Here is a 54,991-nt window from a genome sequence, read left to right as displayed (position 1 = left end):
GCAATGGCTGGCCCATGGGTTCCATGGAGAAATGCAATACATGGCAACGCACGGCACCCGCCGCGCGCGGCCCGCGGAGCTGGTGCCGGGCACGGTGAGCGTGATCACCGCGCGCATGGACTACCTGCCGCGCGACACACCGGGCGACTGGCAGGCCGTCGAGTTCGACCGCCTCACGCGGCCCGGCGAGGCCATCGTGTCGGTCTATGCGCGGGGCCGCGACTATCACAAGGTGCTGCGCAACCGCCTGGCCAAACTCGCCGAGAAGATCGCCGAAGAGGTCGGCCCCTTCGGCCACCGCGCCTTCACCGATTCGGCGCCGGTGCTCGAGGCCGAGCTCGCTTCGCGCAGCGGCCAGGGCTGGCGCGGCAAGCACACGCTGGTGCTCGACCGCGATGCGGGCTCGATGTTCTTCCTGGGCGAAATCTACGTCGACATGGCGCTGCCGCCGAGCGAGCCCGTTAGCGCGCACTGCGGCAGCTGCAGCGCCTGCATCGACGTGTGCCCGACGCGCGCCATCGTCGCGCCGCAGCGGCTCGATGCGCGCCGCTGCATCTCGTACCTGACGATCGAGCACGCCGGCGCCATTCCGGTGGAGCTGCGCCCGCTGATGGCCAACCGCATCTACGGCTGCGACGACTGCCAGCTGATCTGCCCCTGGAACAAGTTCGCGAAGAAGAGCACGCTGCCCGACTTCGATGCGCGCGAGGGGCTCACGGGCCGCACGCTGGCCGAGCTGTTCGCGTGGAGCGAAGAAGATTTCCTGCGCCGCACCGAAGGCAGCCCGATCCGCCGCATCGGCCACGAGCGCTGGCTGCGCAACATCGCGGTGGCGCTGGGCAATGCGGTGCGCTCAGGTGAGGGCGGCGCGAAGGAAGCGCTGGCCACGCGCGCCGAACATCCGAGCGAGCTGGTGCGCGAGCATGTCGCGTGGGGGCTGGCGCAGCAGCCCGAAGATCAACCGACTTAAGCGGGAAGAATCTCGCGCACGCGTTCCCAAGGGCGGCACATGAGCGTGCCGCGCGGCGACACGACGATGGGCCGCTGCAACAGGATCGGGTTCGCCACGATCGCGTCGAACAGCTGGTCGTCCGTCAGTTTCTCGTCCGCCAGCTTCAGTTCTTCGTAGGGCGCTTCCTTCGTGCGCAGCAGGTCGCGCGCCGTCAGGCCCATGGCCTTCGCCAGCTCGCGCAGCTTCTTCTTCGAGGGCGGCGTTTCCAGGTACAGGACGATCTCGGGCTCCACGCCGCTTTCGCGGATCAAGCCCAGCACGTTGCGCGACGTGCTGCAGTTGGGCTTGTGGTAGATCGTCATCGGGTAGGCGGTGGTCGGTGTGCGTGCGGTCATGGCGTCGATTATGAGAAGAGACGAACGGGCCTCAGCTTGTCTCTTCGTCCGCATCCATCGAGAACGGAAAGCGCGCCGCCCAGAATGCCGCCAGCCGCGGGTCGGCGTCCACGCGCCGCACCACGCGCGCCATGCGCGGCGCCACGCGGTAGAAGCGCCGGCGGGTCGGCGTCCAGCGCGACACCACGGTCACGTACAGGTCGAGCATGCTGATCTTGTCGCCGAGCAGGTAGGGCGCGGGTTCGTCGATCTGCGTGTCCATGAGGTGCCAGCAGTGCGCGATGCGCGCGGCCGTGCGCTCGAGCACCACGGCCTGCGCGGCGGCATCGGCCGCGAGGCGCGAAGGCTCGTCGCGCACCCAGAACATCGAATAGATCGAGGCCGGCAGGTAGACCATCCAGCGCAGGTACTGCGCGCGGCGCGGGTCGTCGGGCGCGGGGCAAAGCCCGGCCTCGGGATAGCGGTCGCCCAGCCAGATGAGGATGGCCGCGCTCTCGGTCATGACTTCGCCCGAAGGCAGCACGAGCGCGGGCACCTGCTGCATCGGGTTGACGCCGGTCAGCCGCTCGCGCTCGGACTCGCCCTCCCAGGGGGCGATGTCGACCGTGTCGACCTGCGCGCCGATCAGCGTCAGCGCGGCGTGGATGGGCGTGGCGCCCGAGCCGGGCGCCCCATAGAGGGTGTAGCGGTCGGCGGCTGCTGCTGCGACCGCCGGGGCGGATGGAGAGGCCATCCGCGCAGGTTACTGCAGGCGTGCGCCTCTTGCCAACCCGCTCAGGCGGCTCAGGCGGCCAGCAGCGCGTCGACCTTGTCCAGCGCCTCGAGCGTCTTGAAGCAGGCCTCGGCCACTTCCGTGCCCTTGATCGCAAAGTGGCGGTGGAAGTACTTGCGGTGCTCCACGTGCTCGTGGAAGTGGTGCGGCGTGAGCACGGCCGAGAAGATCGGCACGTCGGTCTCCAGCTGCAGCGACATCAGCGTGCTGACGACGGTGTTGGCGACGAACTCGTGGCGGTAGATGCCGCCGTCCACCACCAGCGCGCAGCCGATGATGGCCGCGTACTTGCCCGAGTTGGCCAGGCGCTTGGCGTGCAGCGGAATCTCGAAGGCGCCGGGCACATCGAAGATGTCGATGCGCTCGCGTGCCACGCCCAGGCGCTGCATCTCCTCGAGAAAGGCGTCGCGTGCCTGGTGGACGATGTCGGAATGCCATTGCGCCTCGACGAATGCGATGCGCTGGCCGCGCGGCGAACCCGACGCGGTGACGGCAGAAAGGGGAAGGTCGTTGATCTGACTCATGGTGTGCCTCTTGAAAGCAGGTTTCCTGAATCAGGGCGCACGAAACCACAGGCCCGCTCGCGCGCCGGTTTGCCCACAAAGAGCAAAGCAAGGCGCGCGGGCATGCCCGCATTTCGCGCTCTCTTTCATCCGGACTGTGACCGTCGGCTTCGGAATCGCACCGAAATCTGCTGACCCTCGAACCTGTGGCAGGTCCGAGGCGCTCGCGGGCTTGTGCAACTTTCGTTGCCATCACCGCCGGTGGGGAATTGCACCCCGCCCTGAGAACGCTTGCCGTCCGGCGAACCGGACGACGGCGCGATTCTAGAAGCACGCCGCCGGGCCGGTTGTCGCCCGCGCGCCAGACCTTCGAGCGCGCGGGGATTTGCTTCAGAAGCGGTACGTCGCGCTCGCGGTCAGGGTACGGCGCTGGCCGTAGAAGCAGTCGCCGCGCGCCAGGCAGGTGGTGATCTGCACCTTGTCGGTCAGGTTGGCGACGTTGAGTGCCAGGCGCAGCGGACCGTTGTCCCACGCGAACATCGCATCGAACAGCGTGACCGCGGGCGCGAGGTTGTTGTCCATGCCGTCGTACGACTTGCCCAGGTAGCGCACGCCGCCGCCGGCCGAGAAGCCGTGCAGGCCGCCGATCGAGAAGCGCTTGGTCACCCAGGCCGAGGCCGTGTGCTTGGGCACGCCCGAAATGCGCTTGCCCAGGTCGGAGCCGTTGCTCTTCGACACGCGTGCGTCGGTGTAGGCGTACGAGGCGATCCAGTCCCAGTCGCGTGCGATGCTGCCCTTGTACTCGAGCTCCAGGCCCTTCACGTGCACTTCGCCGAGCTGAACGCTGTTGAGCGGGTTGGTCGGGTCGGGGGTCTTGCGGTTGGTGTCGCGCAGGTCGTACACGGCCGCCATGAACGAGGTGCGCTGGCCCGCGGGCTCCCACTTCACGCCGGCTTCCCACTGCTTGCCGCGCTGCGGCTTGAAGGGGTTGTTCGACGTGTCGACGCCGCCCAGCGGCAGGAACGATTCGGCATAGCTCAGGTACGGCGCCCAGCCGCCGTCGGCCAGGTAGACCAGGCCGGCGCGCTTGGTGGTGGCCTTGTCGTCGGCCGCCGCGGCGGGGCGGCCTTCGGTGTCGGTGGTGGCCTTGTCGTGGCGCAGGCCCAGCAGGCCGATCCAGCGGCCGTACTTGACCTGGTCCTGCACGTACAGGCCGGCCTGCTTCTGCACCACCTCGGGTGCGCGCGTGTAGCTGGTCGGCGCCGTGTAGTTGCCGTACACCGGCGCGTACACGTCGAGCGCGCCCGCACGGCCGCGGCCCGAGAGTTTGGAGGTGGTGTTGCGCTGGAAGTCGGCGCCCAGCAGCAGCGTGTGCTCGACCTCGCCGGTCCTGAAGTGCGCTTCGGCCTGGTTGTCGAGCAGCAGCATCTTGCCGCCGTTGATGTCGCTGCTCAGGTCGCGCTCGATGGTGCGCTGGTCGGCGTTGAACACCGGGCGCGCCGGACGGCCCGTGAGGCGGTTGGCCGTGAAGCTGGTGTACGAGGTGTTGTACCAGACCTTGCTCTCGGTCGAGCGCAGGTTCTGGCGCACCGTCCAGGTGTCGTTGAGGCGGTGGCTGAACAGGTAGCCCAGCGAGGTGCTGCGCGTGTCGAAGCGGTCGAAGCCCGGTTCGCCGGTGAAGGTCGAGGTCGGGATGCGGCCGTACAGCGAGGGCAGCAGCGTGCCCTGCCACGGGAAGAAGCCGATCAGCGAACCGCTCTTGTCCTTCTGGTAGGACGCCTGCAGCGTGAGCGAGGTGTCGGCGTTCGGGCGCCAGGTGAGCGAGGGCGCGATCGCGATGCGGTCGTCCGACACGTGATCGACCTGCGTGCCGCTGTCGCGGTTCACGGCCACGAGGCGGTACATCCACTTGCTCTCGGGATCGAGCGAGCCGGTGAAGTCGGCGGCGATCTGCTTGCGCGCGTTGTTGCCCAGCTGCAGCTGCACCTCGCGCTGCGTCTCGGCCTGCGGGCGCTTCGACACGAGGTTGAGCACGCCGCCGATGCCGCCCTGGCCGTACAGCACCGACGAGGGGCCGCGCAGCAGCTCCACGCGCTCCAGCATGTACGGGTCGGGCCGGCTGGCGTTGTAGGTGCCGTAGGTGCGTTGCAGGCCGTCGAGGTACTGCACGGCGTCGCCGCCGCGGGCCTTGAACGAATCCACGCGGCTGTCGAAGTAGCTCGACACCACGCCGGCCGTGTAGTTGGTGGTCTCGCGCAGGGTGAGCGCGCCCTGGGCTTCGATCTGGTCGCGCGTGACGACCGAGATGGCCTGCGGCGTTTCGATCAGCGGCGTGTCGGTCTTGGTGGCGGTGCTGCCGCGTTTGGCGACGAAGCCTGTCACGGGGCCGGTGGCGGTCTCGCCCGCATCGCCCGAGACGGTGACGGTGGGCAGGGCCTGCCGCGTGTCGGCAGCGGCGGCTTCTTGCGCGTGGGCATGTGCGCTGGCGGCAAGCGCCACGGCGGTGACCGCGAGCGTGGCATAGCCCCGCCGCGCGAGCGGCGTTTTGGGGCGACGATTCTTGAGTGTCATGTGCAGCTTCTCCTGTGTCCTGCGTCAGGTGTGTCTAGGGCGGGGGAGTGGCTGCGGCGCGGTCAGGCGCGCCATGGCTTCTCGGGTGCGATCGGAAAAAACGGAAACGAACGAGCGCGTGCCGTGGCGCATTCCGAAAGGAAAGCGCATCCGGCTTGTGTTGTGTGTCTACGGCGTCGTGGGGGCAGTGGCCGGGGGCGACGACGGGGGTGTCGTCGCTCGGGCTGCTGCGTCTTCGTTCCTTCGAAGACGGCTGGCGGGCTCGCGGCGGGCGCGGGCGGCTGGCTGAGGCGGGCGATTATAAAAGGCAGCGTCAGCGGCCTGCGAGGAACTGCGTCATGCGGTGCAGTTCTTCGTCGAGGCCCGCGCGGAAGGCCGCGCCGTGCGGCTTCTTCGCGTCGGCGTAGCCGAAGGCCGGCTGCAACCGACCTTCCGACGCACTCACGTTGGCCCACCCGATCACGCGGTCGTGCCACAGCATCGGCAGCGCGTAGTAGCCGAACTGCCGTTTCGGCGCGGGCGTGTAGGCCTCGAACTTGTACGTCCAGCCCCACAGCAGCTCGAAGCGGCGGCGGTCCCACACCACCGGGTCGAAGGGCGCGAGCAGCCGCACCGCGTCATCGGGCGCATGACGGCGCGAGACGGGGTTCTCGTCGGCGGGCCAGTACCAGGTGGTGCCGTCGATGCGGCAACTGGCCAGCTCCTCGCGTGCCAGCCGCAGCGCCGCCTGGGTCTGCGCGGCCAGGTGCGGCGCGCCATAGCCGAGCAGGCGCACGAGGTAGGTCAGGCTCGTGGCCGGCAGCGGCGCGTACTTGCGCACCACCAGTTCGATGAGCGCCGCCGCACGCTGCGCGCGCCCTGCAGGGCTGTCGTCGGCGGGCGGATGGCTCACGGCCTCGTAGACCCGCGTGCCGCTGTCGCGCCGCACCACGCGCAGCAGGCCGCGGTAGTGCATGCCGTCGAGCAGGTGCGTGGTGGCATTGCTGGAGCCGCCCCAGTAGTTCTGGATGCGGCCATGCGCGAAGTGCTGCTCGACCTGGCGCGGATGCACCGGGCCGTGCTCGCGCACATAGGCCAGCACGTCGGCGGCCTTGCGGCGCGTGTCGGCGTCCCAGGCTTTGTTGGCCTCGCGCGGATGCATCAGCGCCAGGTGTTCGCGCGGCAGGAAGCCGTAGTTGACGAGGCAGTCCTCCTCGATCGCAAGCCGCGCGTAACGGCTTTCGAGATCGCCCGCGCGGTAGTCCTTCACGCGGTGGCGCAGCGTGAGGTCTTGCGCCCGCGCCGGCGCACGGATCGGGTCGGCCTGCACGAAGCCGAGCTTGCGGATGGCGGCCGGCAGCGTCGTCGGCGTGAAGAGGGTGCGCGCGACGGCGTAGCGGCGCAGGTCGTCGAGGGTGGGGTCAGCCATGGGGCGGATTGCAGCACAGGTGGCTTTCTTGAGCCGTGCTCAGGGTGGTCGTTGATCGGCCGCACACGAGCGGCGTGCCTCGTGCCCAGGCCACTGGGTGCTTCCCGCAGCGAAATCAAGGAGGAGGGCGAAGCCCGGGGGACATTCGCGGAGGGAAGTGCCCGGTGGCCTGGGCACGCGCCCTGAACAGCAGCGTTCAGACGGCAGTCTTGTGCCGCTCGATGCAAACGTCGAGCGTCTCGGCCCCAGGCCGTTGCCACCAGTCCAGGTTCGAAAAAATCTCGACCTCGCTGAACCCCGCAAACCCCGCGTCCTCGACCCACCCGCGAATCTTCTTCAATTCGACGACCCCATCACCCATCATCCCGCGATCGGAGAGCAGGTCGCGCGTCGGCGTGAGCCAGTCGCAGACGTGGTACGCCAGCAGCCGTTCGCGGCCGGCGCGGGCGATCTGCTGTTGCAGCTTCGGGTCCCACCACACGTGGTAGATGTCGAGCGCAACGCCGAGCATGCCGGTCTTGCCCGCATCGAGTTCGTCGCACAGGTCGAGCGCGTGCTCGAGCGTGTTGATGCAGGCGCGGTCGGCAGCCTGCATCGGGTGCAGGGGTTCGATGGCCAGTGGCATGCCGACTTCGCGCGCGTAGTCGAGCGATGCGGCGATGCCGTCGCGCACTTCATTGCGCGCGCGGCTGATGTCCTTGTACGCCGCCTTGCCGTCGAGCGCGCCGGGCAGGGCGCCGACGACCAGCACGAGGCAGGGTGCGTCGAGCGTCTTTGCCTCGTCGATGGCGCGGCGGTTGTCGTCGAGCGCGGCCTTCAGGCCGGCCGCATCGGGCGCCGGAAAGAAGCCGCCGCGGCAGTAGCCCGAGAGGCCGATGCCGTGCGCCTTCAATTGCTTCGCCACCTTGTCGAGCCCGACGGCCGCGACCTGGTCGCGCCATGGGCTGATGGCGCGGATGCCGCGTTCGGCGCACTGGTCGATGAGGCGGTCCAGCGGCACCTCGGCGCCCGACTGCTTGCGGATGGTCGCCGTGTTGATCGACAGCCAGTCGTGGTTCTGCGAGAAATCGCGCATGGGTTCGCTCAGCCTTCCACGCCGTGCAAGGCCAGCAACGTCTTCATACGCCGCACCGCAAGCTCGGGCTGCTCCAGCAGGTTGGCCGCATCGGCCAGCCGGAACAACTCGGCGAAGTGCTGCAGCGAGCGCGTGCTCTGCTGCCCGCCCACCATCGTGAAGTGCTTCTGGTGGCCGTTGAGCCAGGCCATGAACACCACGCCCGTCTTGTAGAAGCGCGTGGGCGCCGCGAAGATGTGGCGCGACAGCGGCACCGTGGGGCCGAGGATCGCGTGGAACTTCTCGCTGTTGCCTTGCGCCAGTGCGCCCAGCGCGGCACTCGCGGCGGGCGCGATGGCGTCGAAGATGCCCAGCAGCGCATCGCTCTTGCCGTGCGTCGGCTCGCTGCCGAAGCCGTCGCCGGCGATCAGTTCGGCGTAGTTGAAGTCGTCGCCCGTGTACATGCGCACACCCTTCGGCAGGCGGCGGCGCATGGCGATTTCCTTGTCCTTGTCGAGCAGCGAGATCTTGATGCCGTCGACCTTCTCTGGATGCGCCGCGATGATGCCCACGGCGGTGTCCATCGCCGCATCGACATCCTTGGTGCCCCAGTAGCCCGCGAGCGCCGGGTCGAACATGTCGCCCAGCCAATGCAGCACCACGGGTTGCTTCGCCTGGCTCAGGATGCGGTCGTACACGCGCTCGTAGTCGGCGGGGCTCTTCGCCACGCGGGCCAGCGCGCGGCTCGCCATCACGATCAGCTTGCCGCCGAGCGCCTCGATGGCGGCCATCTGCTCCTCGTAGCCGCGGATCACGTCGTCGACGCTCTTCACGTCGTCGATGTTGAGGTGGTCGGTGCCGCAGCCCGAGGCGACGAGCGCGCCGGGCACGTCCTTCGCGGCGTCGAGCGAGCGGCGGATCAGTTCGAGCGAGGTGGGCCAGTCGAGGCCCATGCCGCGCTGCGCGGTGTCCATCGCCTCGGCCACGCCCAGGCCCAGCGAGAACAGGTGGCGGCGGTAGGCGATGGTGGTGTCCCAGTCGACCGCGCATTGCAGCCACGGGTCGATGGCGGCGAGCGGGTCGGCGACGACGTGCGCGGCCGAGTAGGCGATGCGGTCGAACTTGACGCCCGCGTCGGGCTTCACCGGCGCGGTGCCGCGCAGGGCGTAGGGCGCGAGCGCGCCGCTCGCGGTGGGGAGGGTCAGCGACAGTGCCATGGCTTTTTTTCTTCAGACCTTCAGCGTGGGCACGTCGATCCAGCGGCGCTCCTGCCACGAGGCGAGCGCGGCCTCGACCAGCTGCACGCCCTTGGCGCCTTCGGGCAGCGTCCACTTGTAGGGCGCGTCTTCCACCACGTGGCGAATGAAGTGTTCCCACTGGATCTTGAAACCGTTGTCGTAGACCTGCGAGTCCGGAATCTCCTGCCACTGGTCGAAGAAGTTCATGGTCTGCTTCTCGTCGGGGTTCCACACCGGGCGCGGCGTGGCCACGCGCGACTGGGCGCGGCAGCTCGACAGGCCCGCCACGGCCGAGCCGTCGGTGCCGTCGACGTGGAAGGTCACGAGATCGTCGCGGCGCACGCGCGTGGCCCAGCTCATGTTGAGTTGCGCGATCACCGGCTCGCCGTTGTGGCCCGTGAGTTCGCAGGTGGCGTAGGCCGCGTCGTCGGCGGTGGCCTCGTAGGGCTTGCCGGCTTCGTCCCAGCGCGTGGGGATGTGGGTGGCGCCGATGCACGACACCGATTTCACCTCGCCGAACAGGTTGTCCAGCACGTAGCGCCAGTGACACATCATGTCCAGGATCATGCCGCCGCCGTCTTCCTTGCGGTAGTTCCAGCTCGGGCGCTGGATGGGCTGCAGGTCGCCCTCGAACACCCAGTAGCCGAATTCCAGGCGCACGCTGAGCATGCGGCCGAAGAAGCCCGCGCGGCGCAGCATGTCGAGCTTGCGCAGGCCGGGCAGGAAGAGCTTGTCCTGCACCGCGCCGTGCTTCAGGCCCGTGGCCTTGCCGGCTTCGTCGGCCAGGCGGGCGATCTCGACGGCTTCGTTGAGGTTGGTAGCGATCGGCTTCTCGCAGTACACGTGCTTGCCGGCGCGGATGGCCTTGGCCAGCAGCGTGGGACGCATCTGCGTGGTGCCGGCGTCGAAGAAGACGGTGTCGTCCTTGTTTGCGAGCGCCTGGTCGAGGTCGGTGCCCCAGCGCGGGATGTTGTGGGCTTTGGCGAGCGCTTCCATCTTCTCGGCGTTGCGGCCGATGAGGATCGGGTCGGGCATGACCTTGTCGCCGTTGGACAGCGTCACGCCGCCCTGGGCGCGGATGGCGCAGATGGAGCGGATCAGGTGCTGGTTCATGCCCATGCGTCCGGTGACGCCGTGCATGATGATTCCGAGACGTTGGATGGCCATCGTGGGTTCCTTGGGGAGATGCGGGGGAAAAAGAAAGGGGCTTCGATCGGCGTGGCGCGTGGCAACGCCGGGGCAGGCCGGGCTGCCCCGCGTGCACGACGCGGCGCGAGACCTCGGCGTGTCTGCTGTTACTGCTGGACCGCGAGGCCGGCGGCCTTCACGAGCTGTGCGTTGCTGGTGATCTCGTCCTTGATGTAGGCGTCGAACTGCTCGGGCTTGAGCGTCCAGGCGTCGGCGCCCAGCTTGAGGAAACGCTCCTTCACCTCGGGCGTGGCCAGGGCCTTGACCACTTCGTCGTGCAGGCGGTTGACGATGTCGCGCGGGGTCTTGGCGGGCGCCATCATGCCGATCCAGAAGTTGAACTCGGAGCCGGGCACGCCGGCCTCGGTGGTGGTGGGCACGTCGGGCAGGGCGGCGGCGCGCTTGGGCGAGCCCACGGCCAGCGCCAGCAGCTGGCCTTCCTTGATCTGGCCGATGACGGGCGCGATGGGCGAGAAGTAGTAGTCGACGCGGCCCGAGAGCACTTCGGTGACGGCCTCGCCCGATCCCTTGAACGGGATGTTGGTCGCGTCGATCTTCGCGGCCATCTTGAACTTCTCGGCGTTCAGGTGCGTGGCGCTGCCCTGGCCGGCCGAGGCGAAGTTCATGCTGCCGGGCTTGGCGCGCGCGGCGGCCAGCAGCTGCGGCAGGGTCTTGATGTTCTTGCTGGGCGAGATGACCAGCGCGTTGGGCAGCGACGAGATCGGCGTGACGCCCGCGAAGTCGTGCACCGTGTCGAAGGGCAGCTTGGCGAAGGTCGACGGGCTCACCGTGTGCGACGACGAATGGATCATCACCGTGTAGCCGTCGGGCGCGGCCGTGGCCACCGCCTGCTGGCCGATGGTGCCGCTGGCGCCGCCGCGGTTCTCGATGATCAGCGCCTGGCCCATGCTGGTGCCCATCTTGTCGGCGATGGCGCGGGCAATGATGTCCGTCGTGCTGCCGGCGGCGAACGGAACGATCACGCGGATCGGCTTGGTGGGGTAGCCGTTCTGCGCTGCGGCCAGGCCCGGCAGCAGGGCGGCCAGGCAGGTCAGCGAGGCCAGGAGGGTGGTGCGTGCAAGTTGCTTCAAGGTTGTCTCCGCGCGGTCGGGCCGCAGTTCTTGAGTCATCAATTCACCATTGAGTGAATTAGTGAATTGTAGGAACGGCTGCGCCGCAGCGTCAACCGACGCTGCTTGGTGAAAACCCGGGGGCGTGGAAAAGGGTGCCTGCAGCGCCCGAAGGCTCAGTGCAGGACGTAGCCCAGCACGAGGTCGGTCATGTGCGAGAGGCGTTGCGCCATCGCCTTGGGGGCACGCAGGTCACGCCCGAAGATGGCCGACAGCGTGTGGTTGTTCGAGAGGTAGAAGTAGCACAGCGAGGCGATCGAGATGTACAGCTGCACCGGGTCGACGCCGGCGCGAAAGAGGTTGTCCTTCTTGCCGCGCTCCAGCACGGTGTCGAGCAGCTGCACCAGCGGCGAGTTCATCTCCTGGATGCGGTCGGAACGCTTCAGGTGCGCCGCGCCGTGCAGGTTCTCGCTGTTGAGCAGCGTGATGAACTCGGGGTGCTCCAGGTAGTAGTGCCAGGTGAACGACACCAGCTGGCGGATCGCCTCGACGGGCTCGATCTCGTCCAGGTGCAGGCGCTGCTCGGCGGCGCGGATGTCGGCGTACACGCGCTCCAGCACGGCCAGGAACAGGTCGTCCTTGCTGCCGAAGTAGTAGTAGATGAGGCGCTTGTTCAGGCCCGCGCGCTCGGCGATGCTGTCCATGCGCGCACCGGCCAGGCCGCGCGCGGCGAACTCGTCGCGCGCCGACGCGAGGATGGCCAGCTGCGAGCGGTCGGCGTCGCGCGAGCGCGGCTCGAGCGTTTCGGGCAAAGAGTCCTTGGGGGCCTTCATGACGCGAATTTAACCAATTGGGGAATTAAGACAAGGCGTGGAAGGCAGGCACACATAATCGCCGGAGACATTTGCAACTGAGGTTCGAACTTTCCATGAGTACATCACAACCCGCGGGCCACCTGATCGTCGAGTGCCTGGTCGAACAAGGCATGCAACTCGCCTTCGGCGTGCCGGGCGAGAGCTTCCTGGCGGTGCTCGACGGCTTCCATGCCTACCGCGACCGCGCACGCTTCGTGGTGAACCGGCAGGAGGGCGGCGCGGCCTTCATGGCCGAGGCGCACGGCAAGCTCACGGGGCGCCCGGGCGTGTGCTTCGTGACGCGCGGGCCGGGCGCGACCAATGCCTCGATCGGCGTGCACAACGCGTTCCAGGACTCGACGCCGATGGTGCTGTTCGTGGGCGACGTCGGCAGCGACTTCCGCGACCGCGAGGCCTTCCAGGAAGTGGACTACGCCAGCTTCTTCGGGCCGAGCACCAAGGGCTTTGCGAAGCGCGTGGAGCGCATCGACGACGCCGACCGCATTCCCGAGTACATCGCGCGCGCCTTCGCCACCGCGATGAACGGCCGGCCGGGCCCGGTCGTGCTGGTGCTGCCCGAGGACATGCTGCGCACCGAGACGGCGGCACGGCCGCTGGCGCGCGTGGAGGCGGTCCAGCCGTGGAGCGACCCGGGCGCGCTGCGCACGCTGCGCGAGCTGCTGCTGAAGTCGCAGCGCCCGCTGCTGATCGCCGGCGGCGGCGGCTGGACGCCGCAGGCCGCGCAGGCGCTGCAGCGCTTCGCCGAGAACTGGCGCCTGCCGGTGGCGAACGCCTTCCGCTTCCAGGACACCTTCGACAACCACCACCCGCAGTACGCGGGCGACGTGGGCATCGCCATCAACCCGAAGCTCGCGCAGCACGTGAAGGACGCCGACCTGGTCCTGGCCATCGGCCCGCGCCTGGGCGAGATGACGACCGGCGGCTACACGCTGCTCGAAGCGCCGAAGGCCAAGCAGACGCTGGTGCACATCCATGCGAGCGCCGAGGAGCTGAACCGCGTCTACCAGGCCGACCTGGCGATCAACGCGGGCATGAGCGCCGCGGCGCGCAGCCTCGAGGTGCTGAGCGCGCCACCTTCGCTGCCGTGGGAAGCCTGGACGCAGCAGCTGCACACGGACTACGAAGCCTGGCTGCAGCCGCAGGCGCTCGCCGGCATGCCGGCCGAGACGCCGCGCGGTGCGGTCGACATGGCGGCCGTGGTGGCGCTGCTGCAGAAGCACCTGCCGGCGGATGCGGCCATCACCAACGGCGCGGGCAACTTCGCGAGCTGGGTGCATCGCTACTTCCGCTACCACGGCCTGGCCAAGGGCGCCAAGACGCAGCTGGCGCCCACCAGCGGGGCGATGGGCTACGGCGTGCCAGCGGGCATTGCCGCGAGCATCGCCACCGGGCGCGTGGCCTTCACCATCGCGGGCGACGGCGACTTCCTGATGAACGGGCAGGAGCTGGCCACGGCCTCGCAGCATGGCGGCAAGAGCATCGTCGTGCTGCTCAACAACGGCATGTTCGGCACGATCCGCATGCACCAGGAGCGCGAGTACCCGGAGCGCACCAGCGGCACCGCGCTGCGCAACCCCGACTTCTGCGCCCTGGCGCGCGCCTACGGCTACGCGGCCGAGCGCGTCACCGAGACGGCGCAGTTCGAAGCCGCGCTGCTGCGCGCTCTGGCGGCCGACACCGGCACGCTGATCGAGATCCCGCTCGACCCCGAAGTGATCACCACGCGCGGCACGCTGGCGTCGATCACGCGCGCGGCGAAGCAGCAGGCGCAGGGCTGAGCGTCACGCGATGGCGGGCCACCTCGTCGCGCAGCGCGGGCGAGCGCAGTTCGAAGACGTCGAACAGGCCGAGCGCGTCGAGCGTGGGAATCAGCGCCGCGAGGTCGTCGCGGGCGACGCGGCGTTCGTCGGCCGTGGCGTTCGGGTCTTCGAGCACGCGCGCATTGGCGAGGAAGGCGCCGACCGAGCCCTTGCGCACGGTGTGGCCGTCGATGACGGTGAAGTCCTGTCCGTCGGGAATGATGTCTTGCGCTTTCATGGTGGTTCCTTGGTGAGTCGGGTGGAGATGCATCCGATGCTAGGCAGCAGGGCGGTGCTCGGCTTGCGGCGCGGGGCCAATCGATACCGTCTGCGGGCCAACCATGGCGGCTGAGTCGATTGCAACGCTCTGGCGCTACGCGCACGAAGCGCCGCGCGTCACGGGCTACCACGCGCACGCGACCGGCCAGCTGTTCGCACTGCGCGAAGGCCTGCAGGTCATCGAGACGCCCGCGGGGCGCTGGGTGCAGCCGCCGGGATGGATCGGCTGGATCGCACCGCGTTGCGCCCATGCCGCGCAGAGCTTCGGTGCCACGTCGGGGTGGAGCCTGCACATCGATGCGTCGGCCGCGGAGGCGCTGCCGGATGGGCCGCATGTCTTTGCCGCCACGCCGCTGGTGCGGGAGCTGGTGACGCGGCTGATGTCGATGGACCCATCCGACGCACTGCAGGAGCCCCGCCGCGCGCGATTGGTGGGTGTGCTGGTCGACGAGTTGGCGGCCGGCGGGCGCGAGTCGCTGCACCTGCCCATGCCGCAGGACCCGCGGCTGGTGGCGATGGCGCGTGCGCTGGCAGACGATCCGGCGCTGGCCGACGGCATCGACGACTGGGCGGATCGCATCGGCATGGCCCGGCGCACGCTCACGCGCCGCTTCGCCGCAGAGACCGGACTGAGCTTCACGCAATGGCGCCAGCAGGCGCGTTTGCTGAAGGCCGTGGAGTTGCTGAGCCTGCGCGAGCCGGTGACGGCGGTGGCGCTGACGGTGGGCTACAGCTCGGTGAGCGCCTTCATCGAGGCCTTCCGCAAGCACTTCGGCTGCACGCCCGCGCGCTTCTTCGAGGCGGGTGAGGGCTTGCTGCAGGCGAAAAAAAAGCCCGCATGACGCGGGCTTTTTGACTCAGGAGCACGAGGCCCCCGAACGCTTACTTGACGTGCTTGCCAATCAGCGCAGCCAGTTCGAACATCGAAACCTGGGCCTTGCCGAAGATTTCCTTCAGCTTGGCGTCGGCGTTGATGTTGCGCTTGTTGGCCTTGTCTTGCAGGTTGTTCTTCTTGATGTAGTCCCACAGCTTGCTCACCACAGCGGTGCGCGGCAGAGGCGTCGAACCGACCACAGCGGCCAGTGCCGGGCTGGGGGTCAGGGCCTTCATGAACGCAGCGTTGGGGGTGCGCTTCTTGGCGGGAGCGGCCTTCTTTGCAGGAGCCTTCTTCGCCGGTGCAGCCTTCTTTGCAGGAGCAGCCTTCTTGGCGGGCGCCGCTGCCTTCTTGGCCGGTGCGGCCTTCTTTGCAGGAGCCGCAGCCTTCTTTGCGGGAGCGGCCTTCTTTGCCGGAGCTTTCTTGGCCGGAGCCTTCTTTGCAGTTGCCATGGTTGATTTCCTTTTTTGGTTGAACGTTCACCAATGAAAAACTTGCGTCTCCAGTGGCAATGCGGATGCTAAATGAGAAAAAACGCGTTTCCAAGGGAAAAAGCGCTTTTTTCATTGGGAGCTGTTGTTTTTTCAGAGGGGAGAAGGGGCGTTGTTCACGTTCGTCGCCCCGGCCACGTCGCCAGCACCACGCCCACGAGGGCGATCGCGAACGCAAGCAGCTGCGGCGAAGTGAGGTTTTCCCCCAGCACAAGCACGCCCACGAGGGCCGCGCTGACGGGCAGCAAGACAGTGAAGACACCCGCTTGTGCCGCTGGTACGTGGCGAAGTCCGGTCATCCACAGCCACACGGTCCAGATGCTGGCGGCCAGCGCGTAGGCCACGAGCAGCGCCCAGGTGCCGAAGCGCACGGCGGTGAAGTCGAACTGCAGCGCGAACCAGATGCCGAAGGGCATCGACAGCACGAAGCCCCACAGGTTGATGAGCGACGCGATGCGCTTGGGCCCCAGCTTGCCGGTGAGCGACTTGCCGATCACCGCATAGGCGGCTTCGCAGAGCACCGCGCAGAACACGAGCAGGTTGCCCAGCCATGGCATCGACGACGCGCCGGCCGCGCTGCCGGTGGCGGGCGGTGCATGCGTCGGCGTGAAAGCGAGCAGGCCGATGCCGAGCGCGGCGCAGCCGATGGCCAGCCCGATGCGCGCCGTGATGCGCTCGCGCAGGAAGAGCCAGCTCGCCACCGCGACCACGGCGGGGATCGACGCCATGATCACGCCCGCCGACACGGCGCTCGTGAGGCTCACGCCGAACAGCATGCAGATCGAGAACAGGAAGTTGCCGAGGAAGGACTCGAGGAACACGAGCCCGCGCGTGCGTGCGCTCATGGGCGGCTCGTCGGGCGTGGGTTGGAGCCAATGCGGCATGGCGAGTGCCGCGATGCCGAAGCGCAGCCACGCCAGCAGCAGCACGGGGAAGGCTGCCACCAGCGGCTTGGAGAGGGCGACGTAGATGCCGACGAGCGACATGCTCAAGGCCAGGCAGCCGTAGGCCACGAGGCGGCCGGAGGTGGAAGCGGCGGGGTTCAATAGACTGGGCGCTGGTTGTTGATCGGATGGATTCGATGATGCCCCACGTTCTTGTCTACGGCACGCTGCGGCGCGGCGGGCGCAACGACATCACGCGCTACCGGCCGGCGCCGGTGTTCGTCGGCGAGGCCGTCATCGCGGGCACGCTGTATGACCTGGGCGCGTACCCGGGCGTGGTGCTTGGCGGCGCGGGCCGCGTGAGGGGCGAGGTCTATCGCATCGCGCCGCAGGTCGAGCGCGAACTCGACCGGCTCGAGGAAGTGGCCGACGACGATTCGGGCGAGTACATCCGGCGCCGCGTGCGCGTGGCGGTGGGCGCGCAATCGATCGACTGCCTGGTCTACGAGATCCATCCGACGCGCATCGCGGGCCGCCATGTGATCGACAGCGGCGACTGGATCGCGCATGCGGCGGGCGCCGCGGGATAGGCGTGGTTTTCACAACCGAAAGAGTGATTCCGCATCGCGAAAATCTGAACTGCTGCGCCGCAATATTTTTTCTCGATATGAGAAAAATAATTTCTCATTGAGAAATATCTCCGTAAGTTGTTGATTTTGTTGGTTCAAAAATATGTCTTCTATAAGACATAAGAGTCCGCAATCGGATTACAGTAACCCCACGGCCGCAACGCCAACCTTCAATCAACCTCACGGAGTGACCATGCCCCAGACCCTGAACGAACAACTGAGCCGCGAACAGCAAATTGCCGCCCTCGAAAAGGACTGGGCCACCAACCCGCGCTGGAAGGGCGTGAAGCGCGGCTACAGCGCGGCCGACGTGGTTCGCCTGCGCGGTTCGCTCCCCATCGAGCACACGCTGGCCAAGCGCGGCGCTGAAAAGCTCTGGGCCAAGATCAACGGCGGTGCCAAGAAGGGCTACGTGAACGCCTTCGGCGCGATCTCCGCCGGCCAGGCCATGCAGCAAGCCAAGGCCGGCCTGGAAGCCGTGTACCTGTCGGGCTGGCAGGTCGCCGCCGACGGCAACACCTCGGAAACGATGTACCCCGACCAGTCGCTGTACGCCTACGACTCGGTGCCGACGATGGTCCGTCGCATCAACAACACCTTCAAGCGCGCCGACGAAATCCAGTGGGGCCGTGGCATCAACCCGGGCGACAAGGAGTTCATCGACTACTTCCTGCCGATCGTCGCGGACGCGGAAGCCGGCTTCGGCGGCGTGCTGAACGCCTTCGAACTGATGAAGAACATGATCGCGTCGGGCGCTGCCGGCGTGCACTTCGAAGACCAGCTGGCGGCTGTCAAGAAGTGCGGCCACATGGGCGGCAAGGTGCTCGTGCCGACGCAGGAAGCCTGCGAGAAGCTGATCTCGGCGCGTTTCGCCGCCGACGTCATGGGCGTGTCGACCATCGTCCTGGCCCGCACCGATGCGGAAGCCGCGAACCTGATCACGTCCGACCACGACGCCAACGACAAGCCTTTCCTGACCGGCGAGCGCACGCAAGAAGGCTTCTACCGCGTCAAGAACGGCCTGGAGCAAGCCATCAGCCGCGGCGTCGCCTACGCCCCGTACGCCGACCTGGTGTGGTGCGAAACCGGCGTGCCGGACATCGGCTTCGCCCGTGAATTCGCGCAAGCCGTGCACGCCGCCTGCCCCGGCAAGCTGCTGTCGTACAACTGCTCGCCGTCGTTCAACTGGAAGAAGAACCTGGACGACAAGCAGATCGCCTCGTTCCAGGAAGACCTGTCGGCACTGGGCTACAAGTACCAGTTCATCACGCTGGCCGGCATCCACATCAACTGGTTCAACACCTTCCAGTTCGCCCACGCGTATGCCAACGGCGAAGGCATGAAGCACTACGTCAACATGGTGCAGGAACCCGAGTTCGCCGCACGCGACAAGGGCTACACCTTCGTGTCGCACCAGCAGGAAGTCGGCGCCGGCTACTTCGACGACGTGACCACCGTGATCCAGGGCGGCTCGTCCAGCGTGAAGGCGCTGACCGGTTCGACCGAAGAAGAACAGTTCCACTGAGCTGCCTTCGCTGATCGCTGAGTGACGGCGCGTTGCGCTGTCGCCCCCCAAGCCCGGCCTCGTGCCGGGCTTTTTCGTGGGCGCTCGACGGGCCAGGCTCAGGTTTCGAGCCGCACCTCGCGCACGCCGCGCCCCAGCCGCTGGCGCAGCAGCGTGCGCAAGGTGACGCCGTCCGCGTAGCCGACCATGCCCGCGATCTGCTCGAGGCTCTTGTTGCTGGTCTTGAGCAGGTGCACGGCGCGTTCGACGCGCAGGTCCTGCACGTACGACAGCGGGCTCTTGCCCAGCACCTGCTGCATGCGCCGGGCCAGCGTGCGCTTGCTGGTGCCCGCGGCCTGCGCCGCTTCGTCGAGCGAGAAACCCTCGGCCAGCCGGCCGCGCGCCCAGCGCTCGAAGCGCTCCACCAGCGGGTCGGCGTGCGAGAGGTGGTCGGAGATCACGTAGGCCGACTGCGAGGGGCGCGAGTCCACGATGAGGTAGCGCGCGACCAGCGCCGCGAGTTCCGGGCTGGCCTGGCGCACCAGCCACAGCGCCATGTCGACGTGGCTCAGCGCCGCGCCCGCCGTGACGAGCGGCCCCGAGCTGACCAGCATGCGCGAATCGTCGAGCAGCACCGCCGGATAGCGCTGCCGGAAGAGGGTGGCCAGCCACCAGGTGGTGGTCGCTTTGTGGCCCGCGAGCACGCCGGCTTCCGCCAGCACGAAGGTGCCGATGCACGCGGCGGCGATGCAGCCGCCGTCTTCGGCGCGCGCGCGCAGTGCCGCGCAGGCATCGCGGACGTCGGCGCGTTGCAGGGCGGGCTCCAGCGTCTCGGGCATCTTGCAGCCGAGCGCTGGGACGACCAGCCAGTCGGTGGCGGCGCCGGTGTCGGCCAGCGTGTGCGTCACCGGCACGGTGAAACCCTGGGCGGTGCGCACGCGCTTGCGGGTGCCCACGATGGTGACGTCGAAAGGTGCCACGTCGAGCTGCAGCATGGCGGCGAGTTCGTTCGCGGTGGTGAAGACGTCGAGCACCGTGGCCAGGCCGGAGTCGAACACGCCGTCGAGGGCGAGGACATCGAGTTTCATGGCAATAACGATACCAAAGATGTCAAAAGAGCCAATGGTCCAGAAGGCGGGGCTTGCCTAGAGTCCATGCCAGCGCCGCGCAATCCCGTGCGCCGTTGTTGTCCACCCCAGGAGATGTCCCATGATCAAGTTCGCACTGTTCGCCCGCCTTGAAGCCAAGCCCGGCAAGGAAGCCGCCGTCCAGCAATTCCTCGAGGCCGGCCTGGCCATGGCGCGCGAGGAAAAGACCACGCCGATCTGGTTTGCGCTGCGGCTGTCGCCCAGCACCTTCGGCGTGTTCGATGCGTTCGAGGACGAGGCCGGCCGCCAGGCCCACCTGACCGGCCCGATCGCCCAGGCCCTGATGGCGCAGGCGCCCGAGCTGTTCGCCGGGCCGCCCTCGATCGAGCCGATCGAGGTGCTGGGCCTCAAGAACGTGGCGGCCGCGGCGTCGTGAGCGTGCAGGTGCAGCCCATGACGACGCCCGTCGGCGACCCGGTGTTCGTCAGCGATGGCGAACGCTTCGTGCCCACCGAGGCGGCCATCGGCCCGTGGTCCGCCGACGCCCTGCAGGGCAGCGCGACTGCTGCCTTGCTCGTGCGCGCGCTCCAGGCGCACGAGGTGAGCCGCAGCCGCGAGGTGGCGCGGTTGAGCTTCGATTTCTGGCGCCCGGCAAGCCGGGCACCGATCACGCTCGAATTCACGCTGCTGCGCGACGGCGCCAAGGCGCGCACGGTGGCGTTCGACATGCTCCAGGACGGCAAGTCGGTGTTGCGGTGTACCGCCTTGCTGCTGCGCAGCGGGCAGACGCCCGCGCTGCCGGCCGCCGACGCCTTCGCCGCCGCGACATTCGCACCGCCGGAAGAGGGCGTGCCCATTCCCGTGGCGGCGTCCCGCATGAGCCCGTTCTTTGCCGGCGTGGACGTGCGCATGGCGCGCGGGCAGATCCTCGAGCCCGGCCCGGCCGCCGCATGGTTGCGCCTGGGCCGACCGCTGGTCGACGCCGAGGCCGCATCGCCGCTGGCCCAGGTGGCCTCGGCGGCCGATCTCGTGGCGGGCATCTCGCAGTGGGCGCATCCGGCGCGGCTGGGCTTCGTCAATGCCGACCTGACGATCAACCTGCGGCGCGCGCCGCGCGGCGACTGGATGCTGGTCGATGCCCTCACGCTTGCGGGCCCGATGGGCACGGGCTATGCCGTCGGGCAGCTGCACGACCGCGACGGGCCGGTCGGGCAGTGCGTTTCCAGCCTCCTGTTCGAGGCGCGCGGCTGAAGCGGGCAGCGGCTAGAATCGCCCACTCTGCACTCAACAAGAGCGAGAAAGGCACCTTGGTTATGACACCGCGAACTACCCCGCAAGGATTCAGCGGCTTTTTCTTCTTCGAAGGAAAGGGCCGGTAGCCCCGCGCTCGCTGGTTTTTCCAGCGCACCAACCAAGCAAAGCGCGGCATCCACCGCGCTTTTTTGTTTTTCTCCCCGAGGTTTTCACATGATCCAGATCACGCTCCCCGACAACTCGCGCCGCGAGTTCCCCGGCCCGGTTTCGGTGGCCGAAGTGGCCCAGTCCATCGGTCCCGGCCTCGCCAAGATGACGGTGGCCGGCAAGATCGACGGCAAGCTCGTCGATGCCAGCGACGTCATCGACCGCGATGCCAGGCTGCAGATCATCACGCCCAAGGACGACGAGGGCCTGGAGATCATTCGCCACTCGACGGCCCACCTGGTCGGCCATGCGGTGAAGCAGCTGTACCCGACGGCCAAGATGGTCATCGGGCCGGTGATCGACGAAGGCTTCTACTACGACATCTCGTTCGAGCGGCCCTTCACGCCCGAGGACATGGCCGCCATCGAGGCGCGCATGCGCGAGCTGATCGCGCAGGACTACGACGTGATCAAGAAGATGACGCCGCGCGCGGAAGTCATCGAGGTCTTCAAGTCGCGCGGCGAGGACTACAAGCTGCGCCTGGTCGAAGACATGCCCGACGAGCAGGCCATGGGCCTGTACTACCACCAGGAATACGTCGACATGTGCCGCGGCCCGCACGTGCCGAACACGCGCTTCCTGAAGGTCTTCAAGCTCACGAAGCTGGCCGGTGCCTACTGGCGCGGCGACGCCAAGAACGAGCAGCTGCAGCGCATCTACGGCACGGCCTGGGCCGACAAGAAGCAGCTGGACCAGTACATCCAGCGCATCGAGGAAGCCGAGAAGCGCGACCACCGCAAGCTGGGCAAGGAACTCGACCTGTTCCACATCGACGAAGTGGCGCCGGGCGTGGTGTTCTGGCACCCCAAGGGCTGGGCGGTCTGGCAGCAGGTCGAGCAGTACATGCGCGGCATCTACCGCGACACGGGCTACTGGGAAGTGAAGGGCCCTCAGATTCTCGACAAGAGCCTGTGGGAGAAGACGGGCCACTGGCAGAACTACCGTGACAACATGTTCACGACGGAGTCGGAGAAGCGCGAGTACGCGCTCAAGCCGATGAACTGCCCGGGCCACGTGCTGATCTTCAAGAGCGACCTGCGCAGCTACCGCGACCTGCCGCTGCGCTACGGCGAGTTCGGCCAATGCCACCGCAACGAACCCAGCGGCGCGCTGCACGGCATCATGCGCGTGCGCGGCTTCACGCAGGACGACGGCCACATCTTCTGCACGGAAGACCAGATCCTCGACGAATGCATCGCCTATACGGCGCAGCTGCAGAAGGTCTATGCCGACTTCGGCTTCACGGACATCCTCTACAAGGTCGCGACGCGGCCCGAAAACCGCGTCGGCTCCGACGAGCTGTGGGACAAGGCCGAGCACGCGGTGATGGAATCGCTGCGCCGTTCGGGTGTGGACTTCGTCATTTCGCCCGGCGACGGCGCCTTCTACGGCCCGAAGATCGAGTACACGCTGCGCGACGCCATCGGCCGTCACTGGCAGTGCGGCACGATGCAGGTCGACTTCAACACGGCCGAGCGACTGGGCGGGGAGTACGTCACGGAATCGAGCGGTCGGGCCCACCCGGTGATGCTGCACCGCGCCATCGTCGGCAGCCTCGAGCGCTTCATCGGCATGCTCATCGAACACCACTCCGGCGCCATGCCCGCATGGCTCGCTCCGGTGCAGGTGGCGGTGCTCAATATCAGCGAAGGACAGGCCGACTACGCTGCGCAAGTTGCGAAAACGCTGCAAAATCAAGGGCTTAGGGTCCAGCTCGACCTGCACAACGAAAAGATTACGTATAAAATACGGAAGCATTCGTTGCAAAAGCTCCCTTACATCCTCGTCGTGGGTGACAAGGAAAAGGAAGCAGGTGCCGTCGCAGTGCGCGCCCGGGGCAATCAAGACCTCGGTGCAATGTCCCTCGAATCGTTCACGCAACGGCTCGTCCAGGACGTTGCTGACAAGCGTTGATTTGTCTCTGAAACACCCCATATGTTTCTCTGCCATCTCGTGCCGCCTGTCCGCGAAGACTGAGCGGCGATCGCTACAGATTTTGTAGCAAACTTTGAAGGATTCTGACCATCGCTACTGCATTTCGCGACCGCCGCCACCGCGAGGAACGCCAACACCGCCTGAACCGGGAAATCATGGCCCCGGAAGTCCGCCTGGTCGGCCCGGAAAACGAGCCATTGGGTGTCATGAGCCTTTCCGAAGCCTTGCGCCTTGCGGGTGAGGCTGACGTGGATCTGGTGGAGGTCGTTGCTGCGGCCAATCCGCCCGTGTGCCGCCTGATCGAGTACGGAAAGTTCAAGTACCACGAGCAGAAAAAGGCAGCCGAGGCGAAGTCGAAGCAGAAGGTCATCGAGGTCAAGGAAATCAAGTTCCGGCCCGGTACCGACGATGGCGACTACAACATCAAGATGCGCAACATCAGGCGCTTTCTTGAAGAGGGCGACAAATGCAAGATCACGCTGCGCTTCCGCGGCCGCGAGATCACGCACCAGGAGCTCGGTCTGGCACTCTTGCAGCGCATTCGCGACGAGCTGGGCGACACGATCATGGTCGAGCAGTTCCCGAAGCTGGAAGGCCGTCAGATGATCATGATGATCGCTCCGGGCCGCAAGAAGGTTGGCGGCGCGGCGCCGAAGCCGGCAGCAGATGCTGCGCCGGCAGCAGCGCCCACGGCAACCGCCTGAGGCATTTGCAGTAGACGGGTTTTGAAGGGATTTCGCCCTGGCCCGCATTTCGAAAGAAGTGCAGGCGGGGGCGAGATAAAGAAGTGTCTCGGGGCCAACAAGTCCGTGGAGTATCCGCGGCGCCTCACGAGCACAAACTAAAGGAGCATTCACATGCCCAAAATGAAGACCAAGAGCAGCGCGAAAAAACGTTTCCGCGTTCGTCCCGGTGGCACCGTCAAGCGCGGTCAAGCCTTCAAGCGTCACATCTTGACGAAGAAGACCACCAAGAACAAGCGTCACCTGCGTGGTGCAGTCGCAGTGCATGAGACCAACATGGTTTCTGTCGCCGCCATGCTGCCCGGTCGTGGCATTTAACTCAGACGAACAAGGAGTACACACATGCCTCGCGTCAAACGTGGTGTAACGGCTCGCGCCCGCCACAAGAAAGTTCTCGCACTCGCCAAGGGTTTCCGCGGTCGCCGCGGTAATGTCTTCCGCGTCGCCAAACAGGCGGTGATGAAGGCTGGGCAATATGCCTACCGTGACCGCCGTACCAAGAAGCGCGTGTTCCGTCAGCTGTGGATCGCGCGTATCAACGCCGCCTCGCGTGAACTGGGCCTGACCTACAGCCAGTTCGCCAACGGCATCCGCAAGGCCGGTATCGAGATCGACCGCAAGATGCTTGCGGACATCGCCGTGCACGACAAGGCCGCTTTTGCCGGCATCGTGGAGCAGGTCAAGGCCAAGCTGGCTGCTTGATTTTGCACAGCAGGTTGCCGTCTCCGGACGGCTTCTTGCGCCCACGGCTCAAGGGCTGGCGCTTGAAAAGGCTCCAGCTCTTTTTTATTTCCCCTCGAAGATTTTTGTTGCTATGAACGAGTTGGACTCCCTGGTCGACACCGCACGCGCCGCCTTCGCCGAAGCGAAAACGCCCGCAGAGCTCGAAAACGCCAAGGCCCAGTTCCTTGGCAAGTCGGGCCGCATCACCGAGCTGATGAAGGGCATGGCCGCGCTGAGTGTCGAAGAGAAGAAGTCCCGCGGCGCCGCGATCAACGTCGGCAAGCAGGCCATCGAGGCCGCACTGACCGACCGCCGCCAGCAACTCGCCGACGAAGAACTCTCGCTGCAGCTGCGCGCCGAAGCGCTCGACGTGAGCCTGCCCGGTCGCCACCGCGCCGGCGGCGGACTGCACCCCGTGAGCCGCACCCTGGAGCGCATCGAGGAAATCTTCTCGAGCATGGGCTTCGACGTCGCCGACGGCCCCGAGATCGAGAGCGACTGGCACAGCTTCACCTCGCTCAACAACCCGCCGAACCACCCGGCGCGTTCGATGCAGGACACCTTCTACGTCGACCTCAAGGGCGACGACGGCATTCCCTACAACCTGCGTCCGCACACCAGCCCGATGCAGGTGCGCTACGCCCACCAGCACACCAAGAAGTACGCGGCCGAGTTCGCCGCTGCTGCCGCCGACACCACCGGTACCGTGAAGGCGCCCGAGATCCGCGTGATCGCGCCGGGCCGCACCTACCGTGTCGACAGCGACGCCACCCACTCGCCCATGTTCCACCAGTGCGAAGGCCTGTGGCTCGGCGAGAACGTCAGCTTCAAGGACCTGAAGGTCGTCTTCACCGACTTCTGCCGCACCTTCTTCGAGCGCGACGACCTCGTGCTGCGCTTCCGCCCGAGCTTCTTCCCGTTCACCGAGCCGAGCGCCGAGATCGACATCCAGTTCGCGAGCGGCCCGCTGGCCGGCCGCTGGCTCGAAGTCGCCGGCTCGGGCCAGGTGCACCCGAACGTCGTGCGCAACATGGGCCTCGACCCGGAGCGCTACATCGGCTTTGCCTTCGGCATGGGCCCCGACCGGCTCACCATGCTGCGCTACGGCGTGAACGACCTGCGCCTGTTCTTCGACGGCGACCTGCGTTTTCTCTCGCAGTTCCAGTAAGCACGTCCTTTCCACAGATAAAAAAACCAGATCGAGATCGAAGAGATGCAATTCCCGGAATCCTGGCTGCGCGAGTTCTGCAACCCGCCCCTCGACAGCGCCGCACTGGCCGAAACGCTCACCATGGGCGGCTTCGAAGTCGAAGAGCGCCGTCCGGTGGCGCCGCCTTTCACGCGCATCGTGGTCGGCGAAATCAAGGAAGCCGAGCAGCACCCGAATGCCGATCGCCTGCGCGTGTGCCAGGTCGACGTGGGGCAGGGCGCCTTGCTGAACATCGTGTGCGGCGCGCCCAATGCGCGCGTCGGCATCAAGGTGCCGTGCGCCCTCGTCGGCGCCGAACTGCCCCCGGGTGAAGACGGCAAGCCCTTCCTCATCAAGCTGGGCAAGCTGCGCGGCGTCGAGAGCCAGGGCATGCTGTGCTCGGCGCGCGAACTGAAGCTGAGCGAAGACCACGGCGGCCTGCTCGAACTCGACGCCGACGCCCCCATCGGCGCCGACGTGCGCGACGTGCTCAAGCTCGACGACGCGCTGCTCACGCTCAAGCTCACGCCGAACCTGGCGCACGGCCTCAGCGTGTACGGCGTGGCGCGCGAACTCGCCGCACTCACCGGCGCACCGCTGAAGACGCCGGCCATTGCACCCGTGGCCACGTCGTTCTCCGATGTGCTGCCCGTCAAGGTCGAGGCGCCCGACCTGTGCGGCCGCTTCTCAGGCCGCATCGTGCGCGGCGTGAACACCAAGGTCGCCACGCCCGCGTGGATGGTCGAGCGCCTCGCGCGCTGCGGCCAGCGCAGCGTGACGCCGCTGGTCGACATCTCGAACTACGTGATGTTCGAGTACGGCCAGCCCAGCCACATCTTCGACCTCGACAAGATCCACGGCGGCCTCACGGTGCGCTGGGGCAAGGCGGGCGAACAGCTCAAGCTGCTCAACGGCACGACGATCACCGTCGACGAGAAGGTCGGCGTGATCGCCGACGACCGCGAAGTCGAATCGCTCGCCGGCATCATGGGCGGCGACGCCACCTCGGTGACCGACGACACGCGCAACATCTACGTCGAGGCCGCGTTCTGGTGGCCCGAGGCCGTGCAGGGCCGTTCGCGCCGCTTCAACTTCTCGACCGACGCCGGCCACCGCTACGAGCGCGGCGTCGACCCGAGCCGCACCGTGCAGATCATCGAGCGCATCACGCAACTGGTTGTCGATATCTGCGGCGGCGAAGCCGGCAAGATGGACGACCAGACGCTGCGCCTGCCCGAAGCCGCGCCCGTCACGCTGCGCGTGGCTCGCGCCGCGCGCGTCATCGGCATGCCGCTGACGCAGGCGCAATGCGCCGACGCACTCCACCGCCTCGGTTTCGAAATTACCGAAGGCGAAGGCACGCTGACCGTCACGCCGCCGCCGCACCGCTTCGACCTGCTGATCGAGGAAGACCTCATCGAAGAAGTGGCGCGCCTGATCGGCTTCAACAACCTGCCGACGACCGCGCCGCTCGCGCCCATCACCGCCCGCGTGCGGCCCGAGGCGCAGCGCAGCCGCTTCGCGGTGCGTCGCAGCGTGGCAGCGCTGGGTTACCAGGAAACCATCAACTTCAGCTTTGTCGAAGCGCACTGGGAGCAGGACCTGGCGGGCAACGCCAACCCGATCAAGCTGCTGAACCCCATCGCCAGCCAGATGAGCGTGATGCGCTCGTCGCTGCTCGGCTCGCTGCTGCAGGTGCTCAAGTTCAACCTCGACCGCAAGGCACCGCGCGTGCGCGTGTTCGAGCTGGGCCGCGTGTTCCTGCGCGACGACAGCGTCGTCACCACCGACAGCACAGTGCGCGGCGTGAACCAGCCCATGCGCGTGGCCGGCCTGGCTTGGGGCGATGCCGAGGCGTCGCGCTGGGACGGCAAGCCGCAGCGCGTCGACTTCTACGACGTCAAGGGTGATGTCGAAGCGCTGCTCGCGCCGCGTGTGCCAACCTTCGAAGCGGCCGAGCACCCCGCGCTGCACCCCGGCCGTTCGGCCCGTGTGCTGCTCGACGGCCAGGCCGTCGGCTTCATCGGCGAACTGCATCCGCGCTGGCGCCAGAAGTGGGACTTCACCCAGGCGCCCGTGCTGTTCGAACTCGACCTCGACGCCGTCACGGCGCGGCCCGTGCCCGTGGCGCAGCCGGTGCCCAAGCACCAGGCCGTCGAACGTGACATCGCGGTGGTCGTGGCCGAAGCGGTGTCGCATGACGCGCTGATGCAGGCCATCCGCGCGGGCGCGTCCGCCTCGGGCCTGCTGCGCGATGCGACGCTGTTCGACATCTACCGTCCGCAGCCCCTGCGCGAAGGCGCCGTGGCGGCGCCAGGTGCGCTGGCACCGGGCGAGAAGAGCATGGCCGTGCGCCTGACCTTCCAGAGCGATGCCGCCACGCTGACGGACGAGCAGGTCGAACCCGCTGTCCGTGCAATCGTCGAACAACTGGGCGCCACCCTGGGCGGCCGCTTGAGAGGATGAAGATGAACGCCGCCGAATTCACGCTCGAAGCCCTCGAAACGCCGGCGCTCACCAAGGCGCACTTGGCCGACCTGCTGTTCGAGCAGATCGGCCTGAACAAGCGTGAGTCGAAGGACATGGTGGAGGCGTTCTTCGAGCTCGTCGCCAGCAGCCTGATCGAAGGCACGGACGTGAAGATCTCGGGCTTCGGCAACTTCCAGATCCGCGTGAAGGCGCCGCGTCCCGGACGCAACCCGCGCACCGGCGAAGCCATTCCGATCGGCGAGCGCCGCGTGGCCACCTTCCATGCGAGCGCCAAGCTCAAGGAGCAGATCCAGGGCAGCGTCGAGCCGCAGGGCGGCACTTCCGAAGTCGAGTGGAGCCTGGGCGCGGAATAGTGCTTGGTGCTGTGCGGCCGCGTAGAGTAATCTATGAGGTTTCCCGCGCACAGTCTTGATTTCAATGGAGAAAACGCTCCCGCCGATTCCCGTCAAACGCTACTTCACCATCGGTGAGGTCGGCGAGCTCTGCGGCGTGAAGCCGCACGTGCTGCGCTATTGGGAGCAGGAGTTCACCCAGCTGCGCCCGATGAAGCGGCGCGGCAACCGCCGCTACTACCAGCACCACGAAGTGCTGATGATCCGCCGCATCCGCGACCTGCTCTACGACCAGGGCTTCACCATCAGCGGTGCGCGCAACAAGCTGCAGGAACTCACGCAAGGCGAGCGCGACCGCCGCAAGGCGGGCGAAGTGCCGCTCGAAGGCCTGGAGGCCATCGAGATCGGCCAGGAGGAATTCGACGCCGCCGTGCACGAAGAACCGAGGCCCTCGGCGGCCGCACAGAGCGTCGATCTGTCGCAGTTGTTGCACCTTCGCCGCGAACTCTTTGAAATTCGTGAGCTTCTGACTGTCGGACACTGAATTTAGCCCGCTATAATCGAGAGCTTCGGTGTGTGGCGCAGCCTGGTAGCGCACTTGCATGGGGTGCAAGGGGTCGAAGGTTCGAATCCTTTCACACCGACCAAAATTGACAGGGGTTAGCAGCGTAGTAGTTGCTAACCCCTTCGTCATTTCTGCTGCCCATGCACCTAGAGGTCTCCTCAATCGTGACGCTTCGACCTCGCCGAGAGGTCAGCACGGCCGCCAGAGCGCGAAGACGTTTCCCAAGGAAATGGACCGGCCACTGGGGCTAGGCTAATGGCCCGGCGCTCGCTCGGCGAATCGGAGTGGCGCCAACAGAAACACACATCAAGCCGCTGCTCACTTGAGCGGCGGCTTTTTCTTTATGCATCCAGTGGAGGCGCGTTTCTGGATGCGCAAATCCTTCAGCGAGTTGTGGGCGAAGTTCCAAGGGCATGTGCCGCGCGGCTTGCACCATCCGATTCATCAGGGCGTGCCTGTCCTTGCACGTGTCATTTGCGCCAGGGTCGCACTGGTCAAGGCTCTCACCCCGATGCGCATCGCGGACTCATCGACGGTGAACAGCGGCGAATGATTGGTCGGGCCGGCCCGATCGGGGTACGGCGAGGCGTTCAAAATCCAGAACACCACCGGAACGCCCGTGCCGCCGAAGGCGCCAAAGTCTTCCGATCCCATTGACGGCAAGATCTCCGCGACCTTGTCTTTTCCTGCTGCAGCCTTCAATGCATCGACGAGCGCCAGCGTGGTCGGCGCATCGTTGACAAGCACGCCGTAGCCCCCACCGGTATCGATGCGGACACTGGCCTTGACGCCGTAGCTGGCCGCGATGTGTTCGGCTTTCATGCGAATCTGCTCGTGGGCGACCTTCTGGTTCTGCGCGGACAGCGCGCGTACCGTGCCCGAGAGTTCTGCGGTCTCGGGCAGGATGTTGAAGCGGTTGCCACTTTGCAGCATGCCTACCGTCACCACGGTGGCGCCTCCATCGATCGTCGGGTTGGTGCGGTGGCTGACGATGTTCTGCAAGCCCAGGGCAATTTCCGCCGCCGCCAACATGGGAGAGTTGGCCGCCCATGGCGCGGCACCGTGCCCACCAGCCCCGTTGAGCTTGATGTTGAACACGTCGATGCTGGCCAGCATGGCACCAGGTCGATAGGAGATGGAGCCCTTGGGCGCCTGTGCGCCGATGTGCTGGCCCAACACGACATCGACCTTGGGATTGTCCAGAACGCCGGCCTTGACCATTGCCAGCGCGCCGCTGGGGTTTTCGGCGCCGGGGCCGATCTCTTCGGCTGGTTGGAACAGGAAGACCACCGTGCCGGGCAGATCCTCTCGCATGGCCGAAAGGGCTTGAGCCGCGCCCAGCAACATGGCTACGTGTGTGTCGTGGCCGCAGACATGCGACACCGAAACTTCCTGGCCACGCCACAGGGCCTTGGCCGTTGAACGGAACGGTAGGTCGTTGCGCTCCTCGACAGGCAGGGCGTCCATGTCGGCGCGCAACGCAACCACCGGGCCGGGCTTGCCGCCACGCAGTACGGCCTTGATGCCGGTCTTGGCGATGCCGGTCTGGACTTCGACACCTGGGATCTTGCCCAATGCGGCAGCAATGTACTTGGCCGTCTCGACTTCTGCGTACGCAAGTTCTGGATGCTGATGGAGATGGCGACGCCACGCGATGACGTCGGGCTCGGCTGCATCGGACAAGGCGAGCGCGCGCTCGAGCAGGGGCTGCGGCGTCGCCGCGCAAGCGGTGGCCATTTGCATGGCGATTGCCGCTGCACACAGGAATGGTTTCAGGACGTTCACGATGTCGCTTTTCCTTCTGATGGATGTGAGGTTGTGAAATCTTGCGAAGATGAAGCTGCGTTTCGTCTCCGTGCAGCGCCGGTAGCCTCCTCCGAGGGCGGTTCACTGTAGGTGGACACCTCTCGGACGTTCCTCCCGAAACTACAAAGCACCTTTTCATCCCTTGATGCATGCCGCCGAGCCCGCGCTCCTAAACTGAGGAAAGCCATCTCGGCACCCCATTCAGGAGACATCGCCATGCAAACCCGGAAGCGCCTCGGCGGCTTTCTGCTCGGCCTCGTTCTCGCCGTCGGCGCGGCGCAGGCCCAGCAACCCCTTCGCATCGTCGTGCCCTTTGCGGCCGGCGGCGGCACCGACCAGTACGCGCGGCTGCTGGCCGCCGAGCTGACCCGGCGCGGCACCCAGACCATCGTCGACAACAAGCCAGGCGCCAGTGGCATCTTGGCAGCCGACAACGTCGCGCGCTCCAAGCCCGATGGCACCACCGTGCTCATGAGCTCGCTGAGCATTCTGGCCAGCAACACCGTGATGTACGACAAGCTGCCCTACGACCCGGTAAAGAGCTTCGCGCCCGTCACGCAGATCGCCTACCAGCCGACCATCATCGTGGGGCGCTCGGACCTGCCCTACAAGAACATCAAGGAAATGGTGGCCTATGCCAAGGCCCATCCGGACAAGATCAACCGCGGGTCGCCGGGCGCCTCCATCCTGACCAACCTGGCGCCGCTGGCCTTCGAGGGCATGGCCGGCATTCGCACGACGCACATTCCGTTCAATGGCGATTCGCCCGGCTTGCAGGCGCTGCTGGGCAGCCAGATCGACATCCAGGGGACCTCCATCACCGGCCCGTTGCAGCACATCAAGGCGGGCAAGATGCGTGTGCTGGGCGTCATGGACGCCAAGCGCCTGCCTCAGGTGCCCGATGCGCCCACGTTCAAGGAGCAGGGCTACGACATCGAGGCACTGCTGTGGTACGCGCTGTCCGCGCCAGCCGCCACGCCCACGGACACCATCGACAAGCTCAATCGCGCCGTCAACCAGGTGCTGGTCGATCCGGACTTCATCGCGCGTTCCCAGGCGATCGGCATGGAGCCGCGAGGCGGCACGCCGCAGGCGCTGGCCGCCTATGTGAAGGCCGAGACCGAGCGCTGGGTTCCATTGCTTCAGCGCCTGGATCTGCCCAAGCAGGGGCATTGAATGCGTCCGTCGTTCGATGACACGGTGGCCCTGGTCAGCGGGGCGAGCCAGGGCATCGGCTTCGCCATTGCGACCCGCCTGCTGGAGGCCGGCTGTCGCGTCGCGTTGACCGACATCGACGCCGACAAAACGCGTGAGGCCGCCGCGCGCACGGGCCATGCGGCGGACCGCGTGCGCCCGTACGCGCTGGACGTGCGCGACGCCGCGCAATGCGAGGCCGTGGTCGTCGACCTGCAGCAAGCCTGGGGCCCTGTGGGCGTGCTCGTGAACAACGCGGGCGTCGGCGGCCGCAGCGCGGCGTTCGAGGCGCAGTCGCTCTCGGACGACATCGACCACGTGATGGCGGTGAACGTCAAGGGCGTGCTCAACCTCACCGTGGCCTGCACCGAAGGCCTGCGCAAGACGCGGGGCGCCATCGTCAATGTGGCGTCCATCACCTCGCTCGTCGCGACCTCGGCCCACATGGCCTATGGCGCCTCGAAAGGGGCGGTCGGCCAGCTCACGAAATTTCTCGCGCGCGACTTCGGACCGCATGGCGTGCGCGTGAATGCCGTCGCCCCCGGACTGGTCATGACGCCGATGACCGCCCACATCGCGGGTGACGCCGAGCGTCACGAGCGGATGGTGCGCCGCACGTTTCTGCGTCGCGTGGGCGATCCGCAGGACATCGCGGGCCCCGTGGTGTTCCTGGCCTCGGAGCAGGCGCGCTACGTCACCGGAACCATCCTGCCGGTCGACGGCGGCTACACCGCCAACTGATGAAGGCCGCGCGGCTGCGCCGTGCGCGGTCGTCCGGCGATCGCCTGGGTGAACAGGCGAACCGCATCGAAGACAAGACCAGAGAACCATCGAATGAACCCAACTTTCATGCAACCCCTTGCCGGCGTGCGCGTGCTGGACCTGTCCCGCGTCATGGCCGGCCCCCTGTGCGGCATGGCGCTGGCCGACCTGGGCGCCGACGTGATCAAGGTCGAACATCCTGAACGCGGCGACGACACGCGCGACTGGGGCGTGCGCATTGGCAGCCACAACACGTCCTACTTCAACAGCTGCAACCGCAACAAGCGCTCCATCTGCGTGGACCTGCAGGACGAGGAGGGCCAGGACATCGTGCGCAAACTTGCCGCGCAGAGCGACGTGGTCATCCAGAACTTCAAGTACGGCGGGGCGCAGAAGATGGGCCTGGGTTACGAAGACCTGCGCAAGTTCAACCCGAAGCTCATCTACTGCTCGATCTCGGGCTACTCGGTGCTCAGCCAGGAAAAAGCGCGGCCGGGCTACGACCTCGTGATCCAGGGCGAGACGGGCCTGATGGCCATGAACGGCGAAGAAGGCCAGGGCCCGCTGAAGTTCGGCATTGCCGCGGTCGACATGTTCACCGGCATGTACTCGGCCCAGGCCATCCTGGCCGTGCTCTACGAACGCACGCGCACCGGCGAGGGCCGCCACATCCAGATGTCGCTGTACGACAGCGGGATGATGATCACCTCGTACTACGGGCTCACCGCCTGGCTCAACAAGGGCGACCCCGCCAAGTTCGGCAACTCGCACCCGTCGATCGTGCCCTACGGCGTGTTCGAGGCAGCGGACGGCCCGGTGGTGATCGCGGTCGGCAACAACGGCCAGTTCAGGAAGTTCTGCGACGAAGTGATTTTTTGCCCCGAGCTGCCGGTCGATCCGAAGTTCGCCACCAACACCGAACGCTCGAAGCACCGGCACGAGTTGCTGCCGCTGCTGCTCGCGAAGATCGGGCAGTTCTCGCGCGCCGATCTCATCGCACGCATGAACACGGCGGGCATTCCCTGCGGCGAGGTGCTCGGCCTGTACGACGCGCTGCAGTCCGACCGCACGGCGCAGACACAGGTCTGGCACCGCTTCGAAGACACGCAGGCGGGGCCGCAGGCCGTGCACGCGCCGCCCTACATCATCGACGGCGCACGCGCGGGCGTGCGCCACCACCCGCCGCACCTGGGGGAGCACACGGCCGAAGTGCTGCGTGAGCTGCTCGACATGGGCGACGGCCAACTTGAATCCCTGAGCCAAAGAAGCGTCATCAAATGAACGAACACCTCACGCGAGAAACCGAACCCGCCGCCCCGCGCCGGCTCCTGCTGAAGTCGTGCCTCGCGGCCGGCGCAGCGCCCTGGCTGGCGTCGCTGTCCGCCGGCGCCAACGCGGCGAGTCGCTGGCCCGAAAAAACCGTTCGCATGGTCGTGGCCTTTCCGGCCGGCGGCCCGACCGATGCGACCGCGCGCCTGGTCGCGCAGAAGCTGACCGGCGCGCTCGGCCAGCCCGTCATCGTGGACAACCGTCCCGGCGCCTCGGGGTCCATCGGCACCACGTCGCTGATCAAGTCGGCGCCCGACGGCTACACGGTGTCGATGTTCGGCATGCCCGCGCTGGTGGCACCGATCGTCTACAGGAACAACCAGTACGACGTGCGCAAGGATTTCACCTGCGTGGCATCGGTCTACGACTTGCCGCTGGTCTTGATGATCAACCCGCTGGTGCTGCCGGGCGTGAACGATCTCAAGGGCTTCATCGCGGCCGCCAAGGCGCAGCCGGTCAACTATTCCACCGCGGGGTCGGGCAGCATCGGCCACCTGGCGATGGAGCAGCTCAAGGACATGGGCGGCTTTCCCATGCAGCACGTGGGCTACAAGGGCAGTGCGCCGGCCATCACTGACCTGCTGGGTGGGCAGATCGGCGCCATGTTCGTCGACCTGGTCGCGGCCATGCCGCACATCCGCAGCGGACGCCTTAAGGCGCTGGCGCTCGGCTCCGCCGATGCCCGGGCCTTCCTGCCCGAGGTGCTGTCCATCGCGCAGCAGGGTTTTGCCGGCTTCAACGTGAGCAGCTGGAGCGGCCTGATCGTGCCCAACGGCACGCCGGCCGGCGTGGTGACCCGGCTCGACTCGGAACTGCGCCGCATCCTGGCCGAAGCGGACACGAAGCGCGGGCTCGAGAACATCGGCGCGCTCAGCGCCTACCAGCCGCCGGAAGTCATGAAGCGGCGAATGGCCAGCGAGTTCGAGCGCTGGAACAAGGTGGCGTCGGAGAAGGACATCTCGATCTGATTTGGGGTTGGCACCCTCGGGTGCCGACGCCATCGCAGCAACGCCCCGGAACCCGAAGCCCTTCGAGGCTTGAGTTCCGGGGCGTTGTGCATGGGGCTCTGAGGATCAGTGCGATTGCTTCGGCAGATTCAAACTGCGCAGGATCGGAAGCCAGCGGTCCGCCTCGACCTTGATGAAGCGGGCCAGCTCTTCGGGCGTGCCGCCGCGGGGCTCCATGCCGATGGCGCGGGCGCGGGCCACGAAGTCGGGGTCGGCGATCACCTGGTTCACGGCCTTGTTCAGCCGGTCGATCACCGGCCTGGGCGTGCCGGTGGGAACCGAGAGCGAGTACCACAGCGTGGCTTCCATGTCGAAGCCCTGTTCCTTGAACGTGGGGGCGTCGGGCACCTGCGGCAGGCGCCGCGAATCCATCACGCCGAGCACGCGCAACTTGCCCGACTTCACATAGGGCAGCGATCCCGTGATGGACGTGCCGTGGATGTCGATCTGGTTGCCCAGCAGCGCCTGCAGTGCGGGGGCGTCTCCGTTGAAAGGAATGTGCAAGGTGCTGAAGCCTTGCTCCTTTTCGAAAGCGATGGGTGCCAGGTTGGTCAGGATGGCCGCGCCGGGCGAACCGCGGTTGATCTTGCCGGGGTTCTGCTTGGCGTAGGCCACCATTTCCTTGATGTTCTTGTAGGGCAGGTCGGTGCGGCCCACGACGATGGCGGGCTGGTAGGCGATCTGCGTGACCGGCGCGAAGTCCTTCACGGGGTCGTAGGGCAGCTTCTCGTAGAGCACGCTGTTGTTCGCGAGCGTGCCCAGCGACGACACGAGCACGGTCTGCCCATCCGGTTTGGCGCGGGCCACGTAGTCGGCGGCAAGGATGCCGCTGGCGCCGGGCTTGTTCTCGATGATGACGTTCAGCCCCTGCTTGCCGAGTTCCTGGGCCAGGATGCGGCAGTACTGGTCGGTGCCGCCGCCGGCCGCAAAGGGCACGACGAGGCGGGTCACCTGTTGGGCAAGGGCGAGGGCCGGGGCGAGCGCGCAGGCACCCAGCGCCAACCCCATGACGAGTTTTCGATAGCTCATTCTTGTCTCCTGTTCTGGTTCGAATCGAACGCTGGATTCAGTCTAGGGCGCAGCTCCCAGCAGTGATCTGCAAGGAGTGAAAAGCAGCTTTGCGGGATGCGCCGACAGGGGCGCCAGCGCGCCCGCACACTTGCCCGATGACCGTGAAGATCACCCGGGTCGGGACGACCAAAGATCAACTGGGCGAGAGCCCCTGCTGGGATGCCGATGCACAGGCCCTGAACTGGATCGACGCGCTGGCCGGCACGCTGTGGCGGTTGAACCCCGAGGCCGGGCTGCCCGAGCGGCACCCGTTGCCTGCGCCCGTGGGCTCGATCGCGCCATGCCGCAGTCAGGCTGTCGTGGTGGCGCTGCGCCACACCTTTGCGCGCTATGACTTCGCCACGCGGACACTGGCGCACCTGGCCCGCATTCCCGTGGACGATCCGAACGTCCGCTTCAACGATGGCAAGTGCGATCCGGCGGGCAACTTCCTGGCGGGCACCATGCATGTCGATCGCCAGGCCGGTGAGGCCGTGAAGGGCGGGCTCTACCGGCTGCGCCCCGACCTTCGCGTGGAGCACCTGGCCGACGACATCGGTTTTGCCAACGGGCCTTGCTTCAGCCCCGACGGCCGCGTGCTGTACCTGGCCGACAGCCTGGAGCGAACCATTTGGGTTTATGACTACGACCCGGATGGCCCCTTGCGCAACAAGCGCCTGTTTGCAAAGACGCACGCCTTCGACTCCGGGCCCGACGGGGCGACGGTCGATGCACAAGGGTTCCTCTGGACGGTGCTGACCCGCGCCGCCAAGCTGGCGCGCTATGCGCCGGACGGCACGCTGGAGCGCCTTGTCGAGTTGCCGGTGAGCTATCCCACAAGCATCTGCTTCGGCGGGCCCCGCCTGGAGCACATGTACCTGACCAGCATTTCACGCAGCGCGCGGCTGGAGGGCAACCAGGCGCAGGATGGCGGGCTGTTCGTGATCACCGGCCTGCCCGCCACGGGGCGTCTGCCCCATCATTTCGCCGACGTCTAGCGGGTCTCGCTTCTGAGTGCGTCCGCCACGTAGTCCACGAAGGCGCGCACCTTCAGCGGCAGCACGCGGCTTTGCCGGAAGACGGCGAAGACGCCGTTGGAGAACGCCCGCACGGCAAAGCGGTATTCGGGCAGCAGCCGCACCAGCGTGCCGTCGCGCAGGTCGTCGCGCACGGTGGCCTCGGATAGCAGCGCCACGCCCATGCCGCCGATGGCGGCCAGCCGCAGTAGCTCGCCGTTGTTGGCGCTGAGCACGCCCTGGATGGCCAGCTCCTGCTGTTCACCCGCCGGGTCGATGTACTTCCAGGTGATGACTTCGCGCTCGCGCCGGTAGGTGAGGCAGCGCACCTGCGGCAGGTCGCTGGGATGCCGGATGCGCGAGTAGGTCTTCACGAAGGCCGGGCTGGCCACCAGCACCTCGTCGCTGGACTGCAGCCGCTTGATGACGAAGCCTGAATCGTTGGACTCTCCCGTGCGGATGTCGACGTCGAAGTCGTGCTCCACCAGGTTGATCGGATGCTCGGAGAGTTCGAGCTCGACACGGATGTCCGGATAGAGCTCCGCGAAGCGCGGCAGCAGCGGTGCGAGCACGCGCAGGCCGATGTGCGTGCGCGAATGCACGCGCAGCCGGCCTTCGGGCCGCTGGCGCGCGTTGTGCACGGCCTGCTCGGCCTCGCTCATGAGCTCCAGCATCGCCTCGGCCCGCTCCAGGAAGGCCTGACCGGCTTCCGTCACCTTGAGGTTGCGGCTGGTGCGGTCCACCAGTTGCACGCCCAGTTCTTCTTCCAGTGCGCTGATGCGCCGCGAGATGGTCGCGGGCGAGAGGCTGAGGCTGCGGGCTGCGGCCGAGAGGCTGCCCTTTCTCTGGGTAGCCACAAAGATGCGCAGCGAGTCGAGGGCCTTCATTTCGAAAGACGCAAAGAAGCTGTGCGTTCGCTGGTGATCCACGCAGGCATTGAGTTCCTACGATGGACCTCGATCAACACCAGCCAACCAGGAGCAACAGCGATGGATTTCGGAATCTTCATTTTGATGCAGCAGCGGAACAAGCATAAGACCTCCCACCAGATCCTGCGCGATGCCATCGAGCAGACGCGTCTGGCGGACGAACTGGGTTTCGGGGCCGCGTGGTACGCCGAGCACCACTTCAGCAACTACGGCATGTGCTCGTCGCCGTTGACCATGATCGCGCACTGCGCTGCGGTCACCCGCAACATCCGGCTGGGAACCGGCATTGTCGTCGCTCCGCTGTACACGCCGGCCCGCCTGATCGCCGATGTGGCGATGGTCGACCAGTTGTCGAACGGCCGCCTGAACCTGGGCATCGGCTCGGGCTACCAGCAGTTTGAGTTCGAGCGCTTCGGCGTGTCGCTGGAATCCGCCAAGGGCCGCACCTTCGAGATGCTCGACATGCTCGAGGCGGGCCTGCGGGAGCCGAAGTTCAGCTACGACGGCGCGTACTACCAGCAGCCGATGAGCGCCATCAGCCAGCGCGCGGTGCAACGCCCCATGCCGCCGATGTGGATCACCAGCGTCGATCCGGCGTTCCTGTCGCGCGCCGTGAAGTCCGACCACCACGTGTTCGTCTCCGGCGGCGACGGCGGCCTGGAGAAGCTGGCCAGCACTCGGGCCCTCATCGACAAAGTGGCTGTGGCGGAGGGCAAGGACCCCGCCAGCGTGCAGGTCGGCCTGCTGCGCGCGGCCTATGCCAGCCACAACAAGGACGAGGTGGAGAGTTACCTCGAGTGCGCCCGCTACCAGCGCCGCATCGCCGTGAGCCTGAAGCGCCGCACCGCGCAGATCGCCGACGACTACCAGGTCGAGGAAGGCATCGTCGAGGGCGAGCCCACGCTGGACGAGATGCGCGCACTGCTGCCCGTGGGCGACATCGACACCGTGATCGAGCGCGTGGTCAACGAAATCCGCACGCTCAAGCCCGTGCACTACTGCTTCCAGACGCAGATGGGCGATTTCGACCACGCCACGATGCTGCGTCAGCTCGAGGTCTGGGGCAAGGTCATCATTCCGACGGTGCTGCAGGAGATCGCCAACGATCCGCCGCACCGGCCCGCGGTCCAGAGCGAACTCGCTGCGGCCTGAGGCCGAGCGCCAGGAGACGCCATGTCCGAAGTCGCTGAAGAAGAAAGCACCCGCGGCGCCATCGAGCCTGCCCAGTTCCGTCAGCTGCTCGGGTGCTTTCCGACCGGCGTGGCGGTCATCACCACCTGCACGCCGGACGGCCAGCCGGCCGGCCTGACCTGCAACTCCTTCAGTTCGGTCTCGCTGGACCCGCCGCTGGTGCTGTTCAGCCTGCGCAATGCGAGCCGATTGCTGGGCACGTTCCAGGCGGCGGACGGCTTTGTCATCAACATCCTCTCCGAGCAGCAGGATGCGCTGTCGGGCCGGTTTGCATCGAGCAAGATCGAGGACAAGTTCGAGGGCGTGCCGTGGCGCGCCGGCGCGCTGGGCATGCCACTGATCGACGATTGCCTGGCGAGCTTCGAATGCCGCGTGCATGCGGCCCACGAAGCCGGCGACCACACCGTCTTCATCGGCGAGGTTCGGCACCTGAGCGCCGGCGCGGCCGACCAGGCGCTGGTGTTCTACAAGGGCGCCTACATGAAGCTGGCCGAGTCGCTGCGCAAGCTGGTTGTGGAAGGGCGGTTGGGAGACGCCGACATCGACGAGGCCTATCGCACGCTCTATGGCACGTTGCTGCGCCTGGCCAGCGAACGCGCCACCGAGGCCGAGCTCGACGCCGTGCATGAAGCCGCCGGTGCGATCGAGGCCCACTCCGACGACGCGCCGCTCAAGGAGCGCATCGCCTCCGCCAGTGCGTTCTTCTCTTCGATCGCCACGGCCGGCCACAACGAAGCGCTCACGCTGATGGCGCAGACCATGACCAGCGTGCTGCGCGAGCGCATGACGCATGTGCTCTCGGTGCGCCCGCGTCCCGATCTGTTTCCGCTGCGCCGCAAGGTGGCGCACAACCTGCGCCAGCGCGACGCCGCCGGTGCCACCGCCGCCCTGGACGAGCTGATCACGCAGCTGCGCAAGGGTTGAGCCTTTCCGAAATTCCACAGGAGACAAGATGTCCATCGACTACGCCGGCTTCCGGCGCGAACTCGAATCGTTCGTGCGCAGCGCCTGCCCGCCAGAGATCCGCGCTGTCGTCGCGGCCGGCCAGAAGATCACGAAGCGCGAATACCAGGCTTGGCAGCAGATCCTCAACGCCCAGGGCTGGGGTGCGCCGAGCTGGCCGCGCGAAGCCGGCGGCACGGGCTGGGACATCCGCCAGCGCCTCATCTTCGAGGAGGTGATGGCCGAGAACGACTGTCCGCCCCTGTACCACCATGGGCTGGGCCACATCGGGCCGGTGATCATCCGCTTCGGCACGCCCGAGCAGAAGGCGCGGTTCCTGCCGCGCATCCTCGACGGTTCGGACTGGTGGTGCCAGGGCTATTCGGAGCCCGGCTCGGGTTCCGACCTGGCCTCGCTGTCCACCAGCGCACGGCGAGACGGCGACGAGTGGGTCGTCAACGGCCAGAAGATCTGGACCTCGCATGCCCACGAGGCCAGCATGATCTACATGCTGGTGCGCACGTCGAAGGAGGCGAAGAAGCAGGAAGGCATCTCGCTGCTGCTGGTGCCCATGGACACCCCGGGCATCACCGTGCGCCCGATCCAGACCATCGACGGCTGGCATCACCTGAACGAGGTGTTCTTCGACGAGGTGCGCGTGCGCGCCGACAACCTCGTCGGCGAAGTCGGCAAGGGCTGGACCTGCGCCAAGTTCCTGCTCGAACGCGAACGCCTTCCGCCGGCCAACGTGGCGCGGCTGGAACTCATGCGCCGCCAGGTCACGCAATTGGTCGAGGAGGCGAGCCGCGCCACCGCGGGGCTGCGCGACTTCAGCGGCTTGCACCACAAGTTGCTCCTGTGCGAGGCCGACGTGAAGGGCGCGCGCGTGATGATGGCGCAGGCCACCGACGACCTGATCCACCAGCGCCCGCTGGGCGTGCAGCCCTCGGTCATCAAGATGACCTGCGCCGACGTCGCGCAGCGCCTGACGACCATCGCCCTCGATGCGGTCGGTCCCGATGCCGCGCATCGCTTTCTCGCCGAGGCGGGGGACGACGTGCCCGACGCCACGTGGATCCAGAACTACATGTTCACGCGCGCCCGCACCATCGCCGGCGGCACCTCCGAGGTGCAGCGCAACGTGGTCGCCAACGAACTGCTGGGAGCCTGAGCCATGTCCACCTCTTTCCCGTCGCTCTTTCCCGGCATGCTGCTGGACGCGGCGAGCCGCTATGCCGAAGACCACATCGCCGTCGCGATCGACGGTGACCCCGTGCGCGAACTGGGCTGGACGGCCACCCTCGTGCCCGAGGAGACCGGCGGTGTCGGCGGCAGACTGAGCGATCTCGCGTCCATCGTGGAGGGGCTCGCCACACACGGCCTGCAACTGCCGGTGGTCGAGACCTGCGCCGTGGTGCCGCTGCTGCTGCAGGCCGCGGGCGCTGAAACGGCCCATCGCTGGCTGGAGGCCGTGGCCGAGGGCAGCGTGCAGATGGCGCCCCTGACCGCCTTGTCTTCCACGCCCGACGTCCATGCGGTAAAGGCGAGGCACCTCGACATCGGCTATGAGCTGAGCGGCGCCGTGCAGGGCGTCGATGCGACGCTGCCTGCCACGCATTACCTCGTGCCTGCGCAAGTCGATGGCGAGGACGCCATCTTCCTGGTCGATGCCGAACGCATCGGCGCACCGAAGGCCCGCTACCGGACGATGGAGGGCCGCGCGGGCGCGGACTTCACGCTGGCGCAACTGGCCGTGCCCGAGAGCGCGTGCATCGCGCGCGGTGTCGCTGCACGCGATGCGTGCGCCAAGGCTACCGATGCGGCCTTGCTGCTCACGGCCGCTGACACCGTGGCCGCGCTGGCCACCCTCATCCGCCAGACGGTCACCCACCTGAAGGAGCGGCGCCAGTTCGGCGTGGCGCTCTCGAGCTTCCAGGTGCTGCGCCATCGCGTGGCCGACATGTACGTGAAGTACCTGGGCGCCAAGGGCCTGGTGATCCATTGCTTCAACGAATACGAGCAGGACGCGCCCGATCTGCGCCGCACCTTGCGCCTGGCCAAGGTGTCGATGGCCGAGTCGGCACGCGCCTGTGCGGAAGCGGCCATCCAGATGCATGGCGGCATGGGGGTGAGCGAAGAAGTGCTGGCCACGCGCACGGCGCAGCGCCTCATCGCCTCCGAGTTCCGCTACGGCGACCGCCTCCTGCATGTCGCCCAGCTGCTGGCGCCTGAGGCGTGTGCACCGCAAGTTTCTTTTTCCAACCAAACCGGGAGTGTGCGATGAGCATCAATCTGGAAGTTTCCGACTACATCGCCGTCGTCCGGCTCGACAAGCCGCCGGTCAACGCGCTGGACCGCGCCACGCGCCGCCGCCTGATCGAGATCTTCGACGAGGTCTCCGAACGCTCCGACGTGCGCGTGGCGATCCTCACGGGCACCGGCAAGTTCTTCTGCTCCGGCGCCGACCTGAAGGACCGCCCCAATGCCGACAAGGCCGGCGACTTTCTCGACCACAACCGCTGGACGCGCGAGACGGGCAATGCCATCCGCGAATGCGCCAAGCCCGTGATCGCGGCCGTCAACGGCCCCGCGCTGGGCGCGGGCTTCGGCCTCATGGCCGCGTGCGACATCTTCCTGGCGAGCGAGGACGCCACCTTCGCCATGCCCGAGATCAATGTCGGGCTCGCGGGCGGTGTCTCGATGCTGCGCACCATGGTCGGGCGTTCGTTCACGCGCCGCATGTTCTTCACCGGCATGAAGGTGCCTGCCGCCGAGCTGTACCGCCGCGGCGTGATCGACGAGGTGGTGCCCGCCGAGCAGCTGATGCCGCTGGCGCTGGAGATCGCGCAGGAGATCGCCTCCAAGGCACCGCTGGCCATCGCCTATGCCAAGCAGGCCGCCAACATGATGGACCTGATGCCGCAGCGCGACGGCTACCGCTTCGAGCAGAACTTCACCATGGCGCTGGCCCGCACCGAGGACGCGCAGGAAGCCCGCAAGGCCTTCCTCGAGAAGCGCAAACCCGTCTACAAGGGGCGCTGAGATGCCGGTCGTGGAAGTGGGGCGCGGCATGGACGCGCTGTTCGAGCCGCGCTCGATCGCCATCTTCGGCGCGTCGGACGACGTCACCAAGATAGGCGGCCGGCCGCTGCAGTTTCTGCAGAAGTACGGCTATGCGGGCGGCATCTATCCGATCAACCGCAAGGCGGGCCTCGTGCAGTCGCTGCCGGCCTACGCAACCCTGGACGACGTGCCCGCAGTGCCCGAGCTGGCCGTGGTCGCCGTGCCGCCTGCGGGCGTGCTCGACGCGGTGAAGGATTGCGCCCGGCGCGGCGTGAAAGCCGCGGTCATCCTGTCGGCCGGGTTTTCCGAGATGGGCGAGGAGGGCAGCCGCCTGCAGGCCCAGATCGGCGACGTTGCCCGCGCCAGCGGCCTGCGCGTGGTCGGCCCCAACTGCCTGGGCGCGGTCGGAGTGCCCGACAAGAGCATCGCCACCTTTTCGGTGGCGCTGGAGTCGTCCTTTCCCGTCGCCGGCCCGGTGGGCATCGTCTCGCAAAGCGGCAACCTGGGCAGCTTCACCCTGCGCCTGGCCGGCGAGCGTGGCCTGGGCGTCAGCCGCATGCTGACCACGGGCAACGAATGCGACGTGGACATCGCCGATGCCATCGCCTCGCTGGCGGCCGACCCCGGCACGCGCGTGATCCTTTGCTGCATGGAAACCTGCCGCGACGGCGCCAAGCTGACGCAGGCCATGGCCATGGCCCGCGAGGCGGGCAAGCCGCTGGTGGTATTGAAGGTGGGCGTCTCGGAGGCCGGCAGCGAGGCGGCGGCCTCGCACACCGGCGCGCTGGCCTGTTCGGACGCCGTGTTCGATGCCGTGCTGCGCAACGGCGGCGCCATCCGCGTGCCCAGCATCGAGCAGCTGCTCGAAGTCGGCCATGCGCTGTCGGTCGTCGGTCCGGCGCATGTGCCCGGCGGCCATCGCGTGGCCGTGCTCACGGCCTCCGGCGGCTTCGGCGTGCTGCTGGCCGATGCGGCCAGCGCGCAAGGTCTGGCGCTGCCCAAGCTCGCCGCGCAGACGCAGGAACGCATCCTGTCGGTCGTGCCCTTCGCCGCGCCCTCCAACCCGGTGGACATGACGGCGCAGGTGTCGAGCCGGCCGGAGGTGCTGGCCCAGATGCTCGATGCGGTGGCGCGCGACGACAGTTGCGATGCGCTGATCCTGCAGTCGGCCAATGCCTTCCATGTGCCCCGGCTGCGCGATGTGTTTCTTGCTGCTCTGGAACAGGTGCGCAAGGACCATCCTTCGCGCCTGATCCTCCTGTGCGCCCGCGCGCCGCAGGAGGTGCGGGCCGCGCTCAACGCCATGGGCTTTCCCGTGGTCGAAGGCATCGATGCGGCCTGCGCGACGGTGGCGGCACTGCTGCGCTTCGGCGCGCGCGACACCGCACGGGCGGCAGCGCCGGCCATCGAGCGCGTGCCGTTGGCTGCGCAGGCCTTCGCCACCGAGGCGAGCGCCAAGGCCGTGCTGGCCGAAGCCGGCTTGCCCGTGCCGCGTGAGGCGATTGCCGCCAACCGCGACGAGGCGCTCGCCGCGGCGCGCGCAATGGGCTTTCCGCTGGTGCTCAAGATCGTCTCGCCCGACATCGCCCACAAGACCGAGGTCGGCGGCGTGTTCGTCGGCGTGCGTTCCGAAGCGCAACTGCTCGAGGAGTACGACCAGCTGCTCGCGCGCGTGGCGCAGAAGGCGCCCGCGGCGCGCATCGCCGGCGTGCTCGTCGCGCAGATGGTGCAGGGCGGCGTCGAGCTGATCCTGGGGACCAAGAAGGACCCGATGTTCGGCCCGATGGTGATGGTCGGCCTGGGCGGCATCTTTGCCGAGATCTTCAAGGACGTGGCGCTGCAGCCGGCGCCCGTGGACGAGGCGCAGGCCACCGCCATGCTGCAGTCGCTCAAGGCCTTCCCGCTGCTCGACGGCGCGCGCGGCCGGCCCAAGGCCGACGTGCCGGCGGCGGCGAAGGCCATCGTGGCGCTGTCGCGATTTGCCGTGCGCCATGCCGACAGCGTGTCGGAGATCGATATCAACCCCTTGATGGTGCTGGACCAGGGGCGCGGCGCGCATGCGCTGGACGCCCTGCTGGTGCCCGAGCAACCCCTCACGAAAGCCCACCCATGACCCAGTCCCTTTCAGGCCGAGCGGCCTTCATCAGCGGTGCCGGCCACGGCATCGGTCGCGCCACCGCACGCGCCATGGCCCGCCTGGGCGCCACGGTCGGCATCAACGACCTGAAGCCCGAATTCGTGGAGGAGGCCGTGGCCGAGATCCGCGCGCTGGGAGGCCAGGCCATCGGGCTGCCCTGCGATGTGTCGACGCGCGAAGGCATGCGCGAGGCCGTGGCGCAGTTCACGCGCGACGCGGGACGGCTCGACATCATGGTCAACAACGCCGCCTGGGTGCGTTACCAGCCGCTCGCCGAGATCACGCCGGAGGTCATGGACCGCATGGTGGAGATCGGCTTCAAGTCGGTGATCTGGGGCATCCAGGCCGCGGCGGAGGTCATGGACCCGCAGCGCGGCGGCTCGATCATCAACGTGGCCTCCATCGCGGCCTTCAAGTCGCCCATGCGGTCGGTGGTCTACAGCGGCATCAAGGCCGGCGTGCTGGGCATCACCCGCGCATCGGCGGCCGACCTGGGCGCGCGCAACATTCGCGTGAACGCGGTGGCGCCCGGCGCCGTGCCCACCGAGGGCACGGCCAAGCATCGCAACGCCGAACTCGATGCCCGGCGCATCGGGCGCACACCGCTGGGCCGCCTGGGCACGGTGGAGGACATCGCCGACGCCATCTGCTTCCTGGCCGGCGACGGCTCGCGTTTCTTCAATGCGGATGTGCTGCGCCTGGACGGCGGCGCTTCGGAGACCTCGCTGTGAGCGGCGCCGTCGCATCGCCCAAGCGGGTGCAGAACGTGTTCGTCGTGGCGAAGGGGCCGGCCCGCCTGCATGCCTTCTACGAAGGCGCGCTCGGCCTGCCGATGAAGTTTCGCGATGGCGACCGCTGGATCCAGTACGGCGTGGGCAACACCAACGTGGCCCTGGCCTGTCTTGAAGAGGCCGCACCCGCGACCAGCGGGCTGGTGATGGTGCTGGAGGTGGACGACTTCGAGGGCGCGCAGGAACGCATCGTTGCCGCCGGCGGGCAGGTCCTGGGCCTGCGCGACATGGGCGACCACGGGGCCGCGCTGTCGCTGCGCGATCCCGAGGGCAACCTGGTGCAGCTCTTCCGGCGCGCCGCGCCCACTGCCGCATGAGTACACCCGAGCCGATGCCGGCGGCCTTGCAGTCGCTGCTGGACCGCGAGGCGATCCGCGACTGCCTGCTGCGCTATTGCCGGGGCATCGACCGCTGCGACGAGGCCGCCTTGCGTTCGGCTTACTGGGAAGACGCCACGGACTGTCACGGCGCGTGGAACGGCAGTGCCGCCGGCTTCATCGCGCAGGCGCTGCCCAGGTTGCGGCAGGGCGGACGCCGCGTCCACCAGATCACCAACGTGCTGATCGAACTGCATGGCGAGGTGGCTGCGGTGGAAAGCAGCTTCTTCGCACTGCAGGCCACGGCCACGCAGCCCGATCGCGAGACCTTTCTTTGCGGGCGTTACGTGGACCGTTTCGAAGGTCGTGGCGGCGAGTGGCGCGTGGCCGCGCGGACCGTGGTCTACGACTGGATCGAGGAGCGCACACGGCCCGAGCTGACGCAGGACGACGCCACGCTGTTCGGCGCGCGCCAGCCGGTCGGCAGGGCAGCGCCGCACGACGCCGTGTACGCGCTGTTGCGCGACGTGCGCGGCACCTGATGCCCACCGTTCTGCTCACCGGCGCCGCTGCAGGCATCGGCCGCGCCACGGCGTTGGCCCTGGCGCGCGCAGGATGGCGCTGCGTTCTGGTCGACGCCGATGCCCAGGCGCTGCAGCGCCTCGAAGCCGCCTGGCCGGCCAACGCCGCGCCACCGATGAGCCTCGTGGCCGACCTGACGGATGCGGCGCGGATCGAGCGCCTGGGGCACGAGATTCCGCCGCTCGATGCATTGATCAACAACGCGGGCCTGTCGGCCGGTGGCGCAGAGGCCACGTCGGGCCATGACGGCGACTCGGCGGCTCGCCTTCTCGCGCTCAACCTGGCCGCGCCGGCGCGCATGGTGCAGGCCTGTGCGCCGCACCTGCGGCCCGGGGCGCGCATCGTCAACGTGGCGTCTGGTGCAGGCCTGCGCGCCATTCCGTGGCGCGGTCTCTACAGCCCCAGCAAGGCGGGACTGATCGCGCAGAGCCGCGCGTTGGCGCAAGCCCGGCCCGACTGGACGGTGACCACGCTGGCACCGGGCTTCGTGCGCACCGAACTCGTGCAGCGCCTGATCGAGGGCGGCCGGCTGAACCCGGCGCAGGCGGTGTCGAAGATTCCCATGGGCCGGATGGCCGAGCCCGAGGACATGGCGCACGCGTTGTGCTTCCTGGCCAGTCCCGGCGCGCGCGTGCTCACCGGACAACTGCTGGTGCTCGACGGCGGCTCGTCCATGTGCGGAGGAAGCCAGCCGCTGCCGGCCGGCGCGCATCTGCTGCTTCCGTTCGATGCGCCCTTGCGCCCGCATCTCGAGTCCGTGCGCGAGCCGGCCTGGCATGCGGCACTGGGCGTGTGGGTGCGCGCGCATGCAGGCCACCTCGACCGCGCGGGCTGTCCGGCGGTCATCGACGCGCGCGCGCTGGAGGCACAGCCCGGCACGCGGCTCGATGCCGTGCTCGATGCGGCGCGCAGCTTCCGTTCGAGCCACGCCGCGTTGGCCAGCCTCACGCTGCTGCTGCCGGTGCCCGAACCGGGGCTCGATTGGCCACTGGCCGGCGACGCCGATGCGGCCCGGATGCTGGTGGCCACGCTGGCCGCCGAATGGGGCGCGCACGGGTTGCGCATCAACGCGCTGGAGTTGACGCGCGGCCTGGCACCACAGGCCTGCCTGCCTCTGCTCGACTACGTGGCCGGCCCGCGCGCGCAGTTTCTGACCGGGCAGGTGCTGAGGCTCGGCGCCGGGCATTGAGTTCCTGCGGCGGGCGCGTCGCCGTCTGCTGTAGCCGCTCGTGACTCGGTGACTCGGCTTTCCCGGTGTCGGCCCGCCAACCGCTCGACCGCCGGCGTGTACGCCGCGTGCGAATGGCCGCAAGAGCTTCAGGCCTTCAGGGCCTCGCTCGCCGCGGCGCGAATCCGGTCCGCCGATTGCCGCGCGCGCCGCATGATGCCGCGCGTGTCGTAGGCCAGCAGCCGCCCGTTGCGCTTCACGATGCGCCCGTCGACCATCACGGTGTCGACGTTGGCCGCACTGCCGCTTTGCAGGATGGCGGTCTCGACATTGCCGACCGGGCCCATGTTCAGGTCCTGCGTGCGCACCAGGATGATGTCGGCGCGCTTGCCTTCGGTGATCGAGCCGGTGACCTCGCCCAGCCCCATCGCAATGGCGCCGTTGAGGGTCGCCATCTCGATCGCCTCGGGCACGCCGATCGCCTTCGACTGCGCGCTGGGCGTGCCGGCCCACGGCACGCCCAGGTTCCAGGTGAAGCGCATCGCCTCGAACATGTCGGGCGGCGCGATGGAGGTCGCATCGCTCGACAACGAAATGGTCAAGCCCGCGTTGCGCATCGCGAAGAGCGCGGCGCGCGCATCGCCGGTACCGCTGAGCCGCAGCTCGGAGTGCGTAGCAAAGGACAGCGGCGTTTTCGTGCGTGCCATGGCCGTCAGGTCGGCCGTGCTGGCGGGCACGTAGTGCGCGAGCATGAAATCCGGCCCCAGGTAGCCGCGTCGTTCGTAGTCGACGGCATCGACGTTGTTGGGGGCCTCCTGCGGTGCGTGGATCGCAATGGGCAATCCGCTGGCCTTGGCGGACTTCATCTCTTCGTGGAACACGGCGTCGGTGCTCTGCTGCGGGCCGCGCAGGTTCAGCCCCAGGTGCACCAGCCCGTCGAACGGCGAACGCTCGCCGAACCATTCGCGCCGCACGCGCGCCAGGTCCTCGTAGCGGTTGAGTTCGTCGGCGGGCATCTTGTCGACGTGGCCGTAGGCGTAGCGGGCGCGCAGCAGCGAGTGCTGGTGCGCACGCAGTTCGGCATCGGCATGGGCGGGGGAGCGGGTGTTGTGCGACCAGTTGTGCACGGTGGTCGTGCCGCCGTTCGCCAGCTCGGCGCAGCCCAGCATCACGCTGTTGTAGAAATCGTCGGGCGTGTACAGGGTCGAGGTCGCGTTCTTGGCGGGGTAGTACGAGAAGCCGCCGTCGCGCGCGGTGAAGCTGCGGCCGATGGCACTCCACATGTGATAGTGCGAATTGACGAAGCCCGGCATGACGATCATGTCGGTCGCATCGATGATCTCCGTGCCTGCCGGTGCGCTCAGGCCGCGCCCGATCTTCTCGATCACGCCGTTGCGGACCCATATGTCGGCGAGCGGCAGCACGCCTTTGGCGCGGTCGACCGTGATGACCGCGCCGTTGCGGATCAGGTAATTGCCGCGTCGAAGGCCGGGCGATGCGGGCGCACGCGCTGTGCGGGCCGACACCGACGCCGAGCCGACCAGCGCCGGTGCACCGGTGGCGGCGACCATCAAGGCGCCGACAAAACGGGTGAAGTCTCTCTTGGTTGTTTTCATGGGTCGACCGAGTGATTGAAGTGACGGAAAGAAGAAAGAAACGAAAGCCCGTTCAATACGCCTTGAGAAGAAAGGCCGCCGTCATCGCCAGCCCCGTCAGCACGACGAAGCCGCGCACCACCTCGGGCTTCAGCCGCCGTGCCGCCATGCCGCCGGCATAGCCACCCACCGTGGCACCGAGGGCCATCCACAGCGCGTAGGTCCAGACGATCGCGCCACTGGCCGCGTAGATCGCCACGGCAATCAGCGTCAGGATCGCGGAGACGAAGTTCTTGATGCCGTTCATGCGGCCCATGTCCGTGTGCCCCAGCGCGCCGAGCACGGCGAGCAGCAGGATGCCGAGGCCGCCGTTGAAGTAGCCGCCATAGACGGCGACCGCGGCAATGCCCAGGTCGGCGAGCCACCGGCCTCGTGGCTTGTGGTTGTCGGCGGTGGCGAGTCTTCGGCGCACCAGGCCGGGCCCGATCGCGAAGAGCAGCGTCGCGGCCAGCAGCAGCCACGGCACGATGCGGGCAAAGGCATGGTTCGAGGTCGACAGCAACAGCGCCGCACCGGCCGCACCGCCGAGCACCGACAGCACGCCCAGCCGCAGGAGCGAAGGCGACATCGGGCCCGACAGCTCCTTGCGCAATGCCCAGGCACCGGCCAGGTAGCCCGGCAGCAACGCGGCGGTCCCGGTGGCGTTGGCCGACACCAGCGGCACGCCGACCATCGCCAGTGCCGGCAGCGTCAGGAAGCTGCCGCCGCCCGCCACGGCATTGAGTGCGCCGGCCAGGGCCGCGGCGCCGCCGAGCAGCGCCCCGTCGAGCAGCATCACGGCTTGCGTGCCGGCAGCGACATGCGGTCGGTGTGCAGCAGCAGCGTGAGCCCCACACCGACCGCCGCCAGCAGCGTGATCTGCACCAGCCCGGCCGTGCTCCAGCCGAAGCGCGAGGCGATGCCGCCGATGACGAAGCCCGCGACTGCACCCGCGCCGTACAGCGTGGTGACGAACACGCCCGTGGCGCGGCTCGTGAGCGAGGCATGCACCGCCTTGATGTGATACCCCGCCAGGTTCACGTACAGCACGCCGCTCACCACGAAGCCCCACGCGAAGGAGAGCGCCGACTGCACCACCATGTCGGTGGGGCCCGAGAACATCAGGAAGCCCAGCAGGCCGGTGCCCATGAAGCTCGCCGAGAGCACGAGCTTGGGATGGAAGCGGTCGCCGAGCCAGCCGCCGAAGATCGATGCGAACACGCCGAAGCCGAAGGTGCTCATCACGCGGCCGGTGTCCGACGGCGTGTAGTGCAGGTGCTCGCGCAGGAAGGTCGGGTACATGCCCAGGTAGCCGTAGATGCAGAGCCCACCGATGACGCTCATGCCAGTCAGCAGGGCCGTGTTGCGGTTCCACAGGGTGGTGGCGCCGCGCTGGTCGGTGCGCCCGCCGGTGGCCGCCACGTTCTCGGTCATGCGCTTGCTCACGGTGAGCGCGATCACCGCCATGGCCGCGAAGCCCGCGAGGCCGAACACGATGAGCGGCAGGCGCCAATCGCGCTCGACGCCGATCAGGTGGCCGCCAAGCAGCGGCCCCAGGATCGCGCCGATGCCGAAGGAGAAGTTGATGGCGCCCACGGCGGTGGCCCGGTAGCGCGCGAAGTAGCTCGCGGCGATGGCGATCACCACCGTCAGTTGCATTGCTTCGCCGATGCCGGTGACGGCCCGGTAGACGATCATGTCGGCGAAGCCGTACGAGTAGGCCGCCAGCAGCGTGCCCAGCGAGAAGATCGCAATGCCGATCTGCAACACCGTTTTGCGCGACAGCCGCGCCAGCAGATAGCCGGTCGGAATTCCGGCCACGGCCATGCCCAGCGTGAAGATGGTCGACAGCAGGCCGGTGTCGGCCAGGCTGAAGCCGAACTCCTTGCGCACGTCCGCGGCGATGAGCGGAAAGATCTGCCGGTCCATCGCGTTGAGCGCGTACGAGGCGAGCAGCACCAGGAACATGCCGATCTCCAGCGCGGTGATGGGCGCCTCGCGGCGCGCGCCACCGACCGCCGGTGAAATGACGGAGGTTGAGGAATGCACGTGTTGTCTCCTTCTCGCCGAGCGAGAAATCTGTTTGTTGTTCGTTCGTTGCACGGGGTCGCCGGCGCTGTGCCGGCGAGGGTTCACGCAGCGGGGCTTGCCGCGCCGTACCAGTCGAGGATCTGCTCGCCGGTCAGGAAGGCCACGTCCTCATGCCGCTGGATGTGCGCCAGCGCTTCTCGGAAATAGCGCAGGCGGTGCGGCGCGCCCATGATGTAGGGGTGCACCACCAGCGCCATGACGCGGGCCGAGTCTTTCGCGTCGGCGTAGAGCTGTTCGAACTGGTCGATGGCGCGGTCGCGGTACTCGCTGGCCTTGTGGTGCTGGATCAGCATCATTGCCACGTCGTTGCATTCCTGCGTGTAGGGCACGTTCACGATCGTGCCGCCGTCGCGTGTCTTCAGCCGCACCGGCTGATCGTCGAGCACCCAGTCGCACACGTACTCGTAGCCCTGCTCGGCCAGGATGTCGGGCGTGTGCCAGGTCTCGGTGAGCCCCGGGCCGAGCCAGCCGCGCGGGCGCTTGCCGGTGTAGGCGCGAATGGCCTCGGTGGTCTTGGCGATGTCCTCGACCTCGTCGGGGACCTTTTGCATGTTGCGCTGCCCGAAGCCGTGGCCGATGAACTCCCACTGGCGTTCCTTCGCCGCCTTGGCGATGGGCTCGTAGGCGCCGATGGCCGAACCGTTGATGGCGAGCGTGGCGTTGATGCCGAGTGCGTCGATCACTTCGAGCATGCGCCAGAAGCCGACGCGGTTGCCGTACTCGTGCCAGGCCCAGTTCGGGATGTCGGGCATCGGCGAACCACCGGCCGGTGGTGTCAGCACGGTGCGGGGCATGGTCTCGTCGATGTTCCATTCCTCGACGTTGACGATCACCCAGACAGCCAGTCGTTTGCCGCCGGGCAACTTCAGTGCGGGGCGATCCGCGATGGACGAGTACGAGATGCGTTCGAGTGGTTTCATGGTGTCTCCGTGTGCTGTTGCGGGCTCAGACGATCTCGACCTGCAGGGGCGCGAGCCCGTCGATGCGGCCGGTGAGCTTGTCGCCGCGCTGCACCGGGCCGACCCCTTCGGGCGTCCCGGTGAAGATCAGGTCGCCGGGCAGCAGGCGGTATTGCTTGGACAACTCGCTGACGATCTCGTGGACGTTCCAGATCATCTTTTCGAGCACCGAGTCTTGCCGCACCGCGCCGTTGACCGAGAGGTTGAGTGTTCCCGAGCGGATGTGCCCGACCTTCGCCACCGGATGGATCGGGCCGCAGGGCGCCGAGTGGTCGAAAGACTTGCCCTGTTCCCACGGCAGGCCGCGCTTGTTGCATTCGCGCTGGCGGTCACGCCGGGTCATGTCCAGGCCCGCAGCGTAGCCAAAGACGTGATCCAGCGCATTCTCGGGCGTCACGTTCGACGCATGGCTGCCGATGGCCACGACGAGTTCGAACTCGAACTGGAAGTCGTCCGTCAGCGTGGGGTAGGGCACGCGCCCGTCGGTCACTACCGAGTCGGACGGCTTCTGGAAGAAGAACGGCGGATCGCGCTCGTCGCCTTCCTTCATCTCCCGGATGTGGGCCAGGTAGTTGCGGCCCACGCAGTAGACGCGGCGCACCGGAAAGCGCTGGTCGCTGTCCACGATGTCGATGGAAACGGGCAGGACTTGAAGGGCGTCGGTACGGGTATCGGTCGCGCGCTCGGCCGTCGGGTGGGGGGACATGGGTTTGTCTCTCTGGAAGGTTTGGAAAGGAGTGGCTAGAGTCTAGGAACGAGGCCTCCTCACCTCAACGCGCAGGCTTGCGCAAAGATATGCAATCCTTGCGATCTTGAGATCAGCTCTTCATGCCACCCACGCCTTCCCCCGACGAATTCGTGCCGCCGCCCCGCGCCGGTGCCGCGCGTGCTGCCATCAGCAATTACACGATGGCGGCGCGGGCACAGCGCGCCTATTTCGGCATTCATGACCAGAGCAACTGCCTGCCGAATCCGGTGCCTCATCGGCACGAGTACTTCCAGATCTACGTCAACACGCGGGGCGAGACCACACACTACATCGGCGGCAACCAGCGCGCCATCGGCGCCGGCACGGTGAGCTTCGTGCTGCCGTTTCTGGTGCACTACATCCCGAACGCGGCCGACGGCGTGTTCCATGTGATCAACATCAGCAAGGACTACCTGCTGCCGTCGCTGGACCTCGACGTGTTCGAGCTGTCGGAGGTGCCGTTGTCACGCGCGCCCGAGCTCGCGCCTTTCCGGTTCCAGCATTGCCTGGATTTCCGCTTCGACGAAACCGAGACCCACCAGCTCCAAGCGCTGTGCGAACACATGGCACAGGAAGCGCAGCGGCCGCCGGGCGAAGACACCGCCAGCCACCTGCTGATTCGCAGCCATCTGCTTCACCTGATCGGCATGGTGTGGCGACGTTACGGTGAGGAGTTTCGCAACTGCGAGGCGCAGGGGATGGCCCTGCAGTCGTACCGGCCGGCGGTGCTGCGCTGCATCCGCTACATCAGCCGCAACCTCGCGCAGGAGCTGACGTTGGGCGACGCGGCGCATGCGAGCCATGTGTCGCCCACGCATCTGGCTCACCTGCTGAAGAGCGAAACGGGCAAGACCTTCCTGGAGCTGGTGACCGAACGCCGGATCGAGCGCGCCAAGACGCTGCTGGTCTTTACCGGCGCCTCTGCGGCGGAGATCGGCGAAAGCACCGGTTTCGGAGAGCCGACGCAGTTCGCGCGCCGCTTCGGACAGATCGTGGGGGCGACGCCTTCTGCGTACCGGCGGCAATTTCAGCGAGGAGGGAATCGGACGTGGGACTGACGGCGCGATGCTCCCAGCAAGCAATCAGGCTCTCGAGCTTGACGCCGGTGGCTGCAAGTCCGACGTGGGCATTCGTTGCATGGCAGTCCTTCGCGTACGGCGGCTCCAGACGGGTTGCTGACACTCAACCTGGCCCGCCTGAGTCTCCGCTTCCACTTGTGTTGCAGCCCCAGCCTGGCTTCTTCAGAACGAGCGCGGCAGACCG

At 67.4% G+C, this 54,991-nt stretch carries 54 protein-coding genes, 1 tRNA gene and 1 riboswitch (2 of these 56 cut by a window edge); of the genes, 32 read left to right on the top strand and 23 right to left on the bottom strand.

Annotated features, from left to right (window positions below; genetic code table 11):
• Window positions 1-970 carry the 3' portion of a tRNA epoxyqueuosine(34) reductase QueG gene (queG, locus tag AC07XP_RS11590; RefSeq protein WP_495264738.1) on the top strand. It extends 113 nt beyond the left edge of the window, so the window shows 970 of its 1,083 coding nt (coding positions 114-1,083); its start codon lies beyond the left edge, outside the window; the stop codon is at window positions 968-970.
• Here queG and arsC read toward each other — a convergent pair.
• The 10 genes from arsC to AC07XP_RS11540 all read right to left on the bottom strand — a co-directional run bounded on the left by arsC (window position 967) and on the right by AC07XP_RS11540 (window position 11,984).
• On the bottom strand, window positions 967-1,347 hold the full coding sequence (gene arsC, locus AC07XP_RS11585; RefSeq protein ID WP_369629441.1) for an arsenate reductase (glutaredoxin): 381 nt from the start codon (window positions 1,345-1,347) through the stop codon (window positions 967-969). The genes queG and arsC overlap by 4 nt on opposite strands.
• A gap of 31 nt (window positions 1,348-1,378) precedes the next feature.
• Window positions 1,379-2,080 (bottom strand): glutathione S-transferase family protein, encoded by a 702-nt coding sequence (locus tag AC07XP_RS11580; RefSeq protein WP_495264737.1) that lies wholly within the window; start codon window positions 2,078-2,080, stop codon window positions 1,379-1,381.
• 50 nt (window positions 2,081-2,130) lie between these two features.
• Window positions 2,131-2,643, bottom strand: a complete 513-nt coding sequence (locus AC07XP_RS11575; RefSeq protein ID WP_495264736.1) for a 6,7-dimethyl-8-ribityllumazine synthase — start codon at window positions 2,641-2,643, stop codon at window positions 2,131-2,133.
• A gap of 113 nt (window positions 2,644-2,756) precedes the next feature.
• Window positions 2,757-2,915, bottom strand: a riboswitch (FMN riboswitch).
• A 97-nt stretch (window positions 2,916-3,012) separates the two neighbouring features.
• On the bottom strand, window positions 3,013-5,193 hold the full coding sequence (locus AC07XP_RS11570) for a TonB-dependent siderophore receptor (RefSeq protein ID WP_495264735.1): 2,181 nt from the start codon (window positions 5,191-5,193) through the stop codon (window positions 3,013-3,015).
• Between the two features lie 313 nt (window positions 5,194-5,506).
• On the bottom strand, window positions 5,507-6,601 hold the full coding sequence (locus AC07XP_RS11565) for a DNA glycosylase AlkZ-like family protein (RefSeq protein WP_495264734.1): 1,095 nt from the start codon (window positions 6,599-6,601) through the stop codon (window positions 5,507-5,509).
• A 196-nt stretch (window positions 6,602-6,797) separates the two neighbouring features.
• A complete protein-coding gene (locus tag AC07XP_RS11560; protein WP_495264733.1) occupies window positions 6,798-7,676 on the bottom strand; it encodes a sugar phosphate isomerase/epimerase family protein in 879 nt (292 codons plus the stop codon).
• 8 nt (window positions 7,677-7,684) lie between these two features.
• Window positions 7,685-8,872 carry a dihydrodipicolinate synthase family protein gene (locus AC07XP_RS11555; RefSeq protein WP_495264732.1) on the bottom strand — a complete coding sequence of 396 codons (1,188 nt, stop codon included), beginning with the start codon at window positions 8,870-8,872 and terminating at the stop codon, window positions 7,685-7,687.
• 12 nt (window positions 8,873-8,884) lie between these two features.
• Window positions 8,885-10,060: a Gfo/Idh/MocA family protein gene (locus AC07XP_RS11550; RefSeq protein ID WP_307589140.1), complete on the bottom strand. Its 1,176-nt coding sequence runs from the start codon at window positions 10,058-10,060 to the stop codon at window positions 8,885-8,887.
• Window positions 10,061-10,188: 128 nt separating this feature from the next.
• Complete coding sequence (locus AC07XP_RS11545) at window positions 10,189-11,172, bottom strand: tripartite tricarboxylate transporter substrate binding protein (protein WP_062473474.1); 984 nt, start codon at window positions 11,170-11,172, stop codon at window positions 10,189-10,191.
• 155 nt (window positions 11,173-11,327) lie between these two features.
• Complete coding sequence (locus AC07XP_RS11540; RefSeq protein ID WP_095946946.1) at window positions 11,328-11,984, bottom strand: TetR/AcrR family transcriptional regulator; 657 nt, start codon at window positions 11,982-11,984, stop codon at window positions 11,328-11,330.
• Window positions 11,985-12,079: 95 nt separating this feature from the next.
• Between AC07XP_RS11540 and AC07XP_RS11535 the strand changes: the two genes are divergently transcribed.
• Window positions 12,080-13,804 (top strand): thiamine pyrophosphate-binding protein, encoded by a 1,725-nt coding sequence (locus AC07XP_RS11535; RefSeq protein WP_495264731.1) that lies wholly within the window; start codon window positions 12,080-12,082, stop codon window positions 13,802-13,804.
• Here AC07XP_RS11535 and AC07XP_RS11530 read toward each other — a convergent pair.
• Window positions 13,770-14,063, bottom strand: coding sequence for a hypothetical protein (locus tag AC07XP_RS11530; protein WP_062473468.1), 294 nt, complete (start codon window positions 14,061-14,063; stop codon window positions 13,770-13,772). The two genes, AC07XP_RS11535 and AC07XP_RS11530, sit on opposite strands and share 35 nt — an antisense overlap.
• 103 nt (window positions 14,064-14,166) lie before the next feature.
• On the opposite strand from AC07XP_RS11530, the gene AC07XP_RS11525 reads away from it, so the two are divergent.
• Window positions 14,167-14,946 (top strand): helix-turn-helix domain-containing protein, encoded by a 780-nt coding sequence (locus AC07XP_RS11525; RefSeq protein ID WP_495264730.1) that lies wholly within the window; start codon window positions 14,167-14,169, stop codon window positions 14,944-14,946.
• Window positions 14,947-14,986: 40 nt separating this feature from the next.
• On the opposite strand, the gene AC07XP_RS11520 is transcribed toward AC07XP_RS11525, so the two are convergent.
• Complete coding sequence (locus AC07XP_RS11520) at window positions 14,987-15,430, bottom strand: SWIB/MDM2 domain-containing protein (RefSeq protein ID WP_062473465.1); 444 nt, start codon at window positions 15,428-15,430, stop codon at window positions 14,987-14,989.
• A 155-nt stretch (window positions 15,431-15,585) separates the two neighbouring features.
• Window positions 15,586-16,515, bottom strand: coding sequence for a DMT family transporter (locus AC07XP_RS11515; RefSeq protein WP_495264729.1), 930 nt, complete (start codon window positions 16,513-16,515; stop codon window positions 15,586-15,588).
• 35 nt (window positions 16,516-16,550) lie between these two features.
• Here AC07XP_RS11515 and AC07XP_RS11510 point away from each other — a divergent pair, with 35 nt between their 5' ends.
• Complete coding sequence (locus AC07XP_RS11510) at window positions 16,551-16,943, top strand: gamma-glutamylcyclotransferase family protein (RefSeq protein WP_495264728.1); 393 nt, start codon at window positions 16,551-16,553, stop codon at window positions 16,941-16,943.
• A gap of 232 nt (window positions 16,944-17,175) precedes the next feature.
• On the top strand, window positions 17,176-18,507 hold the full coding sequence (gene aceA / locus AC07XP_RS11505) for an isocitrate lyase (protein ID WP_056579731.1): 1,332 nt from the start codon (window positions 17,176-17,178) through the stop codon (window positions 18,505-18,507).
• 98 nt (window positions 18,508-18,605) lie between these two features.
• Here aceA and AC07XP_RS11500 read toward each other — a convergent pair whose 3' ends face one another.
• Entirely contained in the window at window positions 18,606-19,574 is a 969-nt protein-coding gene (locus tag AC07XP_RS11500; RefSeq protein WP_495264727.1) for a GlxA family transcriptional regulator, read from the bottom strand.
• Window positions 19,575-19,695: 121 nt separating this feature from the next.
• Here AC07XP_RS11500 and AC07XP_RS11495 point away from each other — a divergent pair, with 121 nt between their 5' ends.
• The 11 genes from AC07XP_RS11495 (at window position 19,696) to AC07XP_RS11445 (ending at window position 29,094) form a co-directional block, all read left to right on the top strand.
• Complete coding sequence (locus tag AC07XP_RS11495) at window positions 19,696-20,010, top strand: putative quinol monooxygenase (protein WP_070061263.1); 315 nt, start codon at window positions 19,696-19,698, stop codon at window positions 20,008-20,010.
• A 17-nt stretch (window positions 20,011-20,027) separates the two neighbouring features.
• Window positions 20,028-20,825 (top strand): thioesterase family protein, encoded by a 798-nt coding sequence (locus AC07XP_RS11490; RefSeq protein ID WP_495264726.1) that lies wholly within the window; start codon window positions 20,028-20,030, stop codon window positions 20,823-20,825.
• Window positions 20,826-21,041: 216 nt separating this feature from the next.
• Window positions 21,042-22,949, top strand: a complete 1,908-nt coding sequence (gene thrS / locus AC07XP_RS11485) for a threonine--tRNA ligase (protein ID WP_062473452.1) — start codon at window positions 21,042-21,044, stop codon at window positions 22,947-22,949.
• 101 nt (window positions 22,950-23,050) lie between these two features.
• Window positions 23,051-23,674 (top strand): translation initiation factor IF-3, encoded by a 624-nt coding sequence (infC, locus tag AC07XP_RS11480; RefSeq protein ID WP_082818065.1) that lies wholly within the window; start codon window positions 23,051-23,053, stop codon window positions 23,672-23,674.
• Window positions 23,675-23,827: 153 nt separating this feature from the next.
• Window positions 23,828-24,031 (top strand): 50S ribosomal protein L35, encoded by a 204-nt coding sequence (gene rpmI, locus AC07XP_RS11475; RefSeq protein ID WP_007832497.1) that lies wholly within the window; start codon window positions 23,828-23,830, stop codon window positions 24,029-24,031.
• Between the two features lie 24 nt (window positions 24,032-24,055).
• Complete coding sequence (gene rplT / locus AC07XP_RS11470) at window positions 24,056-24,415, top strand: 50S ribosomal protein L20 (protein WP_007832499.1); 360 nt, start codon at window positions 24,056-24,058, stop codon at window positions 24,413-24,415.
• 112 nt (window positions 24,416-24,527) lie between these two features.
• Window positions 24,528-25,604, top strand: coding sequence for a phenylalanine--tRNA ligase subunit alpha (gene pheS / locus AC07XP_RS11465; protein WP_056579739.1), 1,077 nt, complete (start codon window positions 24,528-24,530; stop codon window positions 25,602-25,604).
• Between the two features lie 45 nt (window positions 25,605-25,649).
• Window positions 25,650-28,091: a phenylalanine--tRNA ligase subunit beta gene (gene pheT, locus AC07XP_RS11460; protein ID WP_495264725.1), complete on the top strand. Its 2,442-nt coding sequence runs from the start codon at window positions 25,650-25,652 to the stop codon at window positions 28,089-28,091.
• A 2-nt stretch (window positions 28,092-28,093) separates the two neighbouring features.
• Complete coding sequence (locus AC07XP_RS11455) at window positions 28,094-28,468, top strand: integration host factor subunit alpha (RefSeq protein ID WP_095747662.1); 375 nt, start codon at window positions 28,094-28,096, stop codon at window positions 28,466-28,468.
• A 64-nt stretch (window positions 28,469-28,532) separates the two neighbouring features.
• Window positions 28,533-28,991, top strand: a complete 459-nt coding sequence (locus tag AC07XP_RS11450; protein WP_492727657.1) for a MerR family transcriptional regulator — start codon at window positions 28,533-28,535, stop codon at window positions 28,989-28,991.
• A gap of 26 nt (window positions 28,992-29,017) precedes the next feature.
• A tRNA-Pro gene (locus AC07XP_RS11445) sits at window positions 29,018-29,094 on the top strand.
• A gap of 362 nt (window positions 29,095-29,456) precedes the next feature.
• Here the strand turns inward: AC07XP_RS11445 and AC07XP_RS11440 are convergent.
• Window positions 29,457-30,797 (bottom strand): M20 metallopeptidase family protein, encoded by a 1,341-nt coding sequence (locus AC07XP_RS11440; RefSeq protein WP_495264724.1) that lies wholly within the window; start codon window positions 30,795-30,797, stop codon window positions 29,457-29,459.
• A 237-nt stretch (window positions 30,798-31,034) separates the two neighbouring features.
• Here AC07XP_RS11440 and AC07XP_RS11435 point away from each other — a divergent pair, with 237 nt between their 5' ends.
• The 4 genes from AC07XP_RS11435 (at window position 31,035) to AC07XP_RS11420 (ending at window position 35,071) form a co-directional block, all read left to right on the top strand.
• Window positions 31,035-31,994, top strand: coding sequence for a Bug family tripartite tricarboxylate transporter substrate binding protein (locus tag AC07XP_RS11435; RefSeq protein ID WP_495264723.1), 960 nt, complete (start codon window positions 31,035-31,037; stop codon window positions 31,992-31,994).
• On the top strand, window positions 31,995-32,753 hold the full coding sequence (locus AC07XP_RS11430) for an SDR family NAD(P)-dependent oxidoreductase (protein WP_495264722.1): 759 nt from the start codon (window positions 31,995-31,997) through the stop codon (window positions 32,751-32,753).
• A gap of 108 nt (window positions 32,754-32,861) precedes the next feature.
• Window positions 32,862-34,055: a CaiB/BaiF CoA transferase family protein gene (locus tag AC07XP_RS11425; protein ID WP_495264721.1), complete on the top strand. Its 1,194-nt coding sequence runs from the start codon at window positions 32,862-32,864 to the stop codon at window positions 34,053-34,055.
• Entirely contained in the window at window positions 34,052-35,071 is a 1,020-nt protein-coding gene (locus tag AC07XP_RS11420) for a Bug family tripartite tricarboxylate transporter substrate binding protein (RefSeq protein ID WP_495264720.1), read from the top strand. The genes AC07XP_RS11425 and AC07XP_RS11420 overlap by 4 nt, the downstream gene beginning before the upstream one ends.
• Window positions 35,072-35,176: 105 nt before the next feature.
• Here the strand turns inward: AC07XP_RS11420 and AC07XP_RS11415 are convergent, their stop codons facing one another.
• On the bottom strand, window positions 35,177-36,139 hold the full coding sequence (locus AC07XP_RS11415) for a Bug family tripartite tricarboxylate transporter substrate binding protein (RefSeq protein ID WP_495264719.1): 963 nt from the start codon (window positions 36,137-36,139) through the stop codon (window positions 35,177-35,179).
• A 137-nt stretch (window positions 36,140-36,276) separates the two neighbouring features.
• Between AC07XP_RS11415 and AC07XP_RS11410 the strand changes: the two genes are divergently transcribed.
• The gene (locus AC07XP_RS11410) at window positions 36,277-37,158 is read left to right on the top strand and encodes an SMP-30/gluconolactonase/LRE family protein (RefSeq protein ID WP_495264718.1); all 882 of its coding nucleotides are present in this window, start codon (window positions 36,277-36,279) and stop codon (window positions 37,156-37,158) included.
• Here the strand turns inward: AC07XP_RS11410 and AC07XP_RS11405 are convergent.
• Window positions 37,155-38,063, bottom strand: a complete 909-nt coding sequence (locus AC07XP_RS11405; RefSeq protein ID WP_369629385.1) for a LysR family transcriptional regulator — start codon at window positions 38,061-38,063, stop codon at window positions 37,155-37,157. The two genes, AC07XP_RS11410 and AC07XP_RS11405, sit on opposite strands and share 4 nt — an antisense overlap.
• A 102-nt stretch (window positions 38,064-38,165) precedes the next feature.
• Here AC07XP_RS11405 and AC07XP_RS11400 point away from each other — a divergent pair, with 102 nt between their 5' ends.
• From AC07XP_RS11400 to AC07XP_RS11355, 10 genes are read left to right on the top strand one after another with little or no spacing between them, the layout of a single operon-like run.
• Window positions 38,166-39,257 (top strand): LLM class flavin-dependent oxidoreductase, encoded by a 1,092-nt coding sequence (locus AC07XP_RS11400; protein WP_495264717.1) that lies wholly within the window; start codon window positions 38,166-38,168, stop codon window positions 39,255-39,257.
• Window positions 39,258-39,278: 21 nt separating this feature from the next.
• Window positions 39,279-40,220: a flavin reductase gene (locus AC07XP_RS11395; protein ID WP_495264716.1), complete on the top strand. Its 942-nt coding sequence runs from the start codon at window positions 39,279-39,281 to the stop codon at window positions 40,218-40,220.
• A 28-nt stretch (window positions 40,221-40,248) separates the two neighbouring features.
• On the top strand, window positions 40,249-41,409 hold the full coding sequence (locus AC07XP_RS11390; RefSeq protein WP_495264715.1) for an acyl-CoA dehydrogenase family protein: 1,161 nt from the start codon (window positions 40,249-40,251) through the stop codon (window positions 41,407-41,409).
• A 3-nt stretch (window positions 41,410-41,412) separates the two neighbouring features.
• Complete coding sequence (locus tag AC07XP_RS11385) at window positions 41,413-42,522, top strand: acyl-CoA dehydrogenase family protein (protein ID WP_495264714.1); 1,110 nt, start codon at window positions 41,413-41,415, stop codon at window positions 42,520-42,522.
• A complete protein-coding gene (locus tag AC07XP_RS11380; RefSeq protein WP_495264713.1) occupies window positions 42,519-43,280 on the top strand; it encodes an enoyl-CoA hydratase/isomerase family protein in 762 nt (253 codons plus the stop codon). The genes AC07XP_RS11385 and AC07XP_RS11380 overlap by 4 nt, the downstream gene beginning before the upstream one ends.
• A 1-nt stretch (window position 43,281) precedes the next feature.
• Window positions 43,282-45,414, top strand: a complete 2,133-nt coding sequence (locus tag AC07XP_RS11375) for an acetate--CoA ligase family protein (RefSeq protein ID WP_495264712.1) — start codon at window positions 43,282-43,284, stop codon at window positions 45,412-45,414.
• Window positions 45,411-46,169, top strand: coding sequence for an SDR family NAD(P)-dependent oxidoreductase (locus tag AC07XP_RS11370; RefSeq protein WP_495264711.1), 759 nt, complete (start codon window positions 45,411-45,413; stop codon window positions 46,167-46,169). Before AC07XP_RS11375 ends, AC07XP_RS11370 begins: the two co-directional genes overlap by 4 nt.
• Window positions 46,166-46,546 (top strand): VOC family protein, encoded by a 381-nt coding sequence (locus AC07XP_RS11365; RefSeq protein ID WP_495264710.1) that lies wholly within the window; start codon window positions 46,166-46,168, stop codon window positions 46,544-46,546. The genes AC07XP_RS11370 and AC07XP_RS11365 overlap by 4 nt, the downstream gene beginning before the upstream one ends.
• The gene (locus tag AC07XP_RS11360; protein WP_495264709.1) at window positions 46,543-47,088 is read left to right on the top strand and encodes a nuclear transport factor 2 family protein; all 546 of its coding nucleotides are present in this window, start codon (window positions 46,543-46,545) and stop codon (window positions 47,086-47,088) included. Before AC07XP_RS11365 ends, AC07XP_RS11360 begins: the two co-directional genes overlap by 4 nt.
• Window positions 47,088-48,317: an SDR family NAD(P)-dependent oxidoreductase gene (locus AC07XP_RS11355; protein WP_495264708.1), complete on the top strand. Its 1,230-nt coding sequence runs from the start codon at window positions 47,088-47,090 to the stop codon at window positions 48,315-48,317. The genes AC07XP_RS11360 and AC07XP_RS11355 overlap by 1 nt, the downstream gene beginning before the upstream one ends.
• 128 nt (window positions 48,318-48,445) lie before the next feature.
• On the opposite strand, the gene AC07XP_RS11350 is transcribed toward AC07XP_RS11355, so the two are convergent.
• The 5 genes from AC07XP_RS11350 to AC07XP_RS11330 form a co-directional block, all read right to left on the bottom strand.
• The gene (locus tag AC07XP_RS11350; RefSeq protein ID WP_495264707.1) at window positions 48,446-49,912 is read right to left on the bottom strand and encodes an amidohydrolase family protein; all 1,467 of its coding nucleotides are present in this window, start codon (window positions 49,910-49,912) and stop codon (window positions 48,446-48,448) included.
• A 52-nt stretch (window positions 49,913-49,964) separates the two neighbouring features.
• A complete protein-coding gene (locus AC07XP_RS11345; protein WP_447748784.1) occupies window positions 49,965-50,723 on the bottom strand; it encodes a sulfite exporter TauE/SafE family protein in 759 nt (252 codons plus the stop codon).
• A gap of 2 nt (window positions 50,724-50,725) precedes the next feature.
• On the bottom strand, window positions 50,726-51,979 hold the full coding sequence (locus tag AC07XP_RS11340; protein WP_495264706.1) for an MFS transporter: 1,254 nt from the start codon (window positions 51,977-51,979) through the stop codon (window positions 50,726-50,728).
• A gap of 83 nt (window positions 51,980-52,062) precedes the next feature.
• A complete protein-coding gene (locus tag AC07XP_RS11335; protein ID WP_495264705.1) occupies window positions 52,063-52,941 on the bottom strand; it encodes a polysaccharide deacetylase family protein in 879 nt (292 codons plus the stop codon).
• A 25-nt stretch (window positions 52,942-52,966) separates the two neighbouring features.
• A complete protein-coding gene (locus tag AC07XP_RS11330; RefSeq protein ID WP_495264704.1) occupies window positions 52,967-53,686 on the bottom strand; it encodes a fumarylacetoacetate hydrolase family protein in 720 nt (239 codons plus the stop codon).
• Between the two features lie 122 nt (window positions 53,687-53,808).
• On the opposite strand from AC07XP_RS11330, the gene AC07XP_RS11325 reads away from it, so the two are divergent.
• Window positions 53,809-54,786, top strand: a complete 978-nt coding sequence (locus tag AC07XP_RS11325) for an AraC family transcriptional regulator (RefSeq protein WP_255221086.1) — start codon at window positions 53,809-53,811, stop codon at window positions 54,784-54,786.
• Window positions 54,787-54,969: 183 nt separating this feature from the next.
• Here the strand turns inward: AC07XP_RS11325 and AC07XP_RS11320 are convergent, their stop codons facing one another.
• Window positions 54,970-54,991: the final stretch of an acyl-CoA dehydrogenase family protein gene (locus tag AC07XP_RS11320; protein ID WP_070061255.1), read on the bottom strand. 1,139 nt of this gene lie beyond the right edge of the window; 22 of the gene's 1,161 nt are visible here — the last part of the coding sequence; its start codon lies beyond the right edge, outside the window; its stop codon occupies window positions 54,970-54,972.

This window comes from Variovorax sp. GW531-E2 (assembly GCF_059423125.1).
Note: the sequence above shows the minus strand (reverse complement) of the source record. Positions and strands in the feature narration are given on the sequence as shown.

What these genes read in the sequence shown, in the direction of transcription:
- arsC (WP_369629441.1), bottom strand. Translation starts at nt 1,347, where the DNA reads ATGACCGCACGCACACCGACCACCGCCTACCCGATGACGATCTACCAC.
- AC07XP_RS11580 (WP_495264737.1), bottom strand. Translation starts at nt 2,080, where the DNA reads ATGGCCTCTCCATCCGCCCCGGCGGTCGCAGCAGCAGCCGCCGACCGC.
- AC07XP_RS11575 (WP_495264736.1), bottom strand. Translation starts at nt 2,643, where the DNA reads ATGAGTCAGATCAACGACCTTCCCCTTTCTGCCGTCACCGCGTCGGGT.
- AC07XP_RS11570 (WP_495264735.1), bottom strand. Translation starts at nt 5,193, where the DNA reads ATGACACTCAAGAATCGTCGCCCCAAAACGCCGCTCGCGCGGCGGGGC.
- AC07XP_RS11565 (WP_495264734.1), bottom strand. Translation starts at nt 6,601, where the DNA reads ATGGCTGACCCCACCCTCGACGACCTGCGCCGCTACGCCGTCGCGCGC.
- AC07XP_RS11560 (WP_495264733.1), bottom strand. Translation starts at nt 7,676, where the DNA reads ATGCGCGATTTCTCGCAGAACCACGACTGGCTGTCGATCAACACGGCG.
- AC07XP_RS11555 (WP_495264732.1), bottom strand. Translation starts at nt 8,872, where the DNA reads ATGGCACTGTCGCTGACCCTCCCCACCGCGAGCGGCGCGCTCGCGCCC.
- AC07XP_RS11550 (WP_307589140.1), bottom strand. Translation starts at nt 10,060, where the DNA reads ATGGCCATCCAACGTCTCGGAATCATCATGCACGGCGTCACCGGACGC.
- AC07XP_RS11540 (WP_095946946.1), bottom strand. Translation starts at nt 11,984, where the DNA reads ATGAAGGCCCCCAAGGACTCTTTGCCCGAAACGCTCGAGCCGCGCTCG.
- AC07XP_RS11535 (WP_495264731.1), top strand. Translation starts at nt 12,080, where the DNA reads ATGAGTACATCACAACCCGCGGGCCACCTGATCGTCGAGTGCCTGGTC.
- AC07XP_RS11530 (WP_062473468.1), bottom strand. Translation starts at nt 14,063, where the DNA reads ATGAAAGCGCAAGACATCATTCCCGACGGACAGGACTTCACCGTCATC.
- AC07XP_RS11525 (WP_495264730.1), top strand. Translation starts at nt 14,167, where the DNA reads ATGGCGGCTGAGTCGATTGCAACGCTCTGGCGCTACGCGCACGAAGCG.
- AC07XP_RS11520 (WP_062473465.1), bottom strand. Translation starts at nt 15,430, where the DNA reads ATGGCAACTGCAAAGAAGGCTCCGGCCAAGAAAGCTCCGGCAAAGAAG.
- AC07XP_RS11510 (WP_495264728.1), top strand. Translation starts at nt 16,551, where the DNA reads ATGATGCCCCACGTTCTTGTCTACGGCACGCTGCGGCGCGGCGGGCGC.
- aceA (WP_056579731.1), top strand. Translation starts at nt 17,176, where the DNA reads ATGCCCCAGACCCTGAACGAACAACTGAGCCGCGAACAGCAAATTGCC.
- AC07XP_RS11500 (WP_495264727.1), bottom strand. Translation starts at nt 19,574, where the DNA reads ATGAAACTCGATGTCCTCGCCCTCGACGGCGTGTTCGACTCCGGCCTG.
- AC07XP_RS11495 (WP_070061263.1), top strand. Translation starts at nt 19,696, where the DNA reads ATGATCAAGTTCGCACTGTTCGCCCGCCTTGAAGCCAAGCCCGGCAAG.
- AC07XP_RS11490 (WP_495264726.1), top strand. Translation starts at nt 20,028, where the DNA reads ATGACGACGCCCGTCGGCGACCCGGTGTTCGTCAGCGATGGCGAACGC.
- thrS (WP_062473452.1), top strand. Translation starts at nt 21,042, where the DNA reads ATGATCCAGATCACGCTCCCCGACAACTCGCGCCGCGAGTTCCCCGGC.
- rpmI (WP_007832497.1), top strand. Translation starts at nt 23,828, where the DNA reads ATGCCCAAAATGAAGACCAAGAGCAGCGCGAAAAAACGTTTCCGCGTT.
- rplT (WP_007832499.1), top strand. Translation starts at nt 24,056, where the DNA reads ATGCCTCGCGTCAAACGTGGTGTAACGGCTCGCGCCCGCCACAAGAAA.
- pheS (WP_056579739.1), top strand. Translation starts at nt 24,528, where the DNA reads ATGAACGAGTTGGACTCCCTGGTCGACACCGCACGCGCCGCCTTCGCC.
- pheT (WP_495264725.1), top strand. Translation starts at nt 25,650, where the DNA reads ATGCAATTCCCGGAATCCTGGCTGCGCGAGTTCTGCAACCCGCCCCTC.
- AC07XP_RS11455 (WP_095747662.1), top strand. Translation starts at nt 28,094, where the DNA reads ATGAACGCCGCCGAATTCACGCTCGAAGCCCTCGAAACGCCGGCGCTC.
- AC07XP_RS11450 (WP_492727657.1), top strand. Translation starts at nt 28,533, where the DNA reads ATGGAGAAAACGCTCCCGCCGATTCCCGTCAAACGCTACTTCACCATC.
- AC07XP_RS11435 (WP_495264723.1), top strand. Translation starts at nt 31,035, where the DNA reads ATGCAAACCCGGAAGCGCCTCGGCGGCTTTCTGCTCGGCCTCGTTCTC.
- AC07XP_RS11430 (WP_495264722.1), top strand. Translation starts at nt 31,995, where the DNA reads ATGCGTCCGTCGTTCGATGACACGGTGGCCCTGGTCAGCGGGGCGAGC.
- AC07XP_RS11425 (WP_495264721.1), top strand. Translation starts at nt 32,862, where the DNA reads ATGCAACCCCTTGCCGGCGTGCGCGTGCTGGACCTGTCCCGCGTCATG.
- AC07XP_RS11420 (WP_495264720.1), top strand. Translation starts at nt 34,052, where the DNA reads ATGAACGAACACCTCACGCGAGAAACCGAACCCGCCGCCCCGCGCCGG.
- AC07XP_RS11415 (WP_495264719.1), bottom strand. Translation starts at nt 36,139, where the DNA reads ATGAGCTATCGAAAACTCGTCATGGGGTTGGCGCTGGGTGCCTGCGCG.
- AC07XP_RS11410 (WP_495264718.1), top strand. Translation starts at nt 36,277, where the DNA reads ATGACCGTGAAGATCACCCGGGTCGGGACGACCAAAGATCAACTGGGC.
- AC07XP_RS11405 (WP_369629385.1), bottom strand. Translation starts at nt 38,063, where the DNA reads ATGAAGGCCCTCGACTCGCTGCGCATCTTTGTGGCTACCCAGAGAAAG.
- AC07XP_RS11400 (WP_495264717.1), top strand. Translation starts at nt 38,166, where the DNA reads ATGGATTTCGGAATCTTCATTTTGATGCAGCAGCGGAACAAGCATAAG.
- AC07XP_RS11395 (WP_495264716.1), top strand. Translation starts at nt 39,279, where the DNA reads ATGTCCGAAGTCGCTGAAGAAGAAAGCACCCGCGGCGCCATCGAGCCT.
- AC07XP_RS11390 (WP_495264715.1), top strand. Translation starts at nt 40,249, where the DNA reads ATGTCCATCGACTACGCCGGCTTCCGGCGCGAACTCGAATCGTTCGTG.
- AC07XP_RS11385 (WP_495264714.1), top strand. Translation starts at nt 41,413, where the DNA reads ATGTCCACCTCTTTCCCGTCGCTCTTTCCCGGCATGCTGCTGGACGCG.
- AC07XP_RS11380 (WP_495264713.1), top strand. Translation starts at nt 42,519, where the DNA reads ATGAGCATCAATCTGGAAGTTTCCGACTACATCGCCGTCGTCCGGCTC.
- AC07XP_RS11375 (WP_495264712.1), top strand. Translation starts at nt 43,282, where the DNA reads ATGCCGGTCGTGGAAGTGGGGCGCGGCATGGACGCGCTGTTCGAGCCG.
- AC07XP_RS11370 (WP_495264711.1), top strand. Translation starts at nt 45,411, where the DNA reads ATGACCCAGTCCCTTTCAGGCCGAGCGGCCTTCATCAGCGGTGCCGGC.
- AC07XP_RS11360 (WP_495264709.1), top strand. Translation starts at nt 46,543, where the DNA reads ATGAGTACACCCGAGCCGATGCCGGCGGCCTTGCAGTCGCTGCTGGAC.
- AC07XP_RS11355 (WP_495264708.1), top strand. Translation starts at nt 47,088, where the DNA reads ATGCCCACCGTTCTGCTCACCGGCGCCGCTGCAGGCATCGGCCGCGCC.
- AC07XP_RS11350 (WP_495264707.1), bottom strand. Translation starts at nt 49,912, where the DNA reads ATGAAAACAACCAAGAGAGACTTCACCCGTTTTGTCGGCGCCTTGATG.
- AC07XP_RS11335 (WP_495264705.1), bottom strand. Translation starts at nt 52,941, where the DNA reads ATGAAACCACTCGAACGCATCTCGTACTCGTCCATCGCGGATCGCCCC.
- AC07XP_RS11330 (WP_495264704.1), bottom strand. Translation starts at nt 53,686, where the DNA reads ATGTCCCCCCACCCGACGGCCGAGCGCGCGACCGATACCCGTACCGAC.
- AC07XP_RS11325 (WP_255221086.1), top strand. Translation starts at nt 53,809, where the DNA reads ATGCCACCCACGCCTTCCCCCGACGAATTCGTGCCGCCGCCCCGCGCC.